The 49,145-nt window shown below is 64.2% G+C and carries 46 protein-coding genes; 24 read left to right on the plus strand and 22 right to left on the minus strand.

Annotated features, from left to right (window positions below; translation table 11 throughout):
* Positions 1-517: 517 nt before the first annotated feature.
* Genes EDF21_RS15890 through EDF21_RS15900 form a run of 3 tightly spaced genes read left to right on the plus strand, consistent with a single transcriptional unit; the run spans position 518 to position 1,284 of the window.
* Positions 518-730 carry a hypothetical protein gene (locus tag EDF21_RS15890; RefSeq protein WP_123572050.1) on the plus strand — a complete coding sequence of 71 codons (213 nt, stop codon included), beginning with the start codon at positions 518-520 and terminating at the stop codon, positions 728-730.
* Between the two features lie 34 nt (positions 731-764).
* Positions 765-1,025 (plus strand): glutaredoxin family protein, encoded by a 261-nt coding sequence (locus EDF21_RS15895; protein WP_123572051.1) that lies wholly within the window; start codon positions 765-767, stop codon positions 1,023-1,025.
* Positions 1,026-1,029: 4 nt separating this feature from the next.
* The gene (locus EDF21_RS15900; RefSeq protein ID WP_123572052.1) at positions 1,030-1,284 is read left to right on the plus strand and encodes a hypothetical protein; all 255 of its coding nucleotides are present in this window, start codon (positions 1,030-1,032) and stop codon (positions 1,282-1,284) included.
* Positions 1,285-1,296: 12 nt separating this feature from the next.
* Here the strand turns inward: EDF21_RS15900 and EDF21_RS17285 are convergent, their stop codons facing one another.
* Complete coding sequence (locus EDF21_RS17285) at positions 1,297-1,581, minus strand: GNAT family N-acetyltransferase (protein WP_370274470.1); 285 nt, start codon at positions 1,579-1,581, stop codon at positions 1,297-1,299.
* Between EDF21_RS17285 and EDF21_RS17115 the strand changes: the two genes are divergently transcribed.
* Positions 1,507-1,776, plus strand: coding sequence for a hypothetical protein (locus EDF21_RS17115; RefSeq protein ID WP_233568553.1), 270 nt, complete (start codon positions 1,507-1,509; stop codon positions 1,774-1,776). The genes EDF21_RS17285 and EDF21_RS17115 overlap by 75 nt on opposite strands.
* 20 nt (positions 1,777-1,796) lie before the next feature.
* On the opposite strand, the gene EDF21_RS15910 is transcribed toward EDF21_RS17115, so the two are convergent.
* Complete coding sequence (locus EDF21_RS15910; RefSeq protein ID WP_123572054.1) at positions 1,797-2,216, minus strand: hypothetical protein; 420 nt, start codon at positions 2,214-2,216, stop codon at positions 1,797-1,799.
* Between the two features lie 346 nt (positions 2,217-2,562).
* Between EDF21_RS15910 and mobF the strand changes: the two genes are divergently transcribed.
* Positions 2,563-6,486: a MobF family relaxase gene (gene mobF, locus EDF21_RS15915; RefSeq protein WP_233568554.1), complete on the plus strand. Its 3,924-nt coding sequence runs from the start codon at positions 2,563-2,565 to the stop codon at positions 6,484-6,486.
* A gap of 63 nt (positions 6,487-6,549) precedes the next feature.
* Here the strand turns inward: mobF and EDF21_RS15920 are convergent, their stop codons facing one another.
* From EDF21_RS15920 to EDF21_RS15980, 13 genes are read right to left on the minus strand one after another with little or no spacing between them, the layout of a single operon-like run.
* Positions 6,550-6,990, minus strand: a complete 441-nt coding sequence (locus EDF21_RS15920) for a DUF4913 domain-containing protein (protein WP_123572056.1) — start codon at positions 6,988-6,990, stop codon at positions 6,550-6,552.
* Positions 6,987-8,705, minus strand: coding sequence for a type IV secretory system conjugative DNA transfer family protein (locus tag EDF21_RS15925; protein WP_123572057.1), 1,719 nt, complete (start codon positions 8,703-8,705; stop codon positions 6,987-6,989). The genes EDF21_RS15920 and EDF21_RS15925 overlap by 4 nt, the downstream gene beginning before the upstream one ends.
* Entirely contained in the window at positions 8,702-9,205 is a 504-nt protein-coding gene (locus tag EDF21_RS15930; protein WP_123572058.1) for a hypothetical protein, read from the minus strand. The genes EDF21_RS15925 and EDF21_RS15930 overlap by 4 nt, the downstream gene beginning before the upstream one ends.
* Positions 9,202-9,705 (minus strand): hypothetical protein, encoded by a 504-nt coding sequence (locus EDF21_RS15935; protein ID WP_123572059.1) that lies wholly within the window; start codon positions 9,703-9,705, stop codon positions 9,202-9,204. The genes EDF21_RS15930 and EDF21_RS15935 overlap by 4 nt, the downstream gene beginning before the upstream one ends.
* A gap of 32 nt (positions 9,706-9,737) precedes the next feature.
* A complete protein-coding gene (locus tag EDF21_RS15940; protein WP_123572060.1) occupies positions 9,738-10,196 on the minus strand; it encodes a hypothetical protein in 459 nt (152 codons plus the stop codon).
* Positions 10,189-10,431, minus strand: coding sequence for a hypothetical protein (locus tag EDF21_RS15945; protein WP_123572061.1), 243 nt, complete (start codon positions 10,429-10,431; stop codon positions 10,189-10,191). The genes EDF21_RS15940 and EDF21_RS15945 overlap by 8 nt, the downstream gene beginning before the upstream one ends.
* Before the next feature lie 9 nt (positions 10,432-10,440).
* The gene (locus tag EDF21_RS15950) at positions 10,441-11,526 is read right to left on the minus strand and encodes a hypothetical protein (protein WP_148053731.1); all 1,086 of its coding nucleotides are present in this window, start codon (positions 11,524-11,526) and stop codon (positions 10,441-10,443) included.
* A 9-nt stretch (positions 11,527-11,535) separates the two neighbouring features.
* On the minus strand, positions 11,536-13,080 hold the full coding sequence (locus tag EDF21_RS15955; protein WP_199736419.1) for an ATP/GTP-binding protein: 1,545 nt from the start codon (positions 13,078-13,080) through the stop codon (positions 11,536-11,538).
* Positions 13,077-14,792, minus strand: coding sequence for a hypothetical protein (locus EDF21_RS15960; RefSeq protein ID WP_123572063.1), 1,716 nt, complete (start codon positions 14,790-14,792; stop codon positions 13,077-13,079). The genes EDF21_RS15955 and EDF21_RS15960 overlap by 4 nt, the downstream gene beginning before the upstream one ends.
* Positions 14,785-16,245, minus strand: coding sequence for a hypothetical protein (locus EDF21_RS16925; protein ID WP_199736421.1), 1,461 nt, complete (start codon positions 16,243-16,245; stop codon positions 14,785-14,787). The genes EDF21_RS15960 and EDF21_RS16925 overlap by 8 nt, the downstream gene beginning before the upstream one ends.
* Positions 16,245-16,973: a hypothetical protein gene (locus EDF21_RS15970; RefSeq protein ID WP_123572065.1), complete on the minus strand. Its 729-nt coding sequence runs from the start codon at positions 16,971-16,973 to the stop codon at positions 16,245-16,247. Before EDF21_RS15970 ends, EDF21_RS16925 begins: the two co-directional genes overlap by 1 nt.
* Positions 16,974-17,002: 29 nt before the next feature.
* On the minus strand, positions 17,003-17,335 hold the full coding sequence (locus EDF21_RS15975) for a hypothetical protein (RefSeq protein WP_054146493.1): 333 nt from the start codon (positions 17,333-17,335) through the stop codon (positions 17,003-17,005).
* Between the two features lie 11 nt (positions 17,336-17,346).
* Positions 17,347-18,414: a hypothetical protein gene (locus EDF21_RS15980; protein ID WP_123572066.1), complete on the minus strand. Its 1,068-nt coding sequence runs from the start codon at positions 18,412-18,414 to the stop codon at positions 17,347-17,349.
* Between the two features lie 312 nt (positions 18,415-18,726).
* On the opposite strand from EDF21_RS15980, the gene EDF21_RS15985 reads away from it, so the two are divergent.
* The 9 genes from EDF21_RS15985 (at position 18,727) to EDF21_RS16015 (ending at position 28,082) form a co-directional block, all read left to right on the plus strand.
* On the plus strand, positions 18,727-19,461 hold the full coding sequence (locus EDF21_RS15985; protein ID WP_123572067.1) for a hypothetical protein: 735 nt from the start codon (positions 18,727-18,729) through the stop codon (positions 19,459-19,461).
* Positions 19,461-20,258: a hypothetical protein gene (locus EDF21_RS15990; RefSeq protein WP_123572068.1), complete on the plus strand. Its 798-nt coding sequence runs from the start codon at positions 19,461-19,463 to the stop codon at positions 20,256-20,258. The genes EDF21_RS15985 and EDF21_RS15990 overlap by 1 nt, the downstream gene beginning before the upstream one ends.
* Positions 20,259-20,359: 101 nt before the next feature.
* A complete protein-coding gene (locus EDF21_RS15995; protein ID WP_148053732.1) occupies positions 20,360-20,593 on the plus strand; it encodes a hypothetical protein in 234 nt (77 codons plus the stop codon).
* 449 nt (positions 20,594-21,042) lie between these two features.
* Positions 21,043-21,810 carry a hypothetical protein gene (locus EDF21_RS16555; RefSeq protein WP_148053733.1) on the plus strand — a complete coding sequence of 256 codons (768 nt, stop codon included), beginning with the start codon at positions 21,043-21,045 and terminating at the stop codon, positions 21,808-21,810.
* 284 nt (positions 21,811-22,094) lie between these two features.
* Positions 22,095-22,865, plus strand: a complete 771-nt coding sequence (locus tag EDF21_RS16005) for a ParA family protein (RefSeq protein ID WP_123572087.1) — start codon at positions 22,095-22,097, stop codon at positions 22,863-22,865.
* The gene (locus EDF21_RS16560; protein ID WP_148053734.1) at positions 22,862-23,182 is read left to right on the plus strand and encodes a hypothetical protein; all 321 of its coding nucleotides are present in this window, start codon (positions 22,862-22,864) and stop codon (positions 23,180-23,182) included. Before EDF21_RS16005 ends, EDF21_RS16560 begins: the two co-directional genes overlap by 4 nt.
* A 633-nt stretch (positions 23,183-23,815) precedes the next feature.
* The gene (locus EDF21_RS16010) at positions 23,816-26,947 is read left to right on the plus strand and encodes an RHS repeat-associated core domain-containing protein (RefSeq protein WP_158612944.1); all 3,132 of its coding nucleotides are present in this window, start codon (positions 23,816-23,818) and stop codon (positions 26,945-26,947) included.
* A gap of 22 nt (positions 26,948-26,969) precedes the next feature.
* The gene (locus tag EDF21_RS16565) at positions 26,970-27,212 is read left to right on the plus strand and encodes a hypothetical protein (RefSeq protein WP_148053735.1); all 243 of its coding nucleotides are present in this window, start codon (positions 26,970-26,972) and stop codon (positions 27,210-27,212) included.
* Between the two features lie 270 nt (positions 27,213-27,482).
* Positions 27,483-28,082, plus strand: a complete 600-nt coding sequence (locus EDF21_RS16015) for a recombinase family protein (protein ID WP_123572072.1) — start codon at positions 27,483-27,485, stop codon at positions 28,080-28,082.
* Between the two features lie 131 nt (positions 28,083-28,213).
* Here EDF21_RS16015 and EDF21_RS16020 read toward each other — a convergent pair whose 3' ends face one another.
* Positions 28,214-28,711, minus strand: a complete 498-nt coding sequence (locus tag EDF21_RS16020; RefSeq protein WP_123572073.1) for a CarD family transcriptional regulator — start codon at positions 28,709-28,711, stop codon at positions 28,214-28,216.
* Between the two features lie 3 nt (positions 28,712-28,714).
* Positions 28,715-29,053: an Lsr2 family protein gene (locus EDF21_RS16025; protein ID WP_123572074.1), complete on the minus strand. Its 339-nt coding sequence runs from the start codon at positions 29,051-29,053 to the stop codon at positions 28,715-28,717.
* Positions 29,054-29,199: 146 nt separating this feature from the next.
* Between EDF21_RS16025 and EDF21_RS16030 the strand changes: the two genes are divergently transcribed.
* Complete coding sequence (locus EDF21_RS16030) at positions 29,200-30,150, plus strand: hypothetical protein (RefSeq protein ID WP_123572075.1); 951 nt, start codon at positions 29,200-29,202, stop codon at positions 30,148-30,150.
* Between the two features lie 239 nt (positions 30,151-30,389).
* Here the strand turns inward: EDF21_RS16030 and EDF21_RS16035 are convergent, their stop codons facing one another.
* The 4 genes from EDF21_RS16035 to EDF21_RS16575 form a co-directional block, all read right to left on the minus strand.
* On the minus strand, positions 30,390-31,439 hold the full coding sequence (locus tag EDF21_RS16035; RefSeq protein ID WP_123572076.1) for an ImmA/IrrE family metallo-endopeptidase: 1,050 nt from the start codon (positions 31,437-31,439) through the stop codon (positions 30,390-30,392).
* The gene (locus EDF21_RS16040) at positions 31,436-32,356 is read right to left on the minus strand and encodes a hypothetical protein (protein WP_123572077.1); all 921 of its coding nucleotides are present in this window, start codon (positions 32,354-32,356) and stop codon (positions 31,436-31,438) included. Before EDF21_RS16040 ends, EDF21_RS16035 begins: the two co-directional genes overlap by 4 nt.
* On the minus strand, positions 32,301-33,044 hold the full coding sequence (locus EDF21_RS16570; RefSeq protein ID WP_158612945.1) for a hypothetical protein: 744 nt from the start codon (positions 33,042-33,044) through the stop codon (positions 32,301-32,303). Before EDF21_RS16570 ends, EDF21_RS16040 begins: the two co-directional genes overlap by 56 nt.
* A 1,271-nt stretch (positions 33,045-34,315) precedes the next feature.
* On the minus strand, positions 34,316-34,849 hold the full coding sequence (locus EDF21_RS16575; RefSeq protein ID WP_148053737.1) for a hypothetical protein: 534 nt from the start codon (positions 34,847-34,849) through the stop codon (positions 34,316-34,318).
* Between the two features lie 1,101 nt (positions 34,850-35,950).
* Here EDF21_RS16575 and EDF21_RS17195 point away from each other — a divergent pair.
* From EDF21_RS17195 to EDF21_RS16065, 4 genes are all read left to right on the plus strand, one after another.
* Complete coding sequence (locus EDF21_RS17195; protein WP_148053738.1) at positions 35,951-39,016, plus strand: RHS repeat domain-containing protein; 3,066 nt, start codon at positions 35,951-35,953, stop codon at positions 39,014-39,016.
* A gap of 486 nt (positions 39,017-39,502) precedes the next feature.
* Positions 39,503-40,078 carry a recombinase family protein gene (locus EDF21_RS16055; RefSeq protein WP_123572080.1) on the plus strand — a complete coding sequence of 192 codons (576 nt, stop codon included), beginning with the start codon at positions 39,503-39,505 and terminating at the stop codon, positions 40,076-40,078.
* A gap of 132 nt (positions 40,079-40,210) precedes the next feature.
* Positions 40,211-40,519 (plus strand): hypothetical protein, encoded by a 309-nt coding sequence (locus EDF21_RS16060; protein ID WP_148053739.1) that lies wholly within the window; start codon positions 40,211-40,213, stop codon positions 40,517-40,519.
* 55 nt (positions 40,520-40,574) lie between these two features.
* Positions 40,575-41,393 carry a CPBP family intramembrane glutamic endopeptidase gene (locus EDF21_RS16065; protein WP_043595650.1) on the plus strand — a complete coding sequence of 273 codons (819 nt, stop codon included), beginning with the start codon at positions 40,575-40,577 and terminating at the stop codon, positions 41,391-41,393.
* 495 nt (positions 41,394-41,888) lie between these two features.
* On the opposite strand, the gene EDF21_RS16580 is transcribed toward EDF21_RS16065, so the two are convergent.
* Positions 41,889-42,581 (minus strand): hypothetical protein, encoded by a 693-nt coding sequence (locus tag EDF21_RS16580; protein ID WP_148053740.1) that lies wholly within the window; start codon positions 42,579-42,581, stop codon positions 41,889-41,891.
* Positions 42,582-42,583: 2 nt separating this feature from the next.
* Here EDF21_RS16580 and EDF21_RS16070 point away from each other — a divergent pair, with 2 nt between their 5' ends.
* The 5 genes from EDF21_RS16070 to EDF21_RS16090 all read left to right on the plus strand — a co-directional run bounded on the left by EDF21_RS16070 (position 42,584) and on the right by EDF21_RS16090 (position 49,110).
* Complete coding sequence (locus EDF21_RS16070) at positions 42,584-44,440, plus strand: site-specific DNA-methyltransferase (protein WP_123572082.1); 1,857 nt, start codon at positions 42,584-42,586, stop codon at positions 44,438-44,440.
* Positions 44,437-46,977 (plus strand): DEAD/DEAH box helicase, encoded by a 2,541-nt coding sequence (locus EDF21_RS16075; protein WP_123572083.1) that lies wholly within the window; start codon positions 44,437-44,439, stop codon positions 46,975-46,977. The genes EDF21_RS16070 and EDF21_RS16075 overlap by 4 nt, the downstream gene beginning before the upstream one ends.
* A gap of 178 nt (positions 46,978-47,155) precedes the next feature.
* Complete coding sequence (locus EDF21_RS16080) at positions 47,156-47,374, plus strand: hypothetical protein (RefSeq protein WP_148053741.1); 219 nt, start codon at positions 47,156-47,158, stop codon at positions 47,372-47,374.
* A 498-nt stretch (positions 47,375-47,872) separates the two neighbouring features.
* Positions 47,873-48,073 carry a hypothetical protein gene (locus tag EDF21_RS16085; protein ID WP_123572085.1) on the plus strand — a complete coding sequence of 67 codons (201 nt, stop codon included), beginning with the start codon at positions 47,873-47,875 and terminating at the stop codon, positions 48,071-48,073.
* Positions 48,074-48,159: 86 nt separating this feature from the next.
* Positions 48,160-49,110, plus strand: coding sequence for a DUF3560 domain-containing protein (locus EDF21_RS16090; RefSeq protein WP_123572086.1), 951 nt, complete (start codon positions 48,160-48,162; stop codon positions 49,108-49,110).
* Positions 49,111-49,145: the final 35 nt, after the last annotated feature.

Genomic DNA, 49,145 nt, shown 5'->3' on the forward strand with positions numbered 1-49,145 from the left:
ACCGACACCGTCCCCTACGCCGAGATCCAGGCACTCACCCCAGCACCGGTTCCCGCCTAAGGGTGGATCGCCCGGCCGCCCGCGGAGCGGTCGGGCGAGGGGCCGGCCCCTCGCGCTCCCCAAAGAGCTACGACAGCGGCTTAGAAGACTTCCGGAGTAGCAACACCCCGAGGACGGTGTTGAGGGCACCCATGGCCACGATGAACCAACTCAAGGCGGAGCCCGAGCCGATGGCATTGGGCAGGCTTGTACCTAGAACGATGTCATCTGAGCAGTATGACGCGCACGGCGAAGAGGGGAGCCGCTGCACGGCCCTGTTGGCCCTGACGGGCGGTCATTTTGCCGGGAAGCCTTCGGCAGCGTACGAGCGACAGCGCTTCATGCAACCGGCTTTCGCGGCATATCCTCCCTCGCTGCGCTCAGTCCGGTATTCCACGACCAGTTGCATTTCGCCCCGTCGCTCTAGCGGCGATCAATCGCCTTCCCGGCAAAAAAACGAGGAGAGAGCGAGAAGCACATGGACACCACGACCACTGCACACGTCACCACCGCCTGCATGTTCTGCCACCGCACGAGCACCATCGACCTCACCATTCAGGAGGCCCGCGACTGGCACGCCGGAACACCGATCCAAGACGCCATGCCGGAGCGTCCCGCGGACGAGCGCGAGCTGATCCGCTCGGGTATCCACCCCGACTGCTGGACCGCCGCGTTCGGTCTGGCCGAGTGAGCGACGTACGACAATGACCCGAGGGGGTACGACCATGATCACCGTCTACAAGAAGCCGCAGTGCTTCGCCTGCACGAAGACCATCGAGAAGTTCGAGGCCGCAGGGCTGCCCGTCCATGTCGTCGACGTCACGGAGAACCCGAACGCTCTCGAGTACGTGAAGAACGATCTTGGCTATCTCAGTGCGCCCGTCGTCGTGGTGTCCGAGCACGACCACTGGACGGGTCTTCGCCTGGACAACATCGAACGGGTCATCGCCGGCGGCGGGGCCGACGACGAGACCCCGGGGGAGTAGCCCCGTGGACTTCTACGGGTGGGCCGAGGAGGAGGTGCCTCCGCCTACTGACGATGACGCCCCGCAGGTGCTCGATGACCCAACCGAGGACGTGCGTCCGTGGGAGCTGACAGCGGCGGAGCAGCGGATCTATGACGCCGGTTTCATGACCGGGTATGACCTGCAACGAGCTGAGCACGAACGTCAGGTCGCGGACCTCAACCACGAAGCCGACCGCCTCTACCAGGCCGCCTTTAGCCGACGCGACAAACGCCGGTAGCGACCCGGCCGGTCACCACTGTTCGGGCATCCGGTACCGGCGCGGGTCATCCGCTGGGAACGACGAGTCTTCGACGGCAGGAACGATCCGACCCGGGTGGCGTGCCGCGAGGTGGACGAATAGTTGACCTGATTGCTCGTTGGGGGACTCGACTGTCCACACGCAATCTGGGTAGAGACGAAGCAGCGCCTCAACCATCGACGACGCCCACCCTTGATGCCGGTGCGCCTGGTCAACACCGATGTTGGCCACGAACCCCCGGCGTCGTTCCGGGTACCTCTGAACCTTGAAGCGCATGTCGGAAATCCCGTACACATCGACCCCGCCGACGAGGTGGCGAAGACGCTGCCCGACGGTCGGGTAGGGGTGCATGTGCGCGACGAGGACATAACCGTAGTCACCGTGATCTGTGACACGGAACCGTCGCCCGCCGACAGTCGTAACGGCCAGCTCGCGAGAGCCAGGGAGGTAACCGAGGAGCCGGGCTGGTAGGCGTGGGAACCTGACGCCCATCACTCAGCCGGCTGGCATTCACCGGTTTCGGTCTGATGGGTGTCGCCACTCAGCGCGGTCGCATGGCTGTCCGCCGCGGGGGCGGACGCCGGGTCAGATTTGGTGGCTTTCTTGACCTCGCGCACGGACACACCCAGTCGAGCAGCGACTTCGGCCGCGCTCGCTCCCGCGTCGATCATCCTGCCGATGATCTGATCGGCGGTGTCGCGCGCCTCCTGGGTTTTTTTGGCGGCGCGTTCGCGCAACTTCTCGATCTCGCGCTCGGTCTCCTCGTTCGTGGCGTCGACCGAGTCGACGGCAACGAAGTAGTCGACGGCGTGCTGTTCGAGAGTGTCTTGCAGCTCCCGGAACTGTGCCGCCTTTTCGCGTGCCCTGCGTCGTGCGTCGGTCTGCTTGGCGGACTTGCGCAGTTCGGCCATGTGGTACCCCCTTGGTAGATCGGTCCGTCCAGTATGCCCGCCCGGCCCCGGGGTGGAGGGGCCGCCCGGTTGGGTGTGCGGCACGTCCCAGCGGCGAGCTGGGGTGCCGAGGCTGGCTCGGCTGTTGCTCCTCGACCGCGCACGCTTCCGGTCCTCGTTCCTCGTCCCTCCCGCGTGCTTCACCGGTCTCACACCACAGCCGCACTCGCTGCGCTCCCGGTCAACCTTCTCTCCCTCCGTCCAGCATCGATCATCGTTCGTTCCTCACTCGATCTCCTCAGTCCTACGGTCATCAGATCGTCACACCTCTGGCATCAATTGATCAACGAGGTAAGCTGCCCCCGTGATGACCATGCATATCCTCTCCGCGGGAGACGGGTATGCCTACTACACCAGCGAGACCGCGACCGGGGACGCCAAGCGCGACCCGGACCGCGAGCTGGGCGACTACTACACCGCGGACGGCAACCCTCCCGGTGTCTGGGTTGGTGCCGGCCTCGCGGCTCTCGGCGTCTCGGGAGCCGTCTCGGAGGAGCAGATGAAGGCCCTCTTTGGGGAGGGACTTCACCCTGAGGCGGAGCAGATCATTGCCACCGCGCAGGACGCCGGCAAGACCGCTGAGGAGGCCCAGGGCGCCGCTCGGCTAGGCCGCGGGTATTACGCCTACGACCAGGGCACCACGGGACTGCGCGCCGCAATCGACGAGGGTTACGCCCGCTTCGAGCGCACTGAGTACCGCGAACCGAACGCGGACGAGCGCCGCGCGATCCGGGTCCGCGAGGGCGTCCAGGCGTTCCGTGCTGCCAAGGGCCGGCCCCCTGCCGATAAGGAGGAGCTGGGACGTTTCATCACGGCCGCGTCCCGTCCCACGCAGCAGGCTGTCGCTGGTTTTGACCTCGTGTTCTCTCCCGCTAAGACCGTCTCGACGCTCTGGGGCCTCGGCGATAACGACACCCGGCAGGTCATTGAGCGCGCCCACGAGGCCGCGATCGAGGACACCGTCAAGTACCTTGAAGCCGAGGCAATCGCCACCCGCGCAGGCCGCAACGGCGTCGCTCAGATAGACGTCGAGGGTGGCCTGATCGCTACTCGGTTTCGGCACTATGACTCCCGGAACGGTGACCCGCAGCTCCATGACCACTTGGTCGTGGCGAACAAGGTCAAGGGCTCCGATGGCAAGTGGCGCACCATCGACTCCAAGCTCCTGCATCGGCAGGGCGTTGCCGCGTCCGAGTTCTACAACGCTCGCGTCATGGACCGTGTCACCGACGCCTTGGGCCTGACCACAGAGCTACGTGAGGTGACCCCGGGGAAGCGTCCCGTAGTCGAGATCGCAGGGATCGATGACCGTCTGACGTCCGGGTTCTCGTCCCGCTCGGCGGATATCAAAGCGTCGATGAAGAAGCTCGAACGCGACTACCGTGCCGACCACGGACGCGCCCCCGACATGAAAGCCCGCGTGCGTCTCGCGCAGCAGGCGACTCTCGACACCCGCCCCGCCAAAGCACCCGCACGCTCCCTCAAGGAGCTGCGCGCCGGGTGGCAGGCGCAAGCCGCAGCCGTCGTTGGGGAGCGTGTCGTCGCGGACGTTCTCAGCAGCGCCAGGGAGGCGGCCCAGTCGACCGCTGGCCCCACGACGACACCTAAGACCGTGGGGGTTTCCGAGGCTGCACAGGCCATCGTGGAGACTGTGTCCGAGCACCACTCGGTCTGGGGTCCCCACACCATCGAGGCCGAAGCGCGTCGGTACGTTCAGGCGCAACGGGCCGCCGGTGTCGGCGTCGACGGCAGCGTCGACGAGATCACCCGGCACGCCCTCGACACCGACTCGGTGACTGTTACGCCCCCGGCGCCGCACGGGTCGTTCCAGCCCCTGACACGCGCCGACGGGACGAGCATCTACGAGCACAAGGGCCGCCAGCTCCTCACCTCCCGCAGCGTTCTCGTCGCCGAAGACACGCTGCTGGACGCTGCCCGTGACCGCACCGTGCGTCCTGTGAGCCGGGAGACATTCGACCGGATCGCAGCCGAGGAAAACGCCACCAGCACCCACCCTCTCGACCAGGGCCAGCACGCTCTCGCGGGCGAGTTCGCAACGTCCAGCGCACGCCTTGTCGTTGGCACCGGGCCCGCGGGGGCCGGCAAGACCACCGCCCTCCGCGTCGCCGCACGCGCCGTCGAGGCCGAGGGCGGCAAACTCATCGGCCTTGGCCCGTCCGCTACCGCCGCGGCCGTCATGGCCGACGCCCTCGACGTCCCCGCCAAGACCATCCACTCCTTCACGCACGGCACCGGCACCCTCACCGAGCTGCTGGCACACGAGGGCCCCGTCGAGGGCATCGACCTCTCTCCCGGCGACGTGATCGTGGTCGACGAGGCCGGCATGGCCGGGACCATGAACCTCGCCAAGGTGACACGCATCGCGGAGCTTCACGGGGCGCACGTCCGCCTCATCGGCGACGACAGGCAGCTCTCCGCCGTCGAGGCCGGCGGCGCCCTCCGCCTCCTCGAGCACGAAGTCGGCAGCGTCAAGCTCGACCAGCTCCACCGCTTCGTGGACCGCTCCGAAGCCGACGCCACCAAGCTGCTCCGTGACCCGGCCCAGACAGGTGACCCGTTCGCCTGGTACGTCGACCACGGCCGGGTCAGGGGCGGCGACGTCGACCGGATGACCGGTGACGTCTTCACCGCGTGGCAGGCCGACACCGAAGCCGGCAAGCACTCCGTGATGCTCGCCCAGACGAACACCACCGTCACCGAGCTCAACACCCGCGCGCAGGCGCTCCGCATGTCCGAGGGCGTCGTCAAGGGGCGCGAGACGGTCGCCGTCCGGGGCGGCCTCTCGGCCTACCGCGGCGACGTCGTCGTGACCCGGTCGAACAACTCGGAGTTGAAAATCAGCGGCGGCCGCGACCGCGTGAAAAACGGGGATCTCTGGACCGTCCACGAGGCACACCAGGACGGTTCCCTGTCGGTCGAGCACACCACCAGCGGCGGCCGCATCACGTTGCCGGCGGACTACGTCAGCCGGCACGTGGAGTTGGGCTACGCCTCGACCATCCACCGCGCACAGGGCATGACGGCCGACACCGCGCACGTCCTCGCCGACGCGGCGACCTCGCGGGAGCTGGCCTACGTGGGGCTTACTCGTGGCCGCGAGGCGAACCACCTCTACGTCGAAACGGGCGAGGCGCAGCCTGTCCGTGACGTCCTCGAGCAGATCGCCGGTAACGCCGACGGGATGTTGTCCGCCACCGAGACGATCCGCGCCGAGCAGGCCCGTGTCGATGACCTCGTGACCCTCGTCGACCAGTACGCCGACGTCTCCGAGCGAGCCGACACCCTCCGGTTCGAGAAGGTCGCCGACCAGGCCCTCGGTGACGACACCGCCGAGGCCCTCCGTGACCACGAGAGCTGGGGCGCAGTTGAAGGTGCCCTCCGTCACGCCGAGGCGCAGGGCCTCGACCCGGCCGACGTGCTCTACCAGTCCTGGACCGAGCGCGACATGGAGGGTGCCGAGGACCGCCCCGCGGTGCTCTCGGCGCGCATCCTCAAGAACACCACCGAGCACGTCGACGCGCTGCCCTACGACCGGCAGACCGAGGAGCCGGCGGTGCCGTCGTGGATTGCCGACCGGCGCGCGATCGACAGCCCCCACACCGACCCTTCGTGGAGAGAGCACATGGCCGAACGCTACGACTACCTCCACACCCGCCTCGAGGAGCGCGGCGCGGCCCTCGCCGTCGAGCAACCCGAATGGGCGAACCAGCTCGGTCAGGTGCCGGCAGAGCCGGTCAAGCGCGAGCAGTGGACCCAGCTCGCGGCCGAGATCGACGTGTTCCGCCAGCGGTACGGCGTCGACACCGCCGAGCCCACGGCTATCCCGGACCAGTACCGGGAGCAGGCAGTCGGCGCCGATCTCGCCCGGCGGGTCACGGCGCTGCACAAGTCGACTCAGCTCAGCACCCAGCCGGGCGCCACCGACGCCGAGCGGCAGCGTGCCGCCGCCACGGCCGCCACGACCGCCCAGCGGGCCCGTGACGCTGTCACGACCACCACGGCGAACGGTTCCAGCCAGGATGCTCGGAAGGCCGCCATCCGTGAGCAGATGCGCCAGGCCGGCCTCATCGGCACCAAGCGCACCCCTGCCGAGACCGGCACTGACGACAAGACCGCCGCGGCGGCCAAGCGGCAGCAGGAGCAGCAGGCCGCGCAGCGTCGCGCAGCCCAGCAACGCGACCGGGACCAGGGCCGCGGCCACGAGCGCTGAGACGCTGAAAGGGGCGGAACACCATCTGGTGTCCCGCCCCTTTCACGTCGGCTCGTCTGCCGATCAGCCCTCCCAGTCCTCCGGTGGCATGGCCGGCACCGGTAGCACCCGCTTGTCGCTCGTTGACCAGAGGTGGCCATGCTCGACGTCACAGTTACGGAACGGTCCCCTGTCGTGGAACAGGATCGCCCGGTGCGCGTCCCAGTGATGCAGCCACCAGCTCGACAGCGCACTCGCGTCCTCGTTCTCGTCGAGGTTCGTGTGCGACACCCACAGAGCTTTGAGTCGTGAGACGGCTTCGGTGTGCTTCCACCACTCGGGGCACCACCGGATCTTCGCTTCGGCCGTGAAGAACTCGACCGTCGCGAAGTGCTCTTGCACCCACTCGGCGAACATGACGTTCAAAGGCGGCAGCGGCGCAGCGTCGGCGGGGTCGTCCGGGTTGTAGCCGTCCGCCTCGGCCTCGGAGATCTCGCCCGCGTTCACGTCCTCCTCGTCGCTCACGACTGCGCCACCTTCGAGTTCACAGCAGCAGCCGCCGGTGCAGATTCGGGATGCTTGATGCGGCGCGTCAGCTTCTTGTCTTCAAACCAGGGCTTGGCCTTCATCGTCACGGGCCGGCCGTTTGCGGGGAAGAGCACCATGTGCCACTTCGGCAGGGCCGCGAGCTGCGAGGCCGTGAGGCTCGACTGTCGGCGGGTGTTGGTCGACATGGAGAGCTGGCCGTCACGGCTGGTCGATGACCCGTGGGTGATCTCGTCGTGCTCACCTGCCAGGTTCGACAGCGACTTGAGGAAGTCGTCGTCTTTCACGCCGGGCCCTAGAACGGCGATGCGGGCGTTTGACCACATCGTGTCCCACCCGTTCTTCCCGAACGCCTCAAGCGCCTGCGACCGGTTCTGGAAGTAGGAGCTGATGATGATCCCGCGAGATCCCGCGACGGAGTACAGCGACGGCAGCTCGGGCCAGCGAACGATGTTCGCGCACTCGTCCAGCTCCATCACCAACGGCACGCTCAGACGGCCACCGTGACGGTTCGCCTCTTTCTCGGCAGCCTTGAACACCGCCCGCACCAGCGCGGTCAGGATCGCACCCGCCGAACCGGTCTCCTGAGCTGCGAGTAGCACGAGAGTGTCCCGGCTCCCGACGAACGCCGCCGGGTCGAACCGGCGGACGCCCTCGTTCCCGGCTGTGTCCGTCCACGCGAGCAGCTCGTCATAGGCCAGCGCGGACGCCATCCGGTGAGCCGTGGCGAACGTGGAGGTCCGGGTGCGCTCGTGGGTGGCGAGGATGCCCGTCACGACCGCTGCGGGCCCGACAAGGCCCGTGACGGTCAGGCGGTTCGCGATCGCGTCGCCGTCCTGGTCCGAGAGCCACTGCCACACCGTCGACAACGGCAGATCGTCGTTCGCCGCGGCGAGGAACGCACACGCCAGCAGGTTCCGTCCCGAGGAGTCGAACTGTGCATCCCCGCCTCGCTCGTCACCGGTCTTCGTCGAGGCCTCGAAGATCCCCGCAAGCTCTTGCGCGGACTGGTACGACGTCACCGCGTCGAGGGGGTTGAAGATGAAATCGGGCGCGGCGTCGGCGTCGCGGTGAATGCCGTTCGGGTCGAACAGGTACACCGACCCCAGATGCGAGCGGAGCGCCAACGCCTCGCGCACCCCGTCGGGTTTGGTCGAGGTGAGCACGAGGGCGCCGGGGGCGTCGGCCATGTGGCGGACGACGACAGCGCTGGTTTTGCCCTGCCGGTTGCCGAACACGTAGACGCCGGTGTCTTCCCATCCCTGGTAGAGCCACTTCCGCGAACCCAGGACGACTCCGACCGCGAGACCGAACGACGTCACCGCCAGGGACGGGTGCAGCCGCCGGACCTCCGCGCGCCGAGCTTTCTCGAGGAAGCTCCGAACCTCCGCCTTGGAGGCCAGGTGCTCATTAGAGACGGCGCCACGCTTTCTCGCTGCCCGTCGTGCTCGCCATGCGAGCAGCACCGTGAACAGTGCCAGCACGAGGATGACTCCGACGATGGCTGCCGGCGTCGCGGCCGATGGCCACGGGGTGCCCCGCATGACCATGTCGCCGCCCAGCCGGAAGATGTTCCACGAGTACTCGTGGCCCGTCGGTGTGAATGCGGCACCGACGTGTACCGCGAGAAACACGGCTCCGAGAATCATCGCTAGCAGCACGCCGGTAAGGAATTTGGCTCTGATGTCGCTCATGCGTGCACGTCCTCGGTGTTGGGGCTGTCCCAGGGGCGGCCGGGGACTTCGCTTGTGAGCTGCACCCCGTAGTGCTCGCCCGTGGGGAGGTCGGCGTCGCCGAAGACGATCGCGTAGCCCTCATCGAGGAACGACGTTGAGAACGTGCCGGCAGGGAACGCGGCGCGGGCTGCGGCGTCGACGTCGGCGCGCGGCGTGCGCGACGTGCCGATGATCTCGATCACGCGAGATCTCGTGATCTCGTCCGTCGCGAGGTAGAGCTGCCAGTCGAACTCCGGGGCCGCGTCCTCGGCGCGCTCGACGAGGTCGACCAGGTCGAGCGGCACCTGGTGTTCGTCCTCCCACGTGAGCACGTTCGCGCGGTCATCATCAAGGGGAGGAGTGTCGGTCAGGTGAGAGCTGCCCGGGCAGGTGTCGCCGGGCGTGGCCACGGGCATGCGGCACCGCCAGAGCTGACCGTTGAAGATGTACCTCGAGCGGCAGAGCCCGTCGGCGTTCATGCGACGTTCTCTGTCGACGCGCCCTCATCCAGGACGCCAGGGTCGGCCAGTAGCTCGGGCAGGTCCGCTGCGTCCTGCTCGCGGTTGTCGATCCACCAGCGGGCCCGGTCGAGGGGGCGTGCCGCGTCGAGGACCTGCACCTGGAACTCCGCTTCACTGAGCTGCTCGGTCTCCACCAGCGCCGCGTACGCGCCGCGAATCAGCTCTCCTCGGACGCGCAGTGCCCAGGGGACCTGCTTGTCGGTGCCGACCAGGTCGACCGGCAGCCCGTCGCGCTCCGCTTCGGCGCGCAGCTCCTCCGCCTCGGCCGCGTGACGGTCGTCACGTTCCTTCTCGCTCTCGCCCGAGCCGCCGTCCTTCTTGAAGCAACGGCCGCACACCAGGTGTTCGCCGTACCACTTCGCCGACGCGGCACGCTTCCCGGCGGGCTTGTCGGACAGGTCGCGGTTCTCGGTGTGGCCGCAGGTGTACGTGACGGGCCAGACAGTTTTGATAGCCATGATGTTCTCCTTCGGTGGTGAGTCGGTAGGGCCTAGCTGAGGTGTGTCTCGGTGCCCGGTGGGCCGAGCTTGTGAAGCAGCCGCCTGGCGATTCGTGCTTCGGCGTCCTCCCCGGCGAACCTTTCGGCTATCGACAGGTCGACGCCCGCCATCAGCGCCATTTCGGAGGGCATGACCCGGTGCACGCTGAGCTGTTGCAGCAGAGCGTCACGGTCTGGGCGGGTCTGTTTTTCGAGCCGTTTGCTCATCCGGTAGGTCTCCTGCAACCAGTGCATGACGTCGCGGATCTTCTGCACATCGAGGTCGACGTCGACGCCGTTGACGACATAGCGCACCTCGACGGCCGCGGCAGTGCACGCCGCGAGCTCCAAGCGGTGGCAGGCCAGCGTCTCGTCGAGCCACAACCCGTAGGTCACCACGTTGTGGTCGTGGTTCGTGATGGCCCATTCCTCGTCCGCGAGAACGGCCGTCGACGTCGTCACGTCAGCCACGGAGGAGCACTCCCAGGACTCCGACGACGACGACCACGGCGGTGAGGGCGCCGGTCAGCGTGAGGCTCTGCTGGGCGCTCAGGCCGGCGCGACGGAGGACACCAGTTCCCCAGAGCACGAGCAGCACCAGCACGAGAGCGACGCCGACATATGCGGCGATGACAAGGCTCGAGGAGACGTCGTCCAGGAACGGCAGCGGCGGCCGTGTCGGCTCGGGGTTAGGGATGGCAAGCACGGTGATCTCCTAGTTGCTGGTGTCGAGCTTCATCGGCTGGGTGCCTTGGCCGTCGACCTGGACGTGGAAGTGGTTGCAGGCGTCGGGGAACTCGGGTGTCTGCATGGGGATGCTCAGCCCGGCCGCGGCGCGGCATTGGGACTGGCCGAAACCGGACCCGTCGGCCATCAGGGGGTCGAGGATCTTGAGCAGCTTCATCGAGCTGGCGTCGGAGCCGGTGACGGGGACGCGGTCAAGTGAGTAGAAGTCGACTGCGTGGCCACCGCCGTTGATGACGTGCATCGAGGCGTTGCCGGCACCGGGCCGCTGCCCCGTGCAGGCCCGGTTAATGTCGGAGATCCCGACCTGCTGAAACGTGTTCGTGGTGATGGTGATGATTTGCAGCACTCGGGTGTCGATGCCGCAGTCCGGGTGAACCTCCCCGGCCGCGATCCAGCGGATCTCGCGGAGGTGGTCCGGGGAGAGTCCGGTGATCTGACCAGCGTCAATCTTCGCCGTCAGGCCCTTCGCGAGGGCCTGCGCGTCGCCGCTGACTGACGTCGCCGCGCAGGCGGCGTCTCCGCTGCCGGCAAGGGCCGTGACGACCTTCTCCGCGGCGGCATAGAAGCGGGTGTAGTGGTTCGGGTCGGCGTTGATCTGCACCCGGTGGGCGGCCTCCGTCGGGGTCAGGGTCTCCCAGTTCGGCACCTTCATCAGGCGTTCGAAGAAGAACGTGGCCGACTTCGTCGGGTTCATCCGCTCCGCGAGGGTGCCCCAGGTGTCGCGCTGCTGGAACAGGCCCCGAGAATCGGGGCCGGCGGTGTCGCCGTACTCGATGTTTCGAAGCGTCGACTCGCCCATGGCGGTCATCACGCCGATGGTCTGCCCTTTGGCGTTGACCCCGAGGGCGGCGCCGGCGTTCATGATCGCCGCGGCGTTCACGAGCTGGTCGCCGGAGTACCCATCGACCGCGTTCGCCGTCTCGGCCGCTGCCGTGTCGGCGGTGACGGCGGCGCAGGCGTTCTGCCCGGATCCGCCACCACCGAGGAGCAGTACCCCGGAGAACAGCACGACGAGCAGGAGCACCACACCCGCCTGCAGAGCACGCTTCCCCATGACGAGCCCCTACAGTCCGGACGGGCCAGCGCCACCGGCCATGCCCTCGTCGGTGTTCGTCACGGCCGTCTCCCACTCGCTACGCACGTGGCGCATGTGGGTGGCGGGGTTGGAGCCGTACTTGAACACGCAGTGCCCGGGCTCGAGGTTCATCAGCGTCTCGGCCGCGTCCGGGTTGAGCCCGAACGTGTCGGTCACCCAGCGGGCGTCCTCGGGCCGGTCTTGCCGGTAGGCGTAGATCGTCTGTGCTTCCTGCACGACGGTGTAGCCCTCGGACCCGACGGGGATGTCGGTGCCTTTGTGCATCACGAACACGTTCGAGATCCCCAGGGAGCGGGAGAGCTTCTGGTTGGCCTTCACGAGCCGGGCTGAGGGGCCGGCGATCATGTGCCAGCCCTCTTCGTAGACCACGTTCGTGATCCAGCCGCGCTCACGCATCAGACGCCCGAGGAGCCACTGGTGACCAATCGACATGATCGTCGGAATGGCGGGGCCGTCGCTGGGGAGCTGGGAGACGTCGAACACGGTGAGCTTGTGGGCGAGGTCGACGTCCTTGCTGGTCTCGCCGTCGAAGACGTCGCCGTAGGCGGTCAGCAGGTTCTTCAACCCGAGCTGGATCGAGATCCCGGCCTGGTGGTACCGCTCCTTTGCCTCGGCCGAGTAGCCCAGATCCGTCGGTACCATCCCGAGGTAGGGCAGCAGGTCCGCCATCGTGGCCGCCCGGTCGCCCTCTTTGTCTGCGAACAGACGTTGGAGGGCGAACTGGGTGGCGTTCTCCTCCCACTCGGTTGCGGGCTTGTCGTCGCGCGCGATGCGGGCCACGGCGTTCACGAGCTGCATCTGACCGACGAGCCCGCTGCCCTGCACGATTAGGGGATCGAGCAGGTTCAATCGGGTGCCGTTCCCGTCGGGTGAGAACCGAAGCGGCTCTGACCCAAGGTGGCGGGCGACACCGGAGTACTCGCCCTCGTCGCCCTGGTCCTTCTTGTCGAACACGACGGCGCGGTGCTTTGCCAGCAGCAGCGGCCGCATCACGCACACGGTCTTCACGAACGATGACTTAGCCGACCCGACCGTCCCCAACACGAGAACGTTCGGGCTCGTCAACTTCCGAGGGGTCGCGTTGTACGCGGTGGGAGCGTCGTGGCTGATCATCGTCGACGACAGGTTGTCGGTGCCGTTGACGACACCCTCGACACCCGTCGGCGCACCAATGATCCCGGTGTTCAAGATTTCCGCCTGCCTCGTCGTCGACGGGGCGCCCTGGATGCGCGGGGCGTACCAACCCCGTGCCGCAGGGCCCGAGGCCAGGCGCAGCTTCCCACCGGGGAGCGAGTGCGGAGACACCTCCACCGACCGCGCAACTGGTGCGCCCTCGACGGTTGCGCCGGTGATGACGGGGGCCAGTAGTTCCGGCGGCACGAACACGCGCAGCAGCGGCACACCCGCCAGCGGGTGCCGGCGGGCCTTCGTCGCGTCGGCCGCCGTGGGCTCCGCCGGTACCGACTGCTTGGCTTTCTTCTGCTTACGGGTCTTCGGGGTCGTGTCGGTCATGAGATCGCTTCTTTCTCGCTGCGACCGGCCAGGCGCGATACCGCACGGCCAGCCAAGGTGGAGGCATCGGGGCGCAGACCCCGGCCGATAGGCCAGGTCGCGCCGGACGCTGCCGACTGGAACGAGTCCTGCCAGTCGAGGCGCTCGATCCCAAGGCCGGTTGCGCAGACCTCTTCGAGCTGCCGGGACGCTTTTGCCAGCTCGTCGCGGCTCGTGGCGGAGATCGTCACGTACCCGACCCACTCGACGCCGTGGTGGTGCGACCCGGCGGCGAGGTCCGCTTTCCGGCGCTCGGCCGCGCCGAGACCCATTTGGGTCTCGTCGTTGACCAGGCGGCCCTTCTGTTGCGCGGCGTAGATCGCCGACCCATCCCGCACGGCGTCCTGCCGGGCTTTCGCCTTGGCTTGGCCTGCTGGCACCAGGTGCAGGTGGAACGCGATGGTCCGAACGACTTTCAGCTCGCGCCCGATCAGCAGATCCAGCAGCCACAACGGCGTCCGCCCGGCAACGGCGAGGTTCTCGCCGTGAACCGCGGCCGTGCGATGCCACCACTGGACGGCAGGTGCGTTCTCGACCGGGTCGCCGGGGGCAAGGAACGTCGGGTCGATGCCGTCGACGACGTGCGCGCTGAACTCGTCGTGCGAGGTCAGCCCGAACCTGGCCGGGTTCACTTTCCTGATCTGATCGATAGGCAGGTGCGGGTTCTGCTGGTGCAGCATCAACGCCGCGGTCTGCTTCGCCGTCAACGGGGCGACGTCGCCCTCTTTAGCGTCCCGGAGCCCACGAACGGTCGCATCAATCTCATCTGCCATGAAGGACCGCCAGGCGTCACGTTCGGCGCCGAACTTGGCCGCGGCGTCCGTGAAGGCCTGCGTGATCGGCCACGACACCACGACGTAGTGCCGCTGCACCATCGATCCCGCACTCGCCAGGCGAATCACCTCGTCGTAGGAGCGCGTCTGCTCATTCCACGACGACCACTGCGCGGCCGTCCACTGACGCTCGGGCGTCTCACGCTCGAGGCGGTCGGCGACCCAAAGCTGCTGCCTCGCGGAATCCGGCGGCAGCACCCGTGTCATGGGCTGCACGTCACTGATCAGCGACGACGGCGCCGCCCGGCGGGCCAAGAACCGGCCCCACCCCGACGACGCCCGAAGAAGCGCCGCAGCGGTCTCCATGCCGCGGAGCTGCCCGGAGACACTGAACGCCACGGAAAGGTATTCCGACTCCCCCACCGGGGAGTGCCAAGCGATGCCGGGAACGTTCGCCCCGTACTGCAACCAGCCCATGCCGTCGGCACCCTCGGGGTTGGCCCGCATCTGCCGCATGAGCCGCGCAGCCTCTGCCTGCTGAGCCTTTGAGCCCGTGCGGGCCTGCTCCTCGAGGACCCCCCATGCCTCGTCGTCGTAGGGCGTGAACACGTCCGTACCAAGCCGCTTGCGGGCAGCCCACCGCTTCCGCTTCCGCCGACGCTGAATCAACGATCCCCGGTGCGTTTTCGCTGTCATGAGGAACGTCAGGCCCGCCGCAGCGGCAGCGACGATCAACACCCACGCCTGTTGGAGGACGATCATGCCGATCATCCCCGCCACGACGATGATCGCCAGAGTGATCGAGCGCCCCTTGGATGCGGTGCCGCCGAAGAAGCCGCGGTGTCCTGCCTCACCGCCGAGGAACCTCACGGTCGACGGGGCCTGCCCTGTGTCACTCATTGGTGGAGTCCTTTCCGTAGTGCTCGTCGTGGTCCTGGACCGGGTCGACGGCGGTCTGTGCAACGGCGTCGTTGGCCTTCTTGCCTGCGTCAGCGGCGGCCATGGCGCCGGCGGCGAGCATGGTCGGGACGCCGACCGCAGCGCCGACACCGGTCGCGGACTCCGCCGCTCCCGCCGCAGCCATGCCGCCCTCGGCCGCCGCCGCGCCCGTTGCTGCCCCGGCACCCGCTCCCGCACCGCCGCTCGCTGTGGAGGCACCGACGGTCTCCCCAGCACTCGCACCGGAGCCGGCACCCTTGGTTGCCGACGTCACCGACGACGTCGGCTCCTCGGCCTCGGCCTCGGACCCGGCACTGCTGGTCGCCTTCGTCGACGACCCACCACCACCGCTGCTGCTCGATCCGCCGCCACCGGAGCTGTCGTTGTCGGTGTTGCTACCGGACTGCTGGCTCACTCGGGAGTCGGCCTGCTGCATGGACGAGGAGCCGACCGTCGGCCCGGCCGGGGCCGACCCCATGCCGCCCGTGGGGATGACGGGTGCGAACTTAGTCAGCAGCAGGGGCGAGAGCCCGGCCATCAGCAGCGCCAGCAGCGACACGACGAGGTTGACGGTGCGCTGCAACGAGGGTGTCTCGGAGAAGACGGTGAGGTTCGCCCCCACCATGAAGTACGCCACCGCGAGCAGGAAGAACAGCAGCGGGTGGGAGGCGAGGATGCCGAACCAGAGGTAGGCGATCTTCGTCCCGAACTTCCGTTTGGTGGGATCGATGATCCACACCACGCCCAGCGGGAACAGGATGCCGGTGAAGTAGAGGGTGATGAGCTGCACTATCAGGATCAGCACCACGATCAGCAGCCCCAGCAGCATCAGGAACAGCAGGATCACGCCGATGACTGCGCCGCCGGCGAGCCCTTCTCCGTTGTCTTCTTCGGAGAGCATGGCGGTGAACTGGTCCACGATCTGGCCGGAGTTGGTGTTGATCCCCCAGGCGATGATCGATTCCGTGAGCGCTCCGAAGAACTGCACGAGGACCGTGCCGACCGCGGGCCCGAACGCGGCGCTGATGAGGAACAGGGGCGCGTAGAGCCCCAGCGCTTCGGCGGTGTCCCGGCCCGACTGCTGACCCCTCGCCGTCCGCACGAGCTGCGGGACCAGGAGTGCGACCATGACGAAGATCGCCAGGCCGAAGCTGATCGCGTACGACCGGAGGAACCAGTCGGTCGTGAGATCGGGGAGGGTCGCTTTCGTGATTGCCGGCATGACCGTCTCGGCCAGTCCTCGGTTGGCGTCCTGCAACATGTTGAAGGTGTTCCCCGCCGGGTCAGACCAGAAGTCCGCGACGCTACCGACGCTGTCAGCGATGCCGCTTGCGGCGTCCTTGATGTCTTCACCGGCCCCGACGGCGAGGCACCCCAGAGGGGCCACGCTGCATATGGGGTTGTCCGGGTCCATCAGCAGCCCCCCGTGTAGCGGTTACCGCCGGCCGCGAGCATGTCCTGGTCGACGTTTAGCCCGGTCTCAATGCGCCAAGCTCCGTCTTCCCAGACCATGACGTAGCCGCCGACACCGGTCAGGCTGGGGCTCAGCGCCCCATCGACCACGTACCCGGCAGCGAACTCCACCGACACCCGGTCTGCAGTTGATCCTTCGAGAACGCGCCACAGCCCGTTCGTGGTCGACATATGGAACGGGGTCCCAGGCGAGACGACACCTTGAGTCGGGTCATCGCCGGCCTTTTCGAGGTCGGCCGACAGGTTCTTGAACGACTCCGGCGCATCCGCAGACATGATCTGACCGCTGACGTTGGTCGCGTCTGCCGTGCTGGCGAACGGGTACTGCCACAAGAACCGGTAGAAGCTCGTGGCGACCTCAACGGCCCCGTACGTGGTCTGCTTGGCCTCGCTCTGTGCGGTCAAGACCATGTCCGCCGTCCGGTCTGGCCCTCCAAGGCAGCCGGTGGGAGGCACATCGTCTTCGTTGTCACCCGCGCCCGAGCTTCCCCCGGTGGGGGCTGCTGTTGGGGCCGGCGATGCCGGCGCCGACGTCGTTGGAGCTGCGACCGGGTCGTCGTTGGGGCGGGTGGCGGCGAACGCCACTCCCCCGACGATGGCTACGGCGGCGACTCCGCCGACGATGACGAACGGCCAGCGGCTTGTTCCTGCTGCTGTGTGCATGCGCATGTGTGCCTCCTAGGGAGTCGAGAGGTGACTTAGCCGGCGAAGGTCAGGACAGCGCCGACGATCAGCGCGAGGGCCGCGAGGCCGCCAAGGGCGATCAGGGCCCACATGGCCTTTTTTCGACCGACGGAGTGCTGTGCCGGGTTCGGGTTGGTGTCGCCGGAAGCTCCCGCCATTTCGACGATGCCGATGATGACGTAGACGATCGCGATGAGAATTCCGACCGCCCAGACGGCGGCGATGATCTTCTGCCAGAGCTGCGTGAACTCGGCGCCACCGAAGGAAAAGTCGGGGATGATGCCGTTCAGCGGGTTCTGGATCGCGAGCGGGACGCGGGTGGCCGCGGTGAGGATCAAGTCGTTCATGGTGTGACCTTTCAGTCGTTCGAGACGTTGTCTTGCAGGGTGCGGACGACCGCCGCCGCGGCGGCGACGAACGCCTCGCGGGTCACGGGCTGGAGCTTGCCGAGAGTGATCTCGCCGCGCTCTGCGATGTGAGCGTCATAGGGGATGTCGAGCAGAGTGTTCATGCCTGCGTCTCGCAGGAGCCGTTCGACTTCCTCGCCCACGACGGGGCTCTCGGGGCGACCGTCGTGCATGCGGAGGATGACTGCCGTGTCGGCGAGGCGCTTCGGGGCGCCGCCGGCAGCTCGGAGCTGGCGAAGCAGCTCGAGCGCGTCGATCACGGCGTCACCGGCGTTCGTGATCGGGATCACGAGCACGTCCGTCACGGACACGGCCCCCTGGAAGGCCTCGGCACGGTAGACGTTGCCGGAGTCCATGACGCGGATGCTGTAGAACTCGTCGACGACCTTCGAGACGTTGACGACGTCCTCGCCGCTCAGGCGTGGCCGCTCGGGCGCGGAGCCGATGACGTCAGCAAACGACGTCTGCGGGGCGGTGTAGCCCTTGAGCTGCCCGGCCGTCTTGATCTGCGCGACGTCGCGCACCAGCTCCCCCATGCCAAGGCGCGGTGTGCCCTCGGCCCGGAGGCGCAGCGCGCCCGAGTCATCGGCCGTATCGATGACGGCGACCGAGCCGCCCTTGATCGCGGCCATGGTTCCCGAGAGCAACACCGACGCGGGAGTCTTCCCCACGCCGCCCTTGCGGTTCGCGACGAGAACCGAGACGGCGCGTGTCCACACGGCGCGCCTGACTTCCTCCTCGAACCGGGCCTGACGCTCCGCGTGCTCGCGGCGCGCCACTTCCTGAGCGTTGGGCTTCGTCGACAGGCCGAGCGCGGCGAGGAATCCCTGCCACCCCGACGTCGGCTTGGCCGCCGGCGATTCAGCCGGAATGGCCGGTGCGCCGCCAAACAAGATCGAAGTGGAGTCGGATCGGGCTGGCGCCTCCACGACCGCTGCTGGGGCAGGCGCGATCTCCCGGGCGTCTGATGCTTCTGGTGCCCCCGCATTCTCGGCAAAGGCGTCGACTCGTCCGGGCATCGGCGGAAGAACGGGCAACCCATCGAGGGTCTCCGCGGGCGCCGGCCTCTTTCGAGATGCCGGTGGCCCTTGTGTGTCCTCCTCGACGTAGTTCGCAGCTCGTGCCGCCCCGCCGAACACGTCTCGTTCTGAACTCGTCACTATGCACCCCTCTTCACGGGCTCTCGCCCCTCGTCCTGTGCGTCACACTTTTGAGTGCAGACGCATATTCGTGCGCCAAGACTATCCCGTCGCATCACTATTTGACACCCTTTTCGGGGGGTGCCTCAGGGCCAGTGAGGTTGAATACATCCATGGCTTCTGGCGCACCGCATGGCCGTTGACGCCCGCGACTTCAAGCGGTGGGCCGAGACGGTCGATCTGCCGTCCTCAGTGGCGGCTCTCGCCCGCGCCATGGGTGTCTCTCGGCCCACGGTTCAAGCGCAATTCGTGCGCGGACGCGTAAGTGACCAGACCATCGTCTTGGCGGCACGAGCAGCGGGAGTTAGCCCTGTCCGCGCCCTGTCTTCGTTTGCCATATACGAGGGCCTAGCTGACCGGATGAAGCCACCGACCATGACCGAAGTTCTAAGCCAGACGACCTACATCGACACAGCGGTCGAGGTCGTCCAGCGCCTAGGCGGAACGATGGTCGGTGCCCGAGATCGCTACCCCGAGCCGCCCCTACCCACTCTCGACGGAGTGCGGTCGTGGTTCTACGCGATCGATCATCACGACGACCTCCGCCGCCGCGTGTCCGAGGCCTCAGGCATGGGCGCCCAGAATTTGTCCGCATCCCTCACCGACAACAAGCTGCGGCCTGACCTCGCGGTCCTGGCCGCCGACCTGGCTGGTGTCTCATCGACAAGCGGACTCGTCGTCACCGGATTCATTCACCCCACCGAGGGTGGCTGGCCACACGACGCGCGTAAACAAGCCCTCGCGGCTCTTACTGAGCTCGAGCTCGTCGACCACCTCACTCAGCGATCCCGGCATGCATCGCGCATTTTGACGCAGGCCACACAAGAAAGAGCAAAGATGCAGAAGTTCAGGGACACCCTCGGCTGATGACGATTATTACCGCCGCCGTGCTGCTGGTTGCAGCGCTATTCACCGCGTTCCGGGTTCCGGCGGTGACGAGGGGACGTGGCCGACCCATCCTTGTTGCCGGCCTCCTGGCCATCGCTGCGTTCCTGATGGTCACCCCCGCTGTCTACGGCTTTCTCGACCGGATCGTGCCTGGCCAAAACACCATCGACCCAGTGACCAAGATCATCCTGTTCACGGCCGTTCTGATCCTCGGCGATCAGACTGCCAAAGGACTCGATAGCCCCCGCTTGGTCAACCTTATTTCGGGCCGCCCGGGCAGAATCGTCTTCGCAATAGCGTCCCTGGCACTCATCGTGCTTTTCGTCATTGCAGGCGTCGAGCCCTCCTCGCCCATGCTGGCTGTCGCCATAGATCAGCCTGCCGTTGCTCTCTACACGGCTACTGCGATGGCGTACTTCACGTACCTCTCGGTCCTGCTCCTCGTCGGTGTCGCTCGGTCCGTCGGGCGAACCGACTTCGGCCCGAGTCCACAACAGCTCCGAGGCGCGCGTACGGACAAGCGGGGACGCGTGCTGATGCTTATCGGATTTGGGCTCGTTCCGATTCGATTCCTGCTCTCACCCGTGACGTTCTTCTACCCGGCGAGCTACGACCTCGTCCAAATCTTGCCCCTGCTGACGTTCTTCTTCGTCGTGGTTGGGCTTGCCTTCATCCGCGTAGCCGCTCGCGTCGCGCGCCGCTCGAATGGTGTCCTGAGCTTCGTGAACATGTTGGAACGGGACACCGCCCGGCAGATGGACCCCTGGCAAGACTGAGTCGACGCGAACGATGCAACGCGGCCAAGACGTCGCTGATTCGGCGCGCCGCCGCGCGTGTCGAACCAACTTAACTATGTGCAGATGCTTAACTTGCACGCATGACCCCCACCCGACGCCCGCGCGGATCGATGAAGTCAGCCGTCACCCCCGGGTGGCGCGTCGAGGCCGAGAACCGCGAGGCAGTCAAGGTGATCGCGCAACGCGCCCACAAATCACCTAGCGAGTTCATCGATGCGCTGATCGTTCACACGAACAACACTCTCGATGACCGCGGACTGCCGGCCTGGTGGAACACCGAAAAGGCCGAGGAGTTGCCTATCGAACCGGCTTAACGAGGAAGGCCCCCGCTTTCGCGGGGGCCTAAAGCTCTTGGCTCGAACCTGTTGAAGTTTGGCGACTGACCAGGATTCGAGCTTCCAGATGAAAAACCGGCTTGCAGGCCGGCGCTTCGTCGTACCTATCCAGTGCACCTGGAAGGAATGAAGCCATAGTAACCCCTGATCCTGGGCTCATCCAGTCCCGAAACTCCCCCACTTCTGATGCATCCGCAGCGTCGAGCCCTCGCGATATTGGAGTGCGTCGGCTACATGGCGCCGGCAGCGGCGGCGCCCGTCGGTCGGGTCGTCACTCAGCAGGGCCCGCACGTCCATCTCGGCGCCCCGGAGTGGTGCCCTCGCGCCCTGGGGGCTCGTTTTCCCTGTCAGTCCTGGAGACCGCCTATCAGGGCCTGTGTCTGCCAACGTCGCGCGAGGCGTGGTTGAACCGTCTTTTAGCCGTCGTCATGACGCCCGCCGGTGATGCGCACCGTCGCAGGATCTCGATCAAACTCTCCACGTTCATGGCCTTCGCCGAGGCCGAGGCATCTATGGCCACCCATGACGGTCGAGGCATCACCACCAGCCACGACACCCTCGCCCGCATGGTCGGCATGAGCAAGATCACTGCCCGCCGCGCCCGGGCCCTCATGGAAGCCCTGGGATGCCTTGCGACCGTGGAGCCTGGCCGCTACCTCGACCGCCTCGAGCGGCTGGCAGCCACAGCCCTGCACGGCGGCGACCAGCGCCGGGCAGCGTCCGTGCGCGGACTGACGATGCCGGAAATTCACGATTCTGCTCTTAATGAGCACCTAGCTGTAGCTTCACGGTTTAACCCGTCGACCTACCTAGTTAAATCCAATCCAAGGAGCGGCAAGCCGCACTCGGAGCCCGCTTCGCGGGCACAGCCACGACAAAAGCCAGCGAAATTCGTTCCTGGGGCCGACCAACCACGATCACTGCCCCTGCAACGCCTCGCCGCCCGACTCGTGAGCAGCCTCCCGTGGCTGCCCGACGACCTCTCCACGCTCCGCGTGCAGCGAATCGTGCACCGATCCGGCTTCGACGCTGACCGGTTCTCCTACGGCGATCTCATCGCCATATGGCAGGCGATCGACGAGAGCATGGGCCAGATGCCCAAGAACGCCGGTGACGTCAACGACCCCGAGGCGTACCTGGTCGTCAGGATGAAGCTCGCAGCTCTCCACGCCCGCTGGTACGGCTTCCGGTCGTGAGTTGTGCTCTCTCAAGTGCCGTCGACGACCGTGGCCAGCGCCCACGGCTGCACTGGTCGGGCCACACCACCAAAAAGGTCGTCACCGGCGGTCGCAGCCGGCAGATCGACCTCATGCGCCTCGCAGAACGCGACCGCAGCACCCACCGACTCGACACATCCCCTCAGCGGTTTTCGTTTGCTGCGGTCCTTGCTTGGTTAGTGAATTCTTGCTGGAAAGAAAGCTTGCAAGTCAGCAAGAAGGAAGGATTGTAATCTTTCAAGCCTTCTGTCATGCTTGCTTGCATGCAGATACTTATGGTCTATAGCGAGTCGGGTGGTGTATCGAAGACCACGACGGCCGTTTCGATCGCAACGATCGCGGCTCAAGAGGGCCGGCGCACTGTTCTCGTTGATCTTGATCCTCGAGCTGCGTCAACTAAGTGGCTCGACGTAGAACCTTCCGCCGATGGTCTCCATGTTGGGGCGATCCTCGGTGACGACGACCCTGTTGGCTGGGCTGAGGATCTAGCTGTAGCAACTACGTGGTCGCCAAACCTTCGTGTCGTGCCTTCGGCTCGCTCGGTGTCTAATCGCGAAGCAGACCGAGCCGACCACGCGGAGCTCCGCTTAAAGACGTCTCTCGAGGGGATCACCGCTGATCTCGTCGTCATCGATTGCCCCAACCGTCAAGGAGGGCCTTTGACCCTCTCCGCACTAAACGCAGCCGATACTGTTGTGTACGCGGCAACGGCCAGCAGTGACGGCGTCGATGGCGTGACCGGTGCTCGACGCACTGTGCAGCAGTTTCGGCATAGTCGAGAGCGCATTAATGCTCCCGTAAGCCTGCGTGAGGCCGGTGTCGTGGTCGGTGGTGTCCGCGAGACGATTATGTCCAGGCCCGCTGTTGCCAGCATCGACGAGCTGAGAGAAACAGGCATGCTTCTCGTCCCGTTGGTGCCCGAGCGCGCGATTGTCCAAGAGGTGCGCTTGACGGGGGAGTGGTATGGCAACTACCGAAAGGGTGCGCCCGTCTTGGACGCGTATAAAGCAATCGTGAAGCAGGTGATTCGATGAGCGACCAGCAGCTGGACCGTCCCGCCGACCTCAGGGGCCGGCGCCGGCCAAAGCCCGCGCCTGACGAGCGCGTCGACCCTGTCGACTACCGGCAAGCAACTCCAGAAACCGTCGCCAGTAGCTTCCCCACGCCCGTTCCGGCCACAGTGCCTCGCCGCGGACGACCGCGGCGTGAAGCCACCATTCCGTTCAGTACCAGGCTTGCTCCTGACGTCGTAGAACTCATCGACAACGCCGTCGCTTCAGGCAAGGGCGAAGGCACAATCCGCGGAGTCATCGAGGATGCGGTCCGGGCCCGTTACAAGATGACCAGCTAGCGCCTCCGCTCCGTAAGAGCTCGCAAGTCGGAATACATTCAGGAGTCGGCAGACACGGAGCCCGATAGGCGGTCGTCCACTGGTACAGCACCCGTCTCGCTAAGGCGGCCCGCGTGGGGGTTTGTCGACTGTGTGTCGGAAGCCGGCTGCATGGCGAGTAAGTAGCTGATGGGTGACTGTGGTGTACCCCCTGTGGGGGTGGACGTACTGGTTCACCCGAAAGTGTCTTCGATTCACCCGTGCCCAGGGATGTGCTCGACCGGCCTGTCTGGTGAAGTCATCTCGGAGCCTCGATCACAGGCTCCTTGGACCCGGCGCATTGGAGCACCCTTGGGCACTAGATCGTTCATTTCGGCCGTCGCTGTGGCGGCCGTTCTCGGATCGGCACTCGTTGCCGTTCCCGCGGCCGCGGCCGCACCAGATGCCTGGAACCAGGCCTGGACCCCTCCGGCATCAGCCAACGGCGCACTCATCCCCGCCACGAACCCGCCCACCAGCGACTGGGACGCCCCCGCGTCCTCGGCCCGAGCATCGTCTTCCAATGCGCGTGTCGCCGCGGCCACCGTTGGCGCCCCGGGCCTCGGGTCGCTGCCTTACTTCGGGTTCGACCAGACCGAGCTCAGCCTGGACACCGTGGCCCAGGTCAACCTCGGCAACGGCAACCTGCTGCTCACCGGAAACGACGGCGTCTTGAACGGTGCCGGCATCGCTCTTCGGAACGACCGCTTCTACAACGGCCTCTCGACCTCGGACGGCTCCTACGGGGCTGGCTGGTCGTCGTCCCTCAGCCAGGTCGACATCGGCCTGGACGTGACCTCGACCGAGGCGAAGTTCCGTGGCCCCACGGGGTTCACCGCGACCTTCACCAAGAGCGGCACCACCTGGAAGGCCCCGAACGGGTTCAACGCGACCCTGACGGAGAACGCGTCCTCGACCGATCAGCGGTACACGCTGCAGTACAACTCTTCCGGCGAGAAGATCTCGTTCTCGACCAGTGGGTACATCACCAAAGACACCGACCGCAACAACGTCGGGTCTTCCTACACGTACGGCACCGACGGACGCATCAACAGCATCCTGACCGCCTCGGGGCGCCAGTACCTGATCAACTGGGCTTCCGCGACCGACAACCACATCGCCACGATCGTCGACGGAGCCGGGCGGACAATCCAGTACGACCGCAACGCTCAAGGTCAGCTGTCTCGGGTGACAAAACCCGGTAGCAACTTCGAGGAGTACACCTACGACGCCTCCGGCCGTGTCGCGACGGCGAAGATGACCGGCACCGACCAGGGCGACCTGGTCTTCACCTTCGGCTACGACACCTCCCACAAAGTCACCTCGATCAGCTCCGCCCTGGCCAGCACTCCCGGCACAGAACTGTCCAAGACGACCTACACGTACACGTCGGGGCTGACGAAGATCACCGACGGGCGCGGGAACGTCACCGAGCACACGATCGATTCCAGTGGCAAGGTCACCGCCGTCAAGGACGCCCTTGGCCGATCGCAGTCGACGTCGTACACAACGAACAACAACGTGGCGACGACCACTGACGCCCTGGGCTCAGGTTCAACGCCGGGGAACGTGACGACGTACAGCTACGACCAGCAGAACAACGCCACCGGCGTCAGCTACCCGACCGGCGCTGCCGCGTCGGCGACGTACTCGCAGGGCACCTCGTGCCCCGGGGCAGGGTCGGGCAACCCGAACCTGCCGAAGTGCTCGAAGGATGACGCCGGGAACGGAAAGTCCTTCGAATACGACACCGCGGGCAACGTCACCAGCACGACCGACACCACCTCCGGTGGGACTGGCGCGGTCACAGAGTCCTACACGTACGAGAAGACCAACCGCAGCGTCTGTGGCGGGTTCGAGGGTCAGATCTGCTCGTCGAAGAACGGCATCGGGGGAGTGACCTCCTACGCCTACGACACCTCGGGCAACCTGCTCTCGGTGACGCCGCCGGCGCCCATGGGCAAGACGGTCTACGAGTACGACTCCCTCGGCCGAGTGACGAAGGTCACCGACGGCAACGGTGACGCCACCTCGTACACCTACAGCCAACGCGACGACGTCCTCCAAACCACGTTCGCCGGCGGAGCCACGTTCAACGCCGAGTACTACCAAAACGGCACCGTCCACTTCCAGCGCGACAGCACCACCGGAACCAAGGAATCCTTCTACGACGGCCTCGCCCGGCTGCTGCGCGTGACGGGTCCTGCTGCGAGTACGACGCAGTCGTACACGTACGACAAGGTCGGCAACGTCCTCAGCTACACCGACGCCCAGGGCAAGGTCAGCTACACCTACGACGCCGCCAACCAGCTCACCCAACTCACCGAACCTGGAGGAACCTGCACCACCGCAACCCCCGCGGCCTCAAGCGGGTGCGTAAAGTTCGAATACGACAAAAACGGTGCCGAGACCAAACGGACCTTTCCCGGCGGAGCGTCTATGGCTATGGTCGTTGACTTGTCAGGACGGGCTACGAGAATCACGGCCAAGGATGCAAGTGGCGCAGTCGTATCGGACATTGGCTACACGTACTCCGCTGGTGGCGGGTCTGGCAAAAGCAGTGACCGCACGAATGTCCAAACACGTATCTCATATAAAGAAGTCGGAATTACGGCTGGCGCAATCACGTCGTATGGCTACGACTCTCTCAAGCGCCTAACGTCCGCAGTAGAAAAATCAGGTACGACGACCACAGCGTCATGGGTATACGCATACGACAAGGCGGGAAACCGCACTGCTCAGACCCGAGCTGGCTCCACCGGTACTCCGGCCGGCACGACGTCGTACACGTACAACACGGCAAATCAGCTCACCAGTTCGACAGGCGCCACTGCCACTTATCAATACGATGGGGCCGGCAACCAAAAGGTCAATGGTGCCAACGGGCAGGCCGCTACCTATAACTCACGTTTGGCAGCTACCTCCATCGGAACGTCAAGCTACAGCGCCTTTGGCGAGGGAAACACGATGACCCAGTCGCGTTCCACTTCCAATACGACCTACACAGATGCCAGCCTCGGCCTCATGAGTGAAGTTTCCGCAGGAACGGTCGTAGCATTCACCCGGACCAATGATGGCGGTCCTGTCTCCTCGAGAGAAGGCGCAAGTCGCTCGTACTTCGTGGGTGATGCTCTAGGATCCATCACCGGTTTGTTCAGCGCGACTGGCTCATTTATTGGGGGGTATTCGTATTCACCCTACGGTGAGCTACGGAGCGCGACGTCAAATACGACTGTGACGAAAAACACTATCCGGTATATCGGTAGCTACTACGATTCAAGCGTGGCAATGTATCGCCTGGGAGCGCGGTATTACGACTCGGGACTTGGGCGATTCACCCAGTTTGACCCCAGCGGCCAAGAAGCAAACCCTTACGCGTACGGTGCAGGAAACCCGACTAGTGGCGCCGATCCCTCGGGCCTGGGCTACGGAACGCTGGGTGTCGAAGCCTGCGCCGTCGTTTGCCTGTCCGGAAGTATCAACTACGACCCGTGGTCAAACAAGTGGGCAGGTTCCGTGGGTGTTGGGATTGGCCCGCGTGCAGACCTGTCCGCAAATTTGGGTGGCGTTAGTGGTTCGCTTTCGAGCGGAGTCGAATCGTCAGTTACCTGTGGAGCGGCTTACTACGTTGGCGGCTACGGGACCGGTTCCATAGGAACATCAGGATCTCAGAGCTATGGGGCTGGTGTCCTTGGGGGTGTGGGGGCAGGGTGCTCTGTGAATACATCTCGCACATGGGTCTGGTAGCCGCGTGGATGGAGAATGAGTCATGATTTTCTGGCCTGCCGCACTCATTGGTGCAGTGATTCTGGTTGCTGGCATTCTCATTCTCCGGTTTCCGAAGAAAATTCAAGAAGTTCTTCGGGGTAGCGGGTCAACCTTCATGGGCAACCAGGGTGCGAATGCCCTCTTCGGCAGTCTCAGGCCAATCCGCTTTGCGGGCATCCTCTTCATCCTTGTTGGACTTGTCGCAATATCGGTAGCCATCGTGGCCCCCTTGACTTCCTCGTAGGTCACGAAAGACATGAACCGCCACCCAGCGGTTTAGAGATAGACGCAGAGAGGGCTTCTCCGTGAGGAGGAGCCCTCTCTGTAATCGGATTTAGTCTTTAGAAGAGCCTTCGTCTGAGACTGGCTCATCCCTAAAACGCTTCCCCCTCGAACCACGCCTAGGTGCGGTTTTCGGGTATACCCCAGCACCACATAGCTCGTGTCACTAGACACGCGTGGCGTTGAGGTCCTTCTTGGCCCTTTCGCGACGGGTGTGTGTCAGGGTCTAAGGATGGTGCAGCACAAAACGCAGGTTGTCGCGTACGTCCGGGTGAGTTCGCTCGATCAGAACCTTGGCCGGCAACTCGAGACCATCGGAGACGTTGATCGGGTGTTCGAGGAGAAGGTCTCTGGCGGGTCCCGTGCCGACCGGCTGGCTCTGCTGGAGTGCATCCGGTACGTCCGAGAAGGTGACGTCGTGAAGGTTGCCTCCATGGACCGCCTTGCTCGGTCGCTGACGGACTTGCGGGAGATTGTGGATGAGATCACGGGCAAGGGTGCCTCGGTGGTGTTTGTGAAAGAGCAGCAGACCTACAGCCGGGACACGGACGATGCGATCGGCCGGCTGATGCTGAACCTGTTGGGTGCGTTCGCGGAGTTCGAGCGAACTTTGATCCGGGAGCGGCAGCGGGAGGGCATCCGGTTGGCGCAGGCTGCCGGGAAGTACAAGGGCCGCGCCCAGAAGCTCACCGCCGAGCAGCTGGCGGACGCGCGCCGGCTGATCGAGTCGGGAGTGCCGAAGGCCAAGGTGGCCCGCGATCTACAGATTGACCGGACGACCCTGTACCGGGCGCTTGCTCGGGGCCTTACGGAAGGTGCGGTGGGGAAGTGAGGCGTCCCACGCCGTTCAAGGCGGGGGACGCCTGATTTCGACCAGACCGGGGAGGGCGGACGGGAACACAAGGTGACGCTCGCAGTCGCATCGCAACCACGCCCCATCGGGCAGCCGAGCGTAATGCGCTCTTACAGGGTGGGTGCTTGCAAGGCATCGAGGAGCCTGGTTTCGGCGTCGTCGGTCGTAGTGCTCTGGGCAAGGACGAGCTCTGAGACCAGGATCTGCCGGGCACGAGAGAGCATGCTTTTCTCGCCCGCAGAGATGCCCTTGTCTTGCTCCCGCCGCCAGACATCCCGGACTACTTCAGCGACTTTGTAGACGTCTCCGCTGATCATTTTTGCTTGGTTGTCCTTGAACCGCCGCGACCAGTTAGAAGCCTCCTCGACCTCGCCGGCCTGGAGGAGGGCATAGACCTTCTCGACGCCGGCCTGGTCGATGACGTCCCGCACGCCAAGGTCAGCTGCTTTGTCGATCGCTGCCTGGATGATCAGGTCGCTGCTGTGAACCCGGAGGGTCATGTACTTCGTCGGGGTGCCCTTGATGACCCGGGTGGTGAGGCCCGTGATCGTGACGGCACCGTGGTGAGGATAGACCAGCGTCGTCCCCACCTCGTAGCTTGCAGGCACGAGTTACTGGGCCGCGTTGTAGGCGTCACGCACCGCAGCGGAGATCCGGCCGCGGCTCGAGACGGTGTGTCCGTTCTTGCCGGCCCAGTCGCGAATCTTCTGCAGCTCCACCGGGTCTGACTTCGCCGACGATGTGCGGGCCGCGCCTTTCCGCCCACCGATCTTTCGACCAGCAGCGACGTACGGCGCGAGGGCCGCGGTCAGCTCGTCGACGTGTGCCCGGCTGAGATCGATTTCGTACGAAACTCCGTCGACGGCGAAAGTGACAGTCTTTCCCTCACCGCTAGTAAGAGCGGTGCCGTCGAGATCGTCAACAAGTTGGACAAGAGTTTTCTGCGCCATGACGCTCTCCTTGAAGTAGTTGTGAAAGATTGCACCGTCAGGGCAATTGTCCAGAGTTTAGTCGCTTGGAATAGACCCATCGCTTAGCGTGGCAGCTCCGAATCAGAAGGACCGAGCACTTCTCGCTTTGTCAGCAAGGGAGTTCCATGACGCGCCTCACGAATGACTTCGGAATCACCGGCCCTGTCGAATTTCTCGACGTTCATAAGGAGCGTGACAACCGCCTCTTTCTTGATCCCAGCGCCATTCGAGTTGCCGCCAGAAGCGGCGACCCTTATGGCCTGAAAGCAGACGCCGCTCTCACTGGATTCTTCGACAACACCCTGACCAAACTTCGCTCCACAAGCTCTCATGACCACCAGGCGGGCGAGGAAGCTCTTCAGTACTTCACTGAGCTCGGTGGGACACGCTTGGGGCTGTCACGCACGGGAACAGACGGTCATGGAGCCGCTAAAGAACTCGGCACCCGTATCTGGGACGAACTCTTCAGCAACCCGCTCTGCCAGCACGCGATTGCGACCCTGAAGTACATCGAGGATGTCCCGTTGTTCGTCGATGGCATCGACCGGGATGTCACTTCCGACCTCACGGCCAGAATCATCCTCGAAACCCTTGAACAGTTCACGGCCGACATGATGGTCAAACACTCCGAGTTCACGACCGTTCGGTCCACAACTACCCTGACAACCCACTACTGGGACAGTGCACAAGGCAGGTGGAAGCCAAAAACCTTGACCCTTCCCGAAGCTCACAACAAGCCCCTTCTCCTGGTGCCTAAGGCTTTCGTCAATTTCAAGCTGCAAATGACGTACGGGCAGTACTACGGAGTACCCCTCCTCGACTACATCAAGTGGGAGGACACCGTCAAAGTCCTTCGCCGTAATCGGGCCGTTGACCGCCCCCGGTTCACGAAGAAGGCACTTCGGCAAATGCCTGCTTATAAGCGGGGGCGAAAGACAAGCAAAGACCAAACCGTTCGAATCTTCGAGAAAGACGGCACCGACGTGCTCGGCGGTTACCGCGCCGAAAGCCAAAGCGCATTTGTTCCCCTGAGTGACTCGCAACTGGACCACTACCTAGATCGAGTGCTCAAATAACCTTGTTCAGGGCCGTAAGAAGGTGGTTTATTCTCGGCTTGAACGGGTGACGCGGAAGAACTCGACGGTCGCGTTAGTTGTTTTGGCGCCTGTTTGGTGGAGCTGCACGAGGAACTTCTCCTGCGCCTACCGGGCAATCTAACGCAACGGGTTGGTCTGACCGCGCTTTGACTGGCGCCGAGCGGCCTCGTGTCTTTAGGGAAAGGAGACAACCTTGGCATCGGAGCCTTGCGCAGTGTTTACCCCACGCACTCCAGGCACACATCCCCAGTTAGCGGGAATACCTGAGCCGGCTTAAGAAGGAAGCATTCCGTGCAAAGCCGATCAATGACTCTGGAGGGGCAATCACACTTCCTGCATTCCGGGCAGTAGCCCGCACTGCATTGTGGGCATCGGTCGCCCCAAACTTGGAAAATGTGGTCGCAGCCACCGCAGTTCTGCCATTTCGCGCTCGGCCCGGCGCTCTGGGAGGAGAGCGAAAGGTTCTCCCAAGGCGCGTTATGGGCGACAGCAATGACGACCGTATACCCATCAAGACTGGTGGCTTGGGCGTACAGCCTTTCACCGGCGATGTTGTCTCGGTACAGGAACTGTTGGTTGCGCACCGTGACTGTTTGTCGAGTGGACTCGTGCAGGGCGCGGACGATGGCAGTCTCCGATTGGTCACGACCGCGCGCCAGAGGAGGTTCTCCTTTGCTGCTCGAGAACTGCACTTTTCCGTCCTCATCGAGGAGAACCACATGCCCTGGGCTCGATAGCCGTTGGGCTACCGTCACGCAGACAGCTGCACGAGACGCGCGGCTGCTACGCCAGAGGTCTGCAACTGCCTCCGCCATGGGCGTGCCAGCACCGAGAATTGCGGTCGTCATCGTTGGGGGCAAGAGGATGCGTGCGGCGAATGCGTCGCACGTGAGTTCTTCGAGGATCACACCTTGGTCTGACTGTGAATCGAAGTCCTCGAGGAGGGCGTCATCGTGGAACTGTAGGTGGTGGGCAAGCTCGTGTAGGGCTGTGAACTGCTGCCGAGCTTTGGGTACCTGAGTCCAGATTCCTATCTGGGCCGGCTCAAAGTCAGAGAAGTAAACGCCGGCGATGCTGCACTCGGTTTGCGGCAGCTCGTCCAAAAGAATGACCGACAGCCCCTCCCATTCCGACACCGCGCGGATGGCGTCGGTCTGGAGTCGATCTTCCAGGTTGGGGTCGATGCCGTTCAGAATTTCGACAAGAGCTTCGACTCTTCCAGGCACGAGAAGACGTGCTCGGATGGCTAGCTCGGTTGAGGAGCTCACGACGAAGCCGAGGCCAAGGCCATAGCAAGGTAGGTATCAACGCGGCCGGCCCAGTCGGCGCGGTCGCGATGTTCTCCGCGTGCGGCTAGCGCGAGCACACTCTGGGTCATCTGCGTGAACGCTTCAGACTCAGTCTCCGTCCGGCTGGACGCGACCGCGCGTAGCAATTCACTGTGACGCGGATTCGTCACTTCCATGGAAAAGTCGGCCGGAGCGTGTGGGTTGGCATCAAGTACGGCCTGTGTTGAGGTGCCAATGAGACTCGCGAGGATCGCTGCCTGGGCGGCGTCCACTGCTGCCGTTCCCCGTTTGATCTTGACCGCAAGGGCTCGATTTCCCTCCAGCGCGTCTGCGATGGTGGCCATCGGCAGAGTGGCAAGGAGCGTCTGAAGCGTTCCGCTACCGGAAGGAAGCTGGGCAGCGTCATGAAGGATGTCTACCGACAATCCGCGGATGCGTTTGGCGTGTGAGCGGGGGCTGGTGTCCCGCAGGATCGGCCGCCCCCGCTTACCCAACTTTGTCACCTTGTCCAACGTTTCAAAACCATCACGGATGTCCCCGACACGGCGGTCGAAAATAAGCGAGGCGAAGTCGGTGGCCAGATCGGGCCAAACGGTGACGGGCAGTGCGAAGGTTGTCACGTCGGCGGGCAGAATAATTGAGCTGTCATCTGCCTCCTCGTCACCAATATCCACGGGCACACCGTGCACCCTGTTGGGCAGGTTGTCGTCGACGCTGCCGACAAGGACGAGGATGGCGACACCATCCCAAAGTGCCCTCCAAATGTCGCCGCTACGGACGGCCGTGTCGCCATTGAGCGGGCGCGGAGCCGGGAACGACTGGGGCGAAGTGGTGATGTCTTCAGGCATGTTGTTCTCCATGGTGCTGATTTCGACCGGGAGTTTGATCTGCTGCATCGTGGCTTCTTGCTTGCACGATCAAGATGGAAGATTCGCTGATGTGGTGTTCCTTGACGATCGAGGCGACCTTTTCTACGAGCGCCGGCATGGCCGAGGCGAGATCGGTGTGTGACGGGAGGGCTCGGCGGGCGACGGCCAGCGGTTCGCCCAGATATGCGAAGGCGAGTCGCTCTGAATTCGTGAGCCAACTCCACAGAAGGTCTGCGTCGTGCAAGATGACGATGCGTTCGCCTGGGAGGTCGATTCCCGTGCTCGGGGTCTCGGGAACGTCGTCATCGCGCTGCAGATAAGCGTCTGGATCGTCGAGCTCGAATAGTTCGACGATGGCGGTTGCGAGGTCGCGAGCGCGGACGGCACCGCGGGCCGTCTCAAGGATGATGCGTGCCGCTTCGGAAATTACTGCCGCGTTTTTGCTCGAGGTGGGGCCGCTGGCGTTCAGTTCGGTGATGATGCCGATCCGCGTCAAAGCAGGTGCCGTGAGTATTGTCTCCCAGTCACCCGTGAAGACAGCATCCCCGTTGCTAGGGAGGGTCCACGCCGGGTCGCCAGCGCGTAGCCGCGTTGCATCGATGATGCCAGCTGGTGGGAGAAGCGTGGAGAGGCGTTTGGCCATACGGCCGGCGACGGTCTTGCGGGCGTCGTCGACTAAGGCGTTGCTGACGGCCTTGTATGCGAGATTTGCCAAGGAGATTTCGTCGTGGGCAAGGGCGGCAAGCTTCGTGACGACCTGAGGACCTTTGACGGCGAAAAATTCTTGGAGCCATTCCCGAGTGGCTTCGTCGGACCACGAACCATATCCGGGTGGCGGGGGATATCGGCGGGCCGCTTTTCGTACCAGGGACCGGAAGAGCTCGTACCCGGCTGTCCCTAGTTTTCCGGTTTGCTGTATTTCCTGAAGTGGTGTCGTCATCGTCGTCCCCCCGGGCGGCAGATCCTGCTATCCCTAGTGAACGATATCCACCGGGCAGACTTTGAGTGCAGAAATGACCTTGAAATGTCCTGCCTCAAAATCGGAATTGCCAGCCCGGCGTGAGAGTGGGCCCCTGCGCCCACTCTCACGCCGCGGTCGCTAAGCGAGCCGCGTCAGGCGCCAGGTCACAGCTTTCCCCGCGTAAGGCGGCATCACGTTGTTCTTGGCGATCGGGGCGGTGGTCGAGGGGGTGCCCTCGACCTTCCACACGCCGGACTCGGGGCATCGCTGTCCGGTCTTCGCAGTCGTGCCAACAGGCATGAGATCTCCTCTATGTCGCCCGTCATTGTCTTCGTGACTCTGATCGGGTGATGGTTTCCCATCTACAGAGAGCAGACGTACTAACTCGAGACGGCCGTCACGCTGACACCTAGGACCGAGACTTGGATGCCTCGCCTCGCCCCGCCGAGACTTGCTCCAAACGAGAGAGCCCCCTAGGCGGACGCCGTATGTGGCCCTATCCGTCGCGGTTTGTCGAATCGCTCACGGGCAGTTTCGTGGCGATCGGTAGGCCTGGCGTCGATGACTCGTTTGACCATGAGGTCGAGGAAGCGCGAGGGCTGGAGGGCTGAAGGGACGGTGTCGTGGCGGATAGTGACGCGGGGCAGATTGCTCAGTGCGTCGTCGACGGCTGAGGCCGGGACGGGCGATTCAGGTTCTTTCAGTGTTGCCAGCAGGACTGGTGGTCGTCGAGGGCTGCTGGTCCCCGTTCTGCAAGAGGCCTGTGCCCTGTTCTGGAGTTTCAGGCTCGTGGTCATCGCCTGATTCGTCAGGTCCTGATTCCTCAAAGGTGGGCCTAGTCATCTGCGTCCTCGGAATCATTTTTCGTAGCAAAAACGGACCCTGTTGCGCTTTCGGTGACGCGGCCCACTATTTGGCCGGTTTCTGCGCCGTGGGTGAGGTACCCCAAGGGTGCCTGGGATGCATCGTCGTCTGAATCGTTGTCGTCTCCGGCGATGCTGTCTTCGTAGTCGGGTCGAGCCATGTCACTTTCCAATCACTTCGAGGGCGTAAACGACGGAGAGCAAGATTGTCCCTGCGCCAAGCAGGATGAATCCAGCCCAGACCCACGTTGCTCGGTTTCTTAGGTCGTTCTCGTGCGCTTCGATGACCTGAGCTTTGCTGCGGACAATCTCGGCTTCGATTCGCCGCACCGACTTTGTCGAATCCATGTACAAGTCCACCATGCGTTGGGCTTGCAGGCCGAGGCGCTTCCCTGGGCGGAGAGCGGCGGCGGCGCAGAAGATGGCAAGGCTTGCCAAGACCAAGGCGCACACGCCAACGACGCCGGCTGTTGTCCACAGCTGCGCCGTTGATGCCGCAACAATGACGCCTGCTGTCACGGCAAGAAACGAGGCTTTGTTGAGCACCGAGGCTGCACGGGTGCCGGAATCCCCAACAAGAGCGTCAAGTTCTTCATTGAGCAGGCGCACTCGCGCGAAGCGCGCTTGGGCCTTGCCGTCCGTCGCGGCTTGCTGACCGCCGGTGGGCGCTTCGGTGGCACCGGAATCAGGATTCATGGCTTGACCGTAGTTGAGACCACTGACCTCGGCAGCGGAAGATGTGGACTGAGAGTTGCTAGGTGCCTCGATTAGCACAGAAGGCGACCTTCTCTGGGCGTCTGTGAACACTTGGAGCCACGTTCTCGCCATGGCGCGTCGTCGATCGCGTCGGCCACCCTCAAGCCAGACCAGGGTCACCACGAGAGCGAGCCCGCTTAGGCTCCAGGCAACCCACCGAAAGAGTGAGTCGAGGAAGCCTTGCGATGCGTCTATGTCGGCTGAGGTGAGTTGGTCAGCGAACCCAAGGTAGGCCGCAAGGATCGCGGCCACCACGGCCGTGACAACCGTGGCGACACTCGCGAGTCCCGACACGAGCGCTGAGGCGCCGACGCCGCGGTTGCCGGCCTCATGCGTGAGGGCATCTCGCTGCAAGATCAGAAGTGCGGCCCGCTGCACCGCGGGCGGCTCGTCAAGAAAGCGTACGACGCGGAGGTCGATGTGGCGCAAGGTCTCGTGGGTGGTGTGCCGGCGGGCGCGGTCAACGTTGTCGTCTCGGCGGAACATTTCCCGGAATCTGAGCCGGGCATAGGGCCAATCGATGGGCCGCACAGCGTCGGTCAGTCCTCGTTTGCACGGTCGAGAGCGTCGAGAATCATGTCGAGTTCTTCGTCGTCCATGGCCCCGTAGGTGGTGAGGTCGCTGGGATCGTATCGGCCAGTCATCGTCCGACCGTAGCGAGGGCGGTGGAGCGGGTGGCAGTCCCCAGAAAGGGCGGCCCGCAAACTTCACCCAAAGATTCCATTGCCCCAGAACGTGAGTTCCGCTTACTCTCCACGTGGGGCGACGCTGACGTCAGATCTCGATCCTGACGCGTTCTTCGGGGCCACTCTTCCACCCGGTCCTTGCGCGCAATCCCGACTTTCGCTGTGGCCGGCATTCATCCTGTCTGAGCAGTCGAAGGAAATTGCGTTGTCCTCTACCCTTTTGCCTCCGCGCCCGCACCGCGGGGGAGGCTTCGCCGCGAAAGCGGCCCTCGTCGGCATCACCTGTGCCGCACTCGTAGGTGGTGTCGCCCAGACCGCGCAAGCGGCCCTGCCCACCGGACCGACGACCACCGGCTTGACCGGGGAGCGACCGTCGGCGACGTCGCTCCCGTTCGAGATCAGCGACCAAGTCGAAGCCTCTGTCGACGTCGCCACGGGAAACCTGCTCCTCAGCACCGTCGGTCTCGCCCTGCCGGGGGTGACCTCGACCATCCCGATCGGGGCGTCCTACAACTCTCTCGGCTGGCAGACCGGCGCCACGACGAATCTGTCGGCCAACAACTGGTCCATGGGCTTCGCCTCCGCCGGCAGCCTTTCCCTCGTTGGCGCCAACGTCGTTTACACCGGCGCCGACGGGGTGACGTGGAAGTTCGTCCCTGTGAGCGGTTCCGCGACCGCTTTCACCTCGCCTGGTGGCTTCACGCAGGACCTCGTCAAGACGGGCACCGGGTACACCCTCACCGACCGCACCTCGCGCCAGGTCGTCACCTTCGACGCTGACGGCAAGGCCACCGCGGTCGCGGACCGGAACGGCAACTCCACCGCCATCACCTACGCCTCCGGGCAGCCGGCCTCGGTCGTGTCGACCGCCGGCCCCACCGCAGCCCGCACGGCGACCCTGACCTACAACTCCTCGACCCTGACGTTCACGGTGTCCCAGACCGGAGACTCCTACAACACCCGCACGGTGAAGTACCTCAAGGACTCCGCATCGAACCTGACATCCATCGTTGACGCCGAGGGCAACACCACCGCCTTCGGGTACACCGGCCGGGACCTGACCTCGATCACCTCCACCACCGGCGCGGTGACGACCATCACCTACGACGGTGCCACCCACATGGTGACCCGGGTCGACCAGCAGAACACCACCGCCGGTTCCCCGGGAACGTCGACGACGCGCCTGGCGTACCCGTCGACGTCGCAGACCCTCGTCGCCGGCCCCAACACCGACACCGCGGCCGCCATCACGGCGGTCCCGCGGACGACGTACACGATCAACCCCACCCAGGAGCTCGTGACCAAGGCCGTCGACCCGGCAGGCCGTGAGCAGTCCGCGACCTACAAGCCCGCCACCGGATTCGTCGCCAGCTCGACCACCGGCACCGGGACCGGAGCTGGCACGACGACGGGTGACTACGGCGCCAACAGCGAGAACAGCCTCACGAAGGTCACCTCACCCGGTGGCGCCGCCTCGAGCACCACCTACGGCTCCACTGCCGCGACGGCGTACCTGCCTGCCTCGACCACGGACGACGCCGGGAACCAGAGCCTGAAGACATTCAACGGCGCCGGGAACATCCTCACCAACTCCGACGCCTCCGGCGCCCAGGCCGCACTCACGTACAACACCGACGGCACGGTGGCCACGGCGACCGCGCCGGGCAACGGCACGAACAAGACCGTCTACGGGTACAACGCCAACAAGCAGCGCACCAGCCTCACCCCGGTCACCGGCACGAGCCTTGGCGCGAAGAGCTACTCCTACGACTACTACGGCCGCCTTGCCTCCGAGAGTGACGGCCGTGGAAACGCCACCGGGTACGTCTATGACAAGCTCGACCGGCTCACCCAGGTGAACCCGCAGACCGACGCGCTGGACGTTCGGAACACCTACGACAAGGCCGGGCGCCTGCTCACCAGCCGCAGCGCTACGGGCACCATCACGAACACCTACGACCAGCTCGGCCGGCAGCTCACCACGGTCAACTCGGCCGGTGGTGGGACGGTCAGCTACACCTACGACAAGGCCGGCAACCAGGCCACCCAGACCGACTCCTTCGGCACGTACACCAACGCCTACGACGCGGCGAACAAGCTGACCTCGACCACCTACCCCAAGGGCGGCAGCCCGAAGCTGATCGTGTTCGAGAACGACGCCCAAGGTCGCCGCACCGGCACCTGGCTGCAGTCCAACGCCGCCCACACCGTGTGGGCTGGCAAGCAGCTCACCGGGTACGACACCTCGGGCCGGGTCAACAGCCTCAAGGCCTGGACCGGGTCCGGCGACACCAGCAACACCGCCGTCTACGACACCACCTACTGCTACAACACCACCAGCCCCGCACCCACCTGCGGCACCACCCCAGCGAACGACCGCTCCAAGCTCCAGTGGTCAAGGGACAACCTCACCGGCCAGGTCACCACCTACAGCTACGACAGCTCCGGCCGTGTGACCCAGGTGGCGCAGTCCGGCGGGACCGGGGCAAACACGTACGCCTACACCTACGACGCCAGAGGCAACCGCCTCACCGCCGTCGTCACCGGTGCCACCCCGTCCTCGCAGACCCTGACGTACAACGCCGCGAACCAGATCACCTCGGCCGGGTACGCCTACGACGGGGCCGGGAACCTCACCGCGAACCCGACCACGGCGTTCACCTACAACACGGCGCAGCAGATGACCCAGGCCGTCAAGGGCAACGTCACCAGCAACTACACCTACGCCGGAGTCGACCAGAAAGCCGTCTTGTCGCAGAGCGTCTCGAGCGGGGTCAGCTACAACGCGACCTACGGCAAGAGCGACCAGAACGGCAACCCCACGATCGCCAAGTACACCGGCGGCACCTCCGGCGCCCACGTGTACTCCGACCCCATCACCGGCCAGGCCCTGATGCTGACCACCTCGTCAGACATCTCCGCCCTCTACGTCTGGGACGGCCTCGGCAACCCCGTCGGCCTTCTGACGGACTTCTCCACCAACTCCTTTTCATACGCCTACGACCCCTACGGCACCCGCGCCCTCACCGCCGGCGGCACCGGCAGCGGAGCAGGACAGAATCCGTACTCGTTCAAGGCCGGCATTCAGGACCGCGCAACCGGACTCGTGAAGTTCGGGCTGCGCTGGTACGACGCCACGGCTGGCACATGGACGCAACAAGACACCCTCGACGCGCCGCTCAGCCCCACTGATGCCAACCGGTACGGATTCGCAGGAGGGGACCCAGTCAACTCAAGTGATCCCACGGGATTGTCTGCGAGCGGCCGTGGTACGTGCAGCGGCCTAGTAGCCGTCTACAGCATTTCGACGATCGTTGCACTGGGGCTGGCAGGACCTACTGCGGGGGCGAGCATCGCCCTCGGGCTCGCGGCTTTCGCTATCGGTTCGTACGTGCAGACCACGTACTGTGATCGCCTATGAGGTACTACCTGGGTGCTGTGGCTGGGGTTTTGGTTGCGGGCGTACTTATGTCCCTTGGCGTCGTTCTTCTTCCTCTCGCTGGGTTAGGTACGACACCTGCATTCGCCATCGCGGCATTGATCGCTCTCGCTGGTGGATTCGGTGCCGCGAAACTCATCCGACAAGGGACGCCCCGGCCCGGCCGTGAGAAGTGAGAAAACTAAGCCTCTTCCCTAGCGATCTACCCCTCTAGGCAAGCGTGAAGAAGACCCGTCGCATTCTGGCGGGTCTTCTTTGCGTTCGTCACTAGCTTGGACATCCTCTGAGTTCCGAAAGGAAGCAGAGTATTTCGGTTTGACCTAGTGCCCGATAGGCGGTCGTTCATCGGGACACCTGCCCCGGCCGTTCTTGGTCGGCTGAGACCAAGTAGCTCCTGGCCTGCGGATTCGCGTATGCCTGTCCCGCAAAAATGCCCGGTGACGGGGGTTTAAACGCTACAGTCGGCGGATGCTCATCGGATACGCGCGTGTGTCGACCTCTGGACAGGATCTCGCAGCACAACGTGACGGTCTTAAAGCACTCGGTGTTGACGATCAACGCGTTCATGTTGACCACGGCTTGTCGGGCACGACTCGAGCGCGGCCCGGCCTCCGAGAAGCATTGGCTGCGTGCCGCACCGGCGATGTCCTGGTCGTCACGAAGCTCGACCGTCTCGCCCGGTCGCTGCGAGACGCCACCGACATCGCCGACGAGCTGACGAAGAAGGGCGTCGCCTTGAACCTCGGGGGAGCGGTCTACGACCCCACCGACCCCGTCGGCAGGCTCTTGTTCAACGTCCTCGGCATGGTCGCCGAGTTCGAGGCCGACCTCATCCGCGCCCGTACCCGTGAAGGGATGGCGATCGCCAAGGCCGCCGGCAAGCTCCGCGGCCGCAAACCGAAGCTGACCGCTTCGCAGGAGAAGCATCTCGTGCAGCTGCACCGCACCGGCGAGCACACCACAAGCGAGATCGCCGAGCTGTTCGGGGTCGCGCGTTCGACTGTCTACCGGGCAATTCAGCGCGCCGACCAGGCGCCACTTTGAAGGCTTGCGCCAGCTGCTTTTCTGAAGGAGGGCGACGAAGAAGATCGGGTCACGTACTCACGGCGGCCGCACTCTTCTTGCTGGCAGGGTTCACCCTGATAGCAGTGCGACGCCGACGGGCAGGCCACGACCATGAAGCCTGAGCAACCGGACAGCCCATCGCGACGGCGACGCATCTACGCAGGCGTTGCGGTGGGTTGCATCTCCAGCGTCGTCCTCGGGGCCGCCCTCGTTCGGGTAGCCCTGAACGCCCTGGACGCCAAGCCGTACGCCGGGGCGGCGACCGAGGACGCCTATCTCGTGGTCGCGATCGTCGCCCTTCTCATCTGGTGGGGAGGCACAGCGGCATGCATCGTCATCGGTCGCGTGCGTTTGCGCCGTTTGACCACGATCGGCACGCAGCGGAGCGCGCCTAAGGCGGACTCTCGCCCACCGACTTGAACTTGAATCTGTCTCGAACCTGATGGTTAACTGAAAACCAATCGAGGGGATGATGATGGAAGACACTGCTGCACGATCAGGGTGGACGCGGTTCTGGGAACGGGGTCGTTGGTGGAAGGCGCTGATCCTCGCCGTCGGCTACCTCGCCATCTACGAACCGGCATCGCTCCTCATGGCACCCTTCGTGCCATTCATCGGCGACGCTGGATCAGCCAGCTATGTCCTCGTCCTCATCGTCGTCCCGGTCCTGATCGGCAGCCTCATCCTGATCGGCTTCGGTGCCAGCCTCGGCTGGCTGCGAGGCCTCTTCGCACGGCAGGACGTCCCCGGCCGAGGCTGGATGTGGATCGCCATCGCCGTCGTGCTGCTCTTCAACGTGTTGCGCTTCGCGAGCATCGACTACGACGCTGCAGGCTTCGACTGGGTCGCCGCGTGGCTCTTGGCAGGACTGGTTATCGGCTTCTCCGAAGAAGTGCTGACTCGTGGATACGTGGTCCGCATCATGCGCTCGGCCGGCCGTTCCGAGATCGCCGTCGGGCTCGTCTCCGCTGCGTTGTTCTCGTTACTGCACGCGACCAACCTCTTCACCGGTCAGCCCTTCATCTCCACCATGCTGCAGATGCTCTACACATTCTTCTTCGGCCTCTGCATGTACCTCGCCCTCCGGGTGACGGGAACAATCATCGCTCCGATCCTGCTTCACGCGAGCACCGACCCGAGCATCTTCATGCAGGGCACATACCCCCTGCAGGGCGGCCTTGGGTCCCTGGCTCAGCTTGGCAACATCGTGGTCGTCCTCGTCGGCGTCGTGCTGCTCGTCGTCTTCCTCGTGACGGAGCGCCGTGCGGCACATCACGGGCAGCAGGTGGTCTAGCGGTCTACCTCGATCGATCACCGATGGTGATGTGCCCAGCGACCTCATCCCGAAAGACGACTGTGTTCGCCGCAGATACCGTCATCACCGGATGTGGAGAGCAAGAGCGTGCAGTTGATCGCAGTGGCGTCTGGATCAACCCGCCGCTCGACCTCCTCGGTGCCCGATAGACGATCGGCTATTGAGACATCCGATCCACGTCAAGGGTGGGCAAATGCCGGCGCACCGTTTATGATAAAAAAATCATAAATACGACGAAAGGTAGTGCTATGCCGAGGACTCCGGGTGCGACGAATAAGACCCCGCGCGAGCTACGGGCTGAGGCCAGGCGTCTCATGGAGAAGGCTGCGTACAAAGAAAAGCTGGCTAAGGCCAAAGCTCGTTCAGAGAAAAAGAAATAGGGGTCAGCAGCATCTTCTTAGACACGAGCCTGTCGTCCTCGCGACTTCGTTGCACCCAGCGCGCCGTACCCTCTCGACTTGCGGCGAGGTCTCGTTACTCGGAAGGGGATGAGCGGGCCCAAGCGGCCCTCGCTGGTTTTGCACCCTCGGCTAGGTGTCTCGCTCGAATGCCCGTCATTAGGCGTCCGTCTCCGAGTCGCCGTGCCCATCTCTGACCGTCTTTTGTGATGAAGAAAACGAAGACACGGTCGACGTCGACGTAGTGGACAACCGGTATCTCTTTCACAACCGTCACCCCGGGCTCGATGGCCGCGAGGTTCGCCCCAGCCGAACTCAGCACTTCATCGATGTAGTCGCGACCCTCGACTCGCGAGTAGGCGGTAACGGTTGGCAGGGGAGCTGAGGAGCCATTGAAGACATGGACATTGATGAACCTCGACGCAGGCCTCTCGGCGTGGTCGACGTAGCGCTGCGTGCACCAGACGCTTACGGCCGCGGCGTCTGCTGACTTTGCTCGTTTTCTGTCGCTGCTGATGATGTGCAACGTCGCAAAGAGAGCGCCAGCGGTACCCAGGGCGCCCACCCAGTCGGCAATACTTCCTAGTTCGATGATCTGACCCTCCTTGTTCGGCCCTGCGTGAGTAGCTGTCCCAGCTTGACAGGCGAGCTGACCGGGGACGAGGCCGGCCTCAGCGGCGTGCGGCTCTCCGTAGACGACGTTCGCCGCTCGTTCGTGGCTGTGCTGCCCCGGTAGCCTTGTCCGGACTTCAACGACGGGGGCGCTCACGCATGCAGGGACAAGAATCGCGACACAGCGGCCGCCTGGAGCTGACGTGGACCAACAAGGGTCAACGACTGCTGTCGCACGAAGACGGAAGCTACGAGTGGACCACGGCAGGGGACTACCGCACCTCGGAAGTACGCCTCCTCCACGGTGTAACGACAGTCGGCGAGGTTCTCCCCGTCAAGCACCGCGCCAGGGACAACCTCCTCGTGCGAGGGGACGCGCTTCACGCTCTGACCTCTCTTGGCTCGATCCCCGAATTCGCGAACGAGTACCTGGGCAAGGTGAAACTCGTCTACATCGACCCCCCGTTCAACACGGATCAGGCGTTCACGCACTACGACGACGCCCTCGAGCACAGCGTCTGGCTCACGATGATGCGCGACCGTCTTGCGCAGATCAAAAGCCTTCTCGCTCCCGATGGCTCGGTGTGGCTACATCTGGATGATGTGGAGGCCCACCGGGCGCGATCCGTCATGGACGAAGTCTTTGGTCCCGGAAACTTTGTGGCGACTGTTGTTTGGAGAAAGGTCTATTCACCCGACAACCGGACGCTAATTTCTCCATCCCAGGACTACCTCTTGGTCTACGCAAAAGACAAGACCCTCTGGAAGAACCAGCGCAACCTCGTCGCGAGAAACTCTGCTCAGCTGGCTAAGTACCAAAACCCTGACCATGACCCGCGTGGCCCATGGAAAACCGTCGACTTCAGCGCTCAATCGGGCCGAGCAACGAAGGGCCAGTTCTACACGCTCGTGACCCCAGCAGGGAAAGAATTGGCACCACCGTCTGGCCGTGCCTGGGTCTACACAAAAGACCGATATGAGGAGCTTGTCGCAGACAACCGCGTCTGGTTCGGCAAGAACGGTCAAGCTGGCCCGGCCCTGAAAAGTTTCTTGTCTGAGGTGCAGGACGGCGTTGTGCCGCAAACATGGTGGGATTACGCGGCCGTGGGTCATAACCAGGAGGCCAAGAAGGAGATCAAGGAGCTGTTTCCCGGGTTGGACCCGTTCGACACACCTAAACCGGAGCGCCTGATGCAACGGGTTCTCCATATCGCGACGAATCCAGGCGACATTGTCCTTGACTGCTTCGCCGGATCTGGCACAACTGCCGCAGTCGCACACAAAATGGGCCGCCGTTGGGTCACCGTCGAGTGGCTCAGCAAGGTCGTGGAGCAGTTCACCCTCCCCAGATTGATCAAAGTGGTCAAGGGCACTGATCCCGGAGGGATGACTACTTCAACGGAGCGGGTGGCAGGCGCGCCCTTGCCTGAAGGGGTCTCACCTGAACAGGCTCAGGAAGCGCTCCGAGTTGTGGCCGCCGCCGTGAAAGCTGGAGCGTTGACCGACCAATCGGTGGCAGCTAAGCCTGTCCTCAAAGCCCTCAGGGACGCCCTAAAGACTAAGGACGTGGTCTCGAAGAACTGGACGGGTGGCGGCGGGTTCCGGGTGCTTGATGTGGCTCCGTCGATGTTCAGCCTCGATGAAGGAGATATTTACCTGTCCGAATGGGCGACCGGTGAGCCTCTTGCCGAAGCTGTTGCCGCCCAGTTTGGCTTCTCCTACAACCCGGAGGGCGCTTTCGCCGGCAGCCGCGGAACAGTGCGCCTCGCTGTTGTCGACGGGTTCGTCAACGAAGACTTCGTCGACTACCTCGTCTCTGGCCTGCACGCCAGCGAGCTCGTCGAAATCTATGCAACTGGCATAGATCCTGACGCGCAGGCATACCTCAAGAAGCTTCTCCCCGGCTCGCGCCTGGTGAAAATACCTGCATCGATAATCTCTTCCTACCGCCGGGCCAACAGGCGGCAGGCGGGACTCAATTGGTTGGTCACGCAGTCGGGGGAGGCTGGCAAATGAACGACGACGCAGCACTAGAAGTTGATGAAGATCTGCTAGCACTCATCAGCCATCAGATGGAACTCCGCGACCCGAACTTCGATGCGATTACAGACATCGCAGTCGCCATTACAGACCACTTCGACCGCCTCGGCCGGTCTGACACCTTCGAGGGCGTCGTTGTCTCTGCGACGGGAGTGGGAAAGACATACGTTCTAGCCGGCGCCATCGATTACCTCGCCCAGGCGCGTGGTTGGAACAACTTCATGATCGTCGTCCCGGGACGCACCATCCGAGAAAAGACGATTGCCAACTTCACGCCAGGCGCAGCTCGCGACCTCACAAAGCTTCTTGGGGTGAAAACGGTCCTGGTCACGGCTGAAAACTTTGAGACGCCAGAAATGGCTAGGGCCATGGATGATCCTGATGTCGTCAAGGTCTACGTCCTCACAGTCCAGATTCTTCTTAAGCCTTCGCCTCAGATGAACCGCAGAACACGAGAATTCACGGAGGGCCTCGGAGCCAAGTTCTACGACTGGCTAACCGCCACAGACGATCTGGTGGTCTTGGCTGACGAGCACCACCTCTACTACGGAGAGAAGTTTTCGGATGCAATCCGTGGGCTAAACCCGCGGGCAATCATTGGGCTGACAGCCACACCGAACAAGAAGACTGATTCCGAACAGATCATCTTCCGATATCCACTAGCTGCGGCAATAGCTGATCGATACGTCAAGACGCCCGTGATTGTTGGGCGGAAAGACGATCGAAGCGACCTGCTCACCCGCCTTAACGATGGCGTCACTCTCCTCGAATGCAAGCGGAGCGCACTAGAGGCTTTCCTTGCGAGCGAGCCTGAACGAAAAGCAATCAACCCGTTCATGTTGGTTGTGGCAAGAGACACTGCGGAAGCCGACCACATCGCTTCCCTTCTGCGAGCAGACGATTTCCGGGAAGGCGCCTACGTCGACGCAGTCATTCAGGTCGACTCGTCCGTTACTGAAGACAAAGAGCCAGGCATGTGGGGGCGGCTTGCCTCGGTTGACTCACCTGATTCTGCTGTCCGTGTGGTGGTGAGTGTGGCAATGCTGAGAGAGGGGTGGGACGTCAAGGGCGTCTATGTCCTCATGTCGACACAGCCGTCGCTGTCAAATGTGTTGACTGAGCAGGTTCTTGGCCGTGGGCTAAGGCTTCCGTTTGAGGCCTACACCGGCGTCGAGATGCTGGACACACTCGAGGTGCTCGCGCATGAGAAATTTTCTGCACTTCTCGAACGGGCCGGCGTCCTGAATGAAGCTTTCGTCTCTTACCGAACCCGGACCAGGGTTGTGGAAGATCAAAATGGGGACGCGACTGTGCGTCAAATTCAGAAGGACGTTCCTTCGCCCATCGTCACTTTGCCGATCGAGATTTCACCAGATGACGAATCTACGAACGGCCTGAACGATTGGGGCGCCACGGGCCTTGAGTCGCCCGGTTTTATAACGCTGAGCGACGTCGACTCTCGTCAAGAGGCCTCATCAACGGCCGTGGATGACCTGGAGCGCCCCGCAATCACGTTGAGGTCGGATGCACCCGAAGTCATCCTTCCGCGCTTGTCACAGCGCCCCACCACCAAGCGGTTCAGTCTCGCTGACGTGACCAACGAAGACGCGTTTACGGGGCTTGGAAAGACTCTCAGGGCCAACCCTGACGACGAACTTCGTCGAATGCGTCTGACTGCTGTGCGGGTCACCGGGCCGGACGGCATTGTGAGGTCTGAGACCCGACAAGTGTCGGCCCAGGACCCCATCACGTCTAAGGCGACTCTCGACATGCCTCTCGACGTCTCGCGTGATGCCCTCGTTGGACAGGTCATGGGGCTCCCCATGGTCGACAGCGGTTCCGCGGTGCGATCCATGGAGAAGTCCAACGCCCGGCGACTAGTCGACCTGCTCATTGAAGGGCTCGGCGACGATGCTGAGCAACTTCTAGCTGCCTACGGTGGCCGAGCAGCAGTGCGCCTCGGACGTCTCATTCAGGCAGAACAGAAGAAGACGCCCTCTCAAGTTGCTTATGACGAGCAAGTAGAGTTCGTCACTTTTGCCCCTACTCGTCGCTTGGGAGCTCGCGAGGTTACGGACGACATCAATGGCAAGTTCGAAAAACGACGCGCATACACGGGCTGGAAAAAGTCCCTTATGCCAACCGAATGGTTCGACTCCACCCCAGAACTTGAAGTTGCGCGCATGCTCGATGAAACCCAGTCGTTGGAATGGTGGGCACGGTTGCAGCAGGGCGATCTCACGATCGCCTGGGGGAATGGACAGCGGTACAACCCTGACTTCCTTGTAGCAGATGGGCCAAACCGACGAACACTGCTCGAGGTCAAGGCGGACGACGAGATGGATGCCACTGCTGTCGTCGCTAAACGACAGTCAGCAAAGAAGTGGGTCAACTATGCGAACGGCCTACCGGAGGTCGAGTCGCGCGGTGAAAAATGGGCCTATTTACTCGTGTCCGAATCGGACATTGATCAGGCCAAGGGGTCCTGGGACGCCCTTAAACGGTTCGGCTAGCCGCGAGTAGGCGTACACCCACCGAGGAAGGTGTCAGAGGCTACTTTCTAACGTTTGACGGATGGGAGTTCGAGGGTCAGGCGAGACGGCAGCAAGGATTTTCCGCCGATCGATCCCGACGCACCCTCTCGCGGTGCCGCCGGCCCCAGGCACGTTTGGTGTTTGGCAGATCCGCCGGGTGCCCTCCGCTCCCCTCGGCTACGTCCTCTCTCGTCCCGAGCTCGGCGGCATCGTGTACCACTGCTACGCCCACGGCCGAGATGATGCCGGCGGGCGCCCGTGGCTTCGCCGGGAGGACAGCTTGAACAGCGCCGTGGCGTGGATGATCCAGCACGAGGGCGAGCTGTCGGCCCTGACGGGCCGACTGTATCCCGAGCCGGACGAGTGGCCGGTGTGATCTCGCGGCGCCCTGGCGGGCACCCAGGGGCGCCCGCGTAGCGTTGATCCGGTCGGCTTCCCCCAAGCCGACGAGAGTCGCCCAGCGGTCCCTAACTGCTGGGCTTCATGAGCCCCCGCATGTCGGTTTCCCCCAACCGCGCGGGGGCTTCTCTTTGCCCGAGACGTGCTCGAGCTCGCGTGCCGGCATCGCCCGCGGACGGCAACCGGGGGGAGTCGCTGCGCTCTCTGATGGAAGCCGCTTCGCGGCCCTGTCTGGCCCTGCGGGCCCTGGTTGTTGTTGCCGTGAAGCCTGCGGCATCGTACGTCGGTCCAGGGGGTGTTCAAGCGGCTGCGCCGCCTGCTCCTTCCGACAAGTGCGGCCGCGGTCGCTGCGCTCCCTTATTTCGGCCGAACTTCTCTCCTTCCACTGCCCTTCGGGTTGCACACCCCCTGCCCCTCCTGCTCGACACTTCGTGCCTTCACGGCAAAAACAACGAGGAAGAGAAGGAGAAAGCACATGACGCAGCAGATCACGACGGTGACGACGATCGTCCCCACGGCCACCGAGGAGACCTTGAACCGGGAGCTTCGGAAGCTGGGGGAGAGAGACAGCGACCTGGCCCAGTACGCAGGCCTCGGCTGGGTCCTCGCCCACACGCACGCAATCGCGGGGGCAGATCACACGACGTTCGTCGACACCCTCACCCGCCAGCAGTAACCGCCACGAGGAAGCGGGACGGACCTAAAGGAAGTAGGCCCGTCCCGCCCCCTCAGCCTCACAGACGCATGAGCAGGAGACAAGACATGACCGCACTGACCATCACCCACACCCACGAGTCCGGCACCCTTATCGGCGGCACCGCCCGTGGCGACGGCACCGCCGACGTCCTGAAAGCCACCGGCTGGCGGTGGGGCCGAAGCATTGGGGCTTGGTACGTACCCAACAGCCGCGACCACCTCCCGAACCTGTGGAAGATCGGCCGCACCGTGACCGCGCTTTGTGAAGCGGGGTTCGAAGTCACGACCGAACTCAGCACCGAGCACCGCCCCACCGCCGAGGTCGAGGCAGGCAAGATCGCCCGCCAGGCCGACCGCGTCGACGCGCTGAACTCAAAGGCGGACCGGAAGGGCGCCGCGGACGAGACCGCCTGGCAGCGCGCCGAAGGAGCGCTAGGGCGTCTGCCCGAGGGGGGCGAGCCGATCCACGTCGGGCACCACTCCGAGGCCCGCCATCGTGGAGCGATCAAGAAGGCCGACACGGCCATACGTCGGTCCGTCGAGGCCACCCGCGATGCTGAGCGCGCCCGGGGTCGTGTCGAGGCGGCCAGCCACACCACGGACTGCCGATACGCCCCCGTCACGGTTGCGAACCGGATCAAGAAGCTGGGAGCGGAGATCCGCAAGCTCGAACGCACCACCCAGGGAGACGTCTACGACCACCGCACCGGAATCCGCCCCGCCACCCTCGACGAGCACGCAAAGCGCCTGGCACGGCTCACGCCCCACATCGAGGAAAAACGCGACCAGATCGCATTCTGGGAAGGCGTGCGAGCCGGGCAGATCGAATCCGGAAAAGCCACCGGCTACGACCGGAGCACTGTCGCCAAGGGTGACCGGGTGAAGATCCGCGGGTCTTGGCGTGAGGTCGTCCGGGTGAACAAGATGACCGTCAGCGTCAGCACTGATTACAGCTGGACCGACACCGTCCCCTACGCCGAGATCCAGGCACTCACCCCAGCACCGGTTCCCGCCTAAGGGTGGATCGCCCGGCCGCCCGCGGAGCGGTCGGG

Origin of the sequence: Frigoribacterium sp. PhB118 (genome assembly GCF_003751725.1) — a bacterium.
Taxonomy (GTDB): domain Bacteria; phylum Actinomycetota; class Actinomycetes; order Actinomycetales; family Microbacteriaceae; genus Frigoribacterium.

Excerpts from the sequence above, each read along its gene's own strand:
- EDF21_RS15960 (WP_123572063.1), bottom strand. The coding sequence starts at position 14,792 with ATGAGTGACACAGGGCAGGCCCCGTCGACCGTGAGGTTCCTCGGCGGT.
- EDF21_RS16040 (WP_123572077.1), bottom strand. The coding sequence starts at position 32,356 with ATGCAGCAGATCAAACTCCCGGTCGAAATCAGCACCATGGAGAACAAC.
- EDF21_RS16075 (WP_123572083.1), top strand. The coding sequence starts at position 44,437 with ATGAACGACGACGCAGCACTAGAAGTTGATGAAGATCTGCTAGCACTC.
- EDF21_RS15980 (WP_123572066.1), bottom strand. The coding sequence starts at position 18,414 with ATGCCCGGACGAGTCGACGCCTTTGCCGAGAATGCGGGGGCACCAGAA.
- EDF21_RS16925 (WP_199736421.1), bottom strand. The coding sequence starts at position 16,245 with ATGGACCCGGACAACCCCATATGCAGCGTGGCCCCTCTGGGGTGCCTC.
- EDF21_RS16560 (WP_148053734.1), top strand. The coding sequence starts at position 22,862 with ATGAGCGACCAGCAGCTGGACCGTCCCGCCGACCTCAGGGGCCGGCGC.
- EDF21_RS15985 (WP_123572067.1), top strand. The coding sequence starts at position 18,727 with ATGGCCGTTGACGCCCGCGACTTCAAGCGGTGGGCCGAGACGGTCGAT.
- EDF21_RS16030 (WP_123572075.1), top strand. The coding sequence starts at position 29,200 with ATGACGCGCCTCACGAATGACTTCGGAATCACCGGCCCTGTCGAATTT.
- EDF21_RS16070 (WP_123572082.1), top strand. The coding sequence starts at position 42,584 with ATGCAGGGACAAGAATCGCGACACAGCGGCCGCCTGGAGCTGACGTGG.
- EDF21_RS15970 (WP_123572065.1), bottom strand. The coding sequence starts at position 16,973 with ATGCGCATGCACACAGCAGCAGGAACAAGCCGCTGGCCGTTCGTCATC.
- EDF21_RS15890 (WP_123572050.1), top strand. The coding sequence starts at position 518 with ATGGACACCACGACCACTGCACACGTCACCACCGCCTGCATGTTCTGC.
- EDF21_RS15925 (WP_123572057.1), bottom strand. The coding sequence starts at position 8,705 with ATGAGCGACATCAGAGCCAAATTCCTTACCGGCGTGCTGCTAGCGATG.
- EDF21_RS16060 (WP_148053739.1), top strand. The coding sequence starts at position 40,211 with ATGAAGCCTGAGCAACCGGACAGCCCATCGCGACGGCGACGCATCTAC.
- EDF21_RS15910 (WP_123572054.1), bottom strand. The coding sequence starts at position 2,216 with ATGGCCGAACTGCGCAAGTCCGCCAAGCAGACCGACGCACGACGCAGG.
- EDF21_RS15935 (WP_123572059.1), bottom strand. The coding sequence starts at position 9,705 with ATGGCTATCAAAACTGTCTGGCCCGTCACGTACACCTGCGGCCACACC.
- EDF21_RS15955 (WP_199736419.1), bottom strand. The coding sequence starts at position 13,080 with ATGACCGACACGACCCCGAAGACCCGTAAGCAGAAGAAAGCCAAGCAG.
- EDF21_RS15995 (WP_148053732.1), top strand. The coding sequence starts at position 20,360 with ATGACCCCCACCCGACGCCCGCGCGGATCGATGAAGTCAGCCGTCACC.
- EDF21_RS15895 (WP_123572051.1), top strand. The coding sequence starts at position 765 with ATGATCACCGTCTACAAGAAGCCGCAGTGCTTCGCCTGCACGAAGACC.
- EDF21_RS17285 (WP_370274470.1), bottom strand. The coding sequence starts at position 1,581 with ATGCGCTTCAAGGTTCAGAGGTACCCGGAACGACGCCGGGGGTTCGTG.
- EDF21_RS15950 (WP_148053731.1), bottom strand. The coding sequence starts at position 11,526 with ATGGGGAAGCGTGCTCTGCAGGCGGGTGTGGTGCTCCTGCTCGTCGTG.
- EDF21_RS16025 (WP_123572074.1), bottom strand. The coding sequence starts at position 29,053 with ATGGCGCAGAAAACTCTTGTCCAACTTGTTGACGATCTCGACGGCACC.
- EDF21_RS15975 (WP_054146493.1), bottom strand. The coding sequence starts at position 17,335 with ATGAACGACTTGATCCTCACCGCGGCCACCCGCGTCCCGCTCGCGATC.
- EDF21_RS16065 (WP_043595650.1), top strand. The coding sequence starts at position 40,575 with ATGGAAGACACTGCTGCACGATCAGGGTGGACGCGGTTCTGGGAACGG.
- mobF (WP_233568554.1), top strand. The coding sequence starts at position 2,563 with ATGACCATGCATATCCTCTCCGCGGGAGACGGGTATGCCTACTACACC.
- EDF21_RS16555 (WP_148053733.1), top strand. The coding sequence starts at position 21,043 with ATGACGCCCGCCGGTGATGCGCACCGTCGCAGGATCTCGATCAAACTC.
- EDF21_RS16565 (WP_148053735.1), top strand. The coding sequence starts at position 26,970 with ATGATTTTCTGGCCTGCCGCACTCATTGGTGCAGTGATTCTGGTTGCT.
- EDF21_RS16015 (WP_123572072.1), top strand. The coding sequence starts at position 27,483 with ATGGTGCAGCACAAAACGCAGGTTGTCGCGTACGTCCGGGTGAGTTCG.
- EDF21_RS16575 (WP_148053737.1), bottom strand. The coding sequence starts at position 34,849 with ATGAATCCTGATTCCGGTGCCACCGAAGCGCCCACCGGCGGTCAGCAA.
- EDF21_RS16055 (WP_123572080.1), top strand. The coding sequence starts at position 39,503 with ATGCTCATCGGATACGCGCGTGTGTCGACCTCTGGACAGGATCTCGCA.
- EDF21_RS16005 (WP_123572087.1), top strand. The coding sequence starts at position 22,095 with ATGCAGATACTTATGGTCTATAGCGAGTCGGGTGGTGTATCGAAGACC.
- EDF21_RS15930 (WP_123572058.1), bottom strand. The coding sequence starts at position 9,205 with ATGAACGCCGACGGGCTCTGCCGCTCGAGGTACATCTTCAACGGTCAG.
- EDF21_RS16090 (WP_123572086.1), top strand. The coding sequence starts at position 48,160 with ATGACCGCACTGACCATCACCCACACCCACGAGTCCGGCACCCTTATC.
- EDF21_RS16085 (WP_123572085.1), top strand. The coding sequence starts at position 47,873 with ATGACGCAGCAGATCACGACGGTGACGACGATCGTCCCCACGGCCACC.
- EDF21_RS15990 (WP_123572068.1), top strand. The coding sequence starts at position 19,461 with ATGACGATTATTACCGCCGCCGTGCTGCTGGTTGCAGCGCTATTCACC.